Raw genomic sequence first — 51,047 nt, forward strand, 5'->3', positions numbered from 1 at the left:
TTAATCAGACGCTCGCGATCGGCGTCGTTCATTTCTTCTAGGCGCATATTTGCGTGACGCTGTTTTAACTGAGCATGAAAGCAAATTGTCAGGCGTTCGCGCTCCATCATCTGGTTATAGAAATCACAGGTATCAGACCAGCGAGGCGCGGCCAGATACTTTCCAATCAAGCCGCGGAGGGCGGCAGGTTGTTTGTCCACTATGGCAAATGTCATAACCGTCATAACGATAACCCTCTGGATTTTATGAAACGTTTAACCATGGAAATAAATCCCGGCTTACGGGTGCGAATGATGACTCCCTTACGTCCTTTACCATGAGTAATCTTGAACGGCATCGGGCGTTGGCTTTCGCTACGCAGTAACTGAGCAATGCAACGAGGTTCATTCATGAGCCTTTCCCCTAAGCAACCGCGCGACCATGAGCCGACTTGCTGTAGCTAATACGGTTTTTCCAGTCATGCCACTCGGTCGGAGCGTCCTGCACCAACTGTGCAGCATATTTATCCCACTCGCGGCGGTTTACCCATAACTCCGCTTGACCACCTGGTTTTAAAGGATCCGTCATGTAAAAAGCTGGCAATTTGCCGGACTTAGCCATTTCAGCCACTGCACGAGGACTTTTGCCGATATAAAGCGCAAACCCCTCTTTAGAAAGCAAGTCAGATGGATGTTCAGAAATACGGACCTCCTTCTTCTTAACAGAGCTTTCTGCGCTTCCTCCATCAACCGCAACACAAGAAATTTCTACACCTGTTGACAATTTGCTATCCTCCATAAGATTTGCATTTCACCAACTGGAGCTACTTAGAGCCATTTAAAGTGAATGCCAATGTTTAACTGCACATATAATTGGAGATTAGCAAAATTATGTCAAGTGAACAAAGCGAGAAGTTAAAACTCATCCGTGAGTCTGAACGTTTAAAAACAAAGGAACTTGCTGAATTAATTGGAATAAATTACTACACCTATCACGGCTACGAGTCTGGAAAATCCAAAATGCCGATGGACGCAGGTATGAAACTCTTTAAACACCCTCGATTTCGTAAGTACCGCGATTGGTTCATGTTTGATGAGACTGACCCCGAAGCCGGACAGATAGCTCCGGCGCTCGCACACTCTGGGCAAGATTTAACAACCTCGCAGCACTCAGACCAAAAGACTGGTTAACCATTCACCGTGCGCATATTTATTACAAAGTTTGTTTACTTGTTAACAAATACGGCGAGCAACGTAACCACAGGAGATTCAAACCGCAAAAAATAGCGTCAAAGGCACAAAAGAAGAATTTATACACCGCATGGAGAATCTTATGAGCATTAAGAAACTCGATGACGGTCGATATGAAGTGGACGTAAGGCCGCAGGGTGCAGACGGAAAACGCATCCGGCGCAAATTTAACACAAAGGGCGAGGCGCAAGCCTTTGAACGCCATGTACTGGTTAACTTTCACAATAAAGAGTGGATTGAAAAACCAGCAGACCGAAGAAGAATTACCGAACTTTTAGAACGTTGGTGGATATATCACGGCAAGATGCACCCCCGCGGGGATATCGAAAGGGGTCGACTTACAACAATAGCCGCAAAGTTTGAGGAAATGGGTATAACCAGAGCAGATCAACTAACCAAAAAATCGATAACCGATTACCGGGTGTTGATGATGAATGAGGGGTTGAAACCAGCCAGTGTAAACCGACATATGGCAATGATGAGCGGCGTATTCACAAAACTGATTGATGCAGAGGAATACAACTGCCCTAATCCGTTCAGGGATATCAAGCGGTTGAAAGAGGCTTCTTTCGAAATGGCTTTTTTGTCAGGCGAGGAGATTGAAGCTCTGTTAACCCGCCTTGATGGCGACGAGCTCAGCGCCGTTCTAGTTTGTTTGTCAACCGGCGGCAGGTGGGGTGAAGTTTCTGACTTAAAAGCCGAGCACATCATAAATCAGATGGTTACATTCATGAAAACCAAAAACGGGAAGCGCAGGACAATCCCCCTTTCGCTTGACCTAATAAAGCGAATCAAGAAGAAAAACTCAGGCAGGCTCTTTAACGCCAGTTACTACAAAGTACGTACCGCCTTAAAAGAGGTTAAACCCGATTTACCAGATGGACAGGCCGTACATGTTTTGAGGCACACATTTGCCACACATTTTATAATGAATGGAGGTAACATAATCACATTGCAGCGCATATTGGGTCATTCAAACATACAGCAAACTATGACCTACGCACATTTCGCGCCGGATTTCCTGCAAGATGCAGTGACACTAAATCCGGTGTCTGGAATGTCCATAATGCGTCCATAAACCAGAGCTACTTAGAGCGAATTAGAGCGATATGAGTAATTTAAATCACTGTAATACAACAGAAAACCCCGCTGCATCGGGGGCTACCAAGTCAGTTATTGGTCGCATTCACTCCTTTGAATCCTGTGGCACTGTTGATGGCCCGGGCATCCGCTTTATTACCTTCTTTCAGGGCTGCCTGATGCGCTGCCTGTATTGCCATAACCGTGACACGTGGGATACACACGGCGGTAAAGAAGTCACCGTCGACGAATTAATGAAAGAGGTGGTGACCTATCGCCACTTTATGAACGCATCCGGCGGCGGCGTGACGGCGTCTGGCGGCGAAGCTATCCTGCAAGCTGAATTCGTACGTGACTGGTTCCGCGCTTGTAAAAAAGAAGGTATTCATACCTGTCTGGATACCAACGGTTTTGTTCGCCGCTACGATCCGGTGATCGATGAGCTGCTGGAAGTCACCGACCTGGTCATGCTCGATCTCAAACAGATGAACGATGAAATCCATCAGAATCTGGTCGGCGTATCTAACCATCGTACGCTGGAGTTCGCGCGTTACCTGTCAAACAAAGACATCAAAGTGTGGATCCGCTATGTTGTCGTACCTGGCTGGTCTGATGACGATGACTCCGCACACCGCCTCGGAGAATTTACTCGCGATATGGGTAACGTTGAAAAAATCGAGCTGCTGCCTTACCACGAGCTGGGCAAACACAAATGGGTAGCAATGGGCGAAGAGTACAAACTGGATGGCGTCAAACCACCGAAGAAAGAGACCATGGAGCGCGTGAAGGGCATTCTCGAGCAATATGGACATAAAGTGATGTATTGAGTTTTAGCCACCACGAAACGGCTGCCCTGAACGGCAGCCGTTTTGCTATCTAAGCGACAACCACTCGAATTAAAGGAAAGGACGCCATGCGGTTATTCATTTCTGGCATGTTGCTGTTATCTGTCCAATACGTAAATGCCGCCAGCAACTGTGATATCAACGCCATTGTGCAACATGCGTGGCCAGATGCAAAACCGACAGCGGAAGGCAAGCTACTCACACAACATAATCAGGTTATCGATATCACAGGTAACTCACCGCAAAGCGCAATTTGCCGTGTCTGGCCAGCCCACCCGGAACTGACCCTAGCGGCGATTCCGCTGATGGCACAACAATATAGCGATTACGATCGCATTGGCGATCTGGAGCTTCTGGTACTGGATTCCACAAGCCTCGACGTAAAACAGCGGCTACACCTGCCCGAACGTATGAATGACGATGCCATTCAAATTACCGGTCTGGCGCTGGATACTGCGCGCTGGAAAGTTACCCCAGATCAGACCGCATTTGGCTTACGAGTCGCCCGCACCGGCAGTTCCCGTGTAAATCCTTTTAGTGAAGATGCGCTATCGCTGTTTGTTATTGAAAATAATCAACTACGGGCGGTATTAAACGGAATCGTACTTGAGAATAGCACCGGTGAATGGGACGGGAACTGTGTGGGAACATTCCACGACATTAAACGCACCCTTGCCCTTGCGCCTGATTCACATAATGGGTACATCGATATTCGGGTAAACGAGAAAAACGTGGAATCAACGGCCTATACAGACGCCAACGAGCAGTGCGCATCAAAGGATAAACCGGGGAAAGTCAGTTGGGTGCTGCGTTATGATGGCAAACAGTATGCCATCCCAAAAGAACTGTCCCCGTTGTTTTGAGAAGCAAAGCAGGAGATAGCATCACTATCTCCTGCTCTTCTGCCACACTTGTCTTTAGCGTACTCTTCTCGCCAGTAGCGGGAAAATCAATCCCAGTCCAACCAGCACAAATGGCGTCACAATATTCAGCGTGAGCTGGAATGTCCACTCAGGGGTAAAGGCTTCCATTTTCGGGAAAATCCCGGTCAGACAGGCAAATGCGGTAAAGGCAAAGCACCAGATCCCCACGGTCATCGCAAGCGAGCGGTTGCGAATAAAGACATATTCCGATTTATATTTTTGCGCCAGGCGAATAACGGCAATGAACGCCACAAACACCCATAAATAACGCAATGGCATCACGACAGAGTTAAGATTCAATAGCCATTTATACAGGTTGTTCATGTCGCCAATTCCCAGCGTTGGCAACATAATCAAAATCGCCACCAGCACCAGCGTCAGAATATAACCATTTACCGGCGTACCGGAAGCGTTGGTTTTACACAGGCTCTCGGGAATATATTTACGATCAGCATCACCCAGCAGAACTTTAAGCGGTGCATCAATAGAAAATACCAATGCCGCAATCTGTCCCAGCGTATTGGCAATCGCGTAAATAACCATCAGCGAATTACCCATACCATAATACTCACCCAATTTCTGGAAGGCGTAATATTGACCATTCGTCATCAGGTCATCTGGAATATGCCGGGAGTCAAACATCATTCCCATAGCCAGCGACCCGAGAATCGCGCATACCGCTACCATAACAGCCAGAACGAGCATCCCTTTTGGAAATTCTTTGCCCGGATTACGTGTCTGATTAACATATGGCGAAATTTTCTCCGCACCGCCCACGGCAAAGACCAGCATGGAGATCGTGGTAATGTAGGTAAAATCGATGTGTGGGATAAACGATTCCCAGGTGATATTGGTTGTCGCTATTTGCACATCCGTAATTGCAGGCGCGGTTACCGCCATCACGACATACAAAATGGACATCACAAACATCGCGATGCCTGCAACTGACCCAACAATTTTCAGTGACTTCATGCCACGGGACGCAACCCACATGAAAAAGACAAACAGCGCCAGCGTCAGCCCCTGCAACGCCACGACGGTGTACTCTTTAATCAACGAACCATCGCCCTTCAGCGCCCATCCCAGCGCAATCAGAATAGCCTGCGGTTTTTGCGCCAGATAAGGTATATGAACAACCCAATAGGTCCAGGCAGCAAGATAGGCCAACCCTGGCCCCATAGTATGTTTAATCCAGGTACTGACGCCGCCTTTACCCTCTTTAAAGGTTGAGCCAAGCTGCCCGACGATCAACGCATAAGGAATAAAATAGAGCGCGAAAATAAATATCCAGGAGGAGACAACAACCAATCCCTGATTAGCATAGTTGTTGACGACGTTACCAAAGCCCCAGACGGTAATAAATGACATTAATGCAATGTTGTACCATCGCAATTGTTTTTCCTGCACACCAGCCATACGCAATCCTTTGTGGAAGCTTTTTGATTATCAATATATGAGGCGTGGGATTATGCGCGGTAAAATGAGCGAGCGGAAACGGCAGGATGTAAAACTATAACCTTCTGCACACTTTATTTTCAGGACAGACGTGTGCGATTAAATAATGCAGGTTCCCATAAAGCATACATAAACAGTATGTATGGGAACCTGTTCATATTCTGTTAAATCAGGTCAAATGTGCGCAATAGAATTGGGCGTATGGCCCGTCTTACGCAGCAGCATCAGTAAATAAATAAACGATACGCTGGCGATCATGATAAACAACAAGCTATCTGAATAATTCTGCATTAGCATCGCAGTAAACGAAGGTCCCAGCAGGCTACCCACGGTATAGCTCAATAACAATGCCTGATTCATGGCGACCAGCTGATGATGTTCCACCTTTTCACAGGCCCAGGCCATCGCGACCGGATAGAGGGTAAAGCCTGCCGCACCCAACATAAACAACGCGGGCGCCATCGCCGCCTGATTCAGCATGGCGATACTCCCGACGATCACCACGAAGACCTGGACGCGTAAAACCAGCAGACGTCCCAGCTTATCCGCCAGACGGCCAATCGGCCATTGCCCCAGAATACCGGCACTTACCAGAACCGCCATCCAGAAACCAATGCTGGCGTTGCTCACCCCCTGATGGTTGAGATACAGCGGCATCAGGCCATACAAAGACCCCAGCACGATCCCGGAAATAATGCAGCCATTAACGCCCAGGCGCGCCTGACGCAACCTCAGCATGGAGACAATAGGCGTAGACTGCTGTTCATCGCCCTGCTGATTAGCAATGCGCGTAAAGAGCAGTGGCAAAACACCCGCCAGGATAGTACCCGTCACCCACGGCAGGACGTTCATCAATTCTGTTGATACTTTACTAACCAGCAGTTGGCCTAAAAACGTTCCCACGTAATAGATCATCATATAGGCGGCAAGTAACCGTCCGCGATTACGTGACGTCCCGCTGCACATCAGCGCGCTTTCCACGACCACCCAGATCATGGCGCAGCCAACACCGGCGATAAAACGCCATGTCATCCAGCTCCAGAATCCCACCATAATCCCCAGCCCGACACAGCCCGCGGCAAAAATAAGCGAGGCGATGTAATAGCTGCGGTTAAAACCAAGGTGTTTTATTAAATACCCTGTCAGCAACGTCCCTACCAGATTACCGGTAAAGTAAGACGAGCTCACCACGCCTACCTGCCAGGTAGGGAGATTTTCATGGGCGAGCCAAAGCGGGACGAGCGTGTTTAACACGGCGATCGCCAGGGTCAACAGAAGTAGCCCGCACAGCAATAGCATGACGGGACGGGTATAGGTGGACATGAATAAAAACCGTGAGGAAGTTCAAATTTCATGCGCATCATGCCACTGCTAAAAACATTGTCAATCGGCGGAATCAGAGGGCTGAGGCGCTTTCTGGTCGATCGATTTGCATTACTGATTCTTAATGTGAATAGATAAAAAACACAAAAACACATCTGCTTGTTTTTATTGATCTAAAACAAAAATCTCGCGTTACGTTCAGTCGAAAAATTTCATGGACTCCCCTTACTTTTATTTCTTACTAAACTCTATGCGGGATGCTGAGCTGCATTGTCTTCAAAATAGAACAGTGAGTTCTTATTTATCTATCTAATCCAAATATCGTTCTTTTCGTAGACTTAAACTCATCAAATTTCCCCACTGATACTGAACAGGAGAAATACCATGACTAAACCTTACGTAAGACTTGATAAAGACAATGCGGCAGTACTGCTGGTCGACCATCAGGCTGGCCTGCTCTCTCTGGTTCGGGATATCGATCCCGATAAATTTAAAAACAACGTGCTTGCGCTCGGTGACTTAGCAAAATACTTCAACCTCCCAACCATTCTGACAACCAGTTTTGAGACAGGACCAAACGGACCGCTGGTACCGGAACTGAAAGCTCAATTTCCGGATGCGCCCTACATTGCTCGCCCAGGAAACATTAACGCATGGGATAACGAAGATTTCGTGAAAGCAGTAAAAGCGACCGGCAAAAAGCAGCTGATTATCGCTGGTGTCGTGACGGAAGTTTGCGTCGCTTTCCCAGCGCTCTCGGCTATTGAAGAAGGTTTTGACGTCTTTGTTGTCACCGATGCTTCAGGCACGTTTAATGAAATTACCCGCCATTCAGCATGGGATCGGATGTCTCAAGCAGGCGCTCAATTGATGACATGGTTCGGAGTAGCATGCGAACTGCACCGCGACTGGCGCAACGATATCGAAGGTCTGGCGACGTTGTTCTCTAATCACATTCCGGATTATCGCAATCTGATGACCAGCTATGACACGTTAACTAAGCAGAAGTAAAGACTGGGGCAAAACACTGACCTGACATGTAGCCGGATAGCGCGCAGCTTTAAGGCCTACGGTTATTGTAGGCTTGTTAAAGCACAAGGCGCCATCCGGCATATTATGGATTAACTCGCCACCGCCATACCGACGGTCATATGCAGCCCGTAGAACACGCCACGACCAATCAGCTCGCCGACTAACAGCAGAATAAACGCGACAGAAAGCAACGGAACGGCAGGCTGGTAACCCTTCACTTGCGGTACTATCCAGCAGCACAACGCTAACGCCAGTGCCACAATCCGCCACGCCATCAGCGAACCGTAATCCGGAACCAGCGCAGAGGCCTGTTGAATAGAACTGTGGATTGTCGCCAGTTCAGTCCCCTGCATTACCGACATGATGGCACTCACGACCAGAGCAAGCACTGATATAGCCGGCAGCAGGCGCATCGCCCAACCATCCACGCCAGCAATTCTCAGTAACAGATATCCCAGCAGCGGACCGCCCATAAACATCGTCAGGAAGAAGCCCAGCGGTGTCCAGACGCTGTACCAGGTCGGTACGGTATCGATGGTGTTATACACGCGCACCATCATCCAGACAAAAACCACACCCAGCACCATGGTGACAACTAACCACAGATTGCGTAATGCGGGCGACATTTTCTTCAACATAGCCAGCAGCCAGCCGATACCGCCAACGGCAAAGAAGAGTGAGCCGCTGGCAATTTCGTTACTCAACGCAGATGACCCAACGCGATTGAGTGAGTTAAAGGCGCGCATCGGTGAGCCCAAGTGGAGCATAGAGGCAATAAAACCAATGCCCATTAATACCCACAGCCCAAACATGCAGGTAATTACGCGTTGCTGCGATTCTGGGCGTAAGCCCCCTTTCATCAACGCCAGCGCCAGAACAATAAAACCGCCAACCACACACTGTCCGAAGACCGTGAAGATCATCAGCGGCCATTCATGCCATCCACTTCCCATCTTACACCTCCTTCGGATTAGCCAGATAACCTGTGGTATCCCCGGTCGGGCGGCTATTGGCGTTAGGTTTGATGACAATGCTCGGTTTGGTAAAGTGCGCGCCTGGCAGTGGCGCAACCGCAGCCAAAGTACCGTGTTTTTTGCGCAGTTCATCAATTGGGCCAAAATCCAGCGCACGCAGTGGACAGGACTCGACGCAAATAGGTTTCTTACCTTCAGCGACGCGCTCATGGCAGCCATCGCATTTGGTCATGTGCCCTTTGTCAGCATTATACTGTGGTGCGCCGTAAGGACAGGCCATGTGGCAATAGCGGCAGCCGATGCACACATCTTCATCGACAACGACAAAACCATCTTCACGTTTGTGCATCGCACCGCTCGGACACACCTTGGTACAGGCCGGGTCTTCACAGTGGTTACACGCAATGGAGAGGTAATAGGCAAAGACGTTCTGATGCCAGACGCCGTTGTCTTCCTGCCAGTCACCGCCCGCGTACTCATAAATGCGGCGGAAGCTGACTTCAGGGGTTAAATTTTTGAAATCTTTGCACGCCAGTTCGCAGGTTTTGCAACCGGTGCAACGGCTGGAATCAATAAAAAATCCATACTGGGTTGTCATCGGTTACTCCTTACACCTTTTCAACCTGAACAAGGTTCGTGTGTGATGGGTTCCCCTTCGCGAGAGGAGACGGACGCTGGGTCGTCAGGACGTTAATACAACCGCCCTGGTCCACGCGTTTTGCGTCCGGGTCATACCACGCCCCTTCGCCCAATGCCACCACGCCAGGCATCATACGCGGCGTTACTTTCGCCTCGATGTGCACTTCACCACGATCGTTAAAGATGCGCACCTTGTCGCCGTTGTTAATGCCGCGTCGCTGTGCATCCATCGGGTTGATCCACATTTCCTGACGGCAGGATGCTTTCAGAACATCCACGTTGCCATAGGTCGAGTGGACGCGAGACTTATAGTGGAAGCCGGTCAACTGCAGAGGGAATTTCTCCACCAGCGGATCGTTTAAGCTCTCAAAACCTGGGGTATAAATCGGCAGTGGATCAATCACATCACCTTCCGGCAGCTCCCAGGTTGACGCGATCTCGGCAAGCTGCTGCGAATAAATTTCGATCTTACCTGACGGCGTGGTCAGCGGATTGGCGTTAGGATCCTCACGGAACGCCTTGTAGGCCACGTGATGTCCCTGCGGGTCGCGCTGTTTAAAGATCCCCTGCTTGCGGAATTCTTCAAACGTTGGCAGTTCAGGAATGGCTTTGCGCGACTGCTCGTACAGATGACGCATCCACTCTTCCTGAGTACGACCTTCTGTAAACTGCTGCTCAACACCAAGGCGTTTCGCTAGCTCACTGGTCATCTGGTAGATAGTCTTGCATTCGAAGCGTGGTTTGATCGCCTGATCGGTGAAAATCACATACGACATATTTCCGCAGGAGGCATCCAGTGCGAAGTCCATCTGCTCCGAAGCGGTGCAGTCCGGCAGCAAAATATCCGCGTATTTCGCCGAGGAGGTCATATGACAGTCGATGACAACGATCATCTCGCACTTCTTATCATCCTGTAGGATTTCATGTGTGCGGTTGATATCAGAGTGCTGGTTAATCAGACAGTTACCGGCATAGTTCCAGATCATCTTAATCGGAACATCGAGCTTATCTTTGCCACGAACACCGTCACGCAGCGCCGTCATCTCCGGACCTCGCTCAATGGCGTCCGTCCACATAAACATAGAGATGCTGGTTTCGACTGGGTTTTCCAGCGTAGGCATACGTTCAAACGGCAAACTGTATGAGCCCTCACGCGCCCCGCTGTTGCCGCCGTTAATCCCAACGTTACCGGTAAGGATTGCCAGCATAGAAATGGCACGAGTCGCTATTTCACCGTTAGCATGGCGCTGCGGTCCCCACCCCTGACTGATATATGCCGGTTTAGCGCTACCGATTTCACGTGCCAGTTTGACGATTCGATCAGCAGGAATACCGGTAATTTGCGCTGCCCATTCCGGGGTCTTGGCGATACCGTCTTTGCCCTGCCCAAGAATATACGCCTTATAGTGACCGTTTTTCGGTGCGTCGGCCGGTAAGGTTTTCTCGTCGTAACCCACGCAGTATTTATCAAGGAACGGTTGATCGACCATGTTTTCGGTGATCAGCACATACGCCAGACCATTCACCAGCGCCGCATCGGTACCTGGGCGGATCGGGATCCATTCATCTTCACGACCCGCACCGGTATCCGTGTAGCGAGGATCGATAATAATCATGCGGGCATTGGATTTCTGTCGCGCCTGTTCAAGGTAATAGGTTACCCCACCCCCGCTCATACGGGTTTCACCTGGGTTATTCCCGAACAGAACCACCAGCTTGCTGTTTTCAATGTCGGACGGGCTGTTACCGTCTGCCCAGCCGCCGTAGGTGTAGTTCAACCCGGCAGCGATTTGCGCTGAAGAGTAGTCACCGTAGTGGTTCAGGTAGCCGCCACAGCAGTTCATCAGACGTGCTACCAGCGTTTTGCCTGGCGGCCAGGAGCGTGTCAGGGTGCCGCCCAGCGTACCTGTGCCGTAGTTCAGGTAGATAGACTCGTTGCCGTAGTCTTTGATAAGACGCTGCATATTGCTGGCAATGATGTCGTAGGCTTCATCCCAGCTGATACGCTCAAATTTCCCTTCGCCACGTTTACCGACACGTTTCATCGGGTATTTCAGACGGTCGGGATTATAAACGCGACGACGCATGGAGCGACCACGCAGACAGGCGCGTACCTGGTGCAAGCCGTCATAGTTGTCATCACCGGTGTTGTCGGTTTCAACATACTTTATTTCACCGTCTACCACGTGCATACGCAGAGGACAGCGGCTACCACAGTTCACCGTACACGCGCTCCAGATGACTTTCTCATTGGCCTGTGTCGGATTAAGGGCTTCTGCAGCATTTGCAATACGGGTAAATGGCAGGGTAAACGCGCTACTGGCCACCGCCAGTCCGCCTATCGCCGTCGTTTTCACCAAACCTCGGCGACTAACCTCAGCTGCCAGCATGGCATCGGGGATCTTAGTTTTCATAGTGGCTCGCTCTGCTGCTCACAATAAACAAAAGAGAAATACTCGTTATATAGATTTTTATATAGCGTTAATATCAATATACAGACTGGTAGATACTGAATTTGCGAAAAGACAGAGATAAATACTGACTTTCATTCGAAGGCAGTATTACTCCTATGGAGGTAGGCGTTATTGTCCGACGTCAAACGGGCATAAAAAAAGCGCCCTGAGGCGCTTTTTTAGCAAAGAAAGGCAGCTTAGCCGATAAATTCCAGGCCATTCATGTACGGACGTAACACTTCCGGAACCTGAATACGGCCATCAGCCTGCTGATAGTTTTCCATCACCGCAACCAGCGTACGTCCAACCGCCAGACCGGAACCGTTCAGCGTATGTACTAAACGGGTCTTTTTGTCGGATTTGCTGCGGCAACGCGCCTGCATACGACGAGCCTGGAAATCCCACACGTTGGAGCAAGAGGAGATTTCGCGATAGGTGTTCTGCGCCGGGATCCACACTTCCAGATCGTACGTTTTGCATGCGCCGAAGCCCATGTCGCCTGTGCACAGGATGATCTTACGGTACGGCAGGCCCAGCAGCTGAAGAACCTTCTCAGCATGGCCGGTCATCTCTTCCAGCGCGTCCATAGAGTCTTCCGGGCGAACGATCTGCACCATTTCAACTTTATCGAACTGGTGCATACGGATCAGACCACGGGTATCACGACCGTAAGAACCTGCTTCAGAACGGAAGCACGGCGTATGCGCGGTCATTTTGATCGGCAGCGCATCTTCGTCAATGATTTCGTCGCGAACCAGGTTGGTCAGCGGAACTTCTGCCGTTGGGATCAGCGCATAGTTGCTGCTGTCAGCTTCTTCATCCAGCGGACGGGTGTGGAACAGATCGCCAGCAAATTTCGGCAGTTGCCCTGTTCCGTACAGCGTGTCATGGTTAACCAGATACGGAACGTAGTTTTCGCTGTAACCATGCTGCTCGGTATGCAGATCCAGCATGAACTGAGACAGCGCACGGTGCATGCGCGCGATCTGCCCTTTCATCACGACGAAACGAGAGCCGGTCAGCTTAACCGCAGCGGCAAAATCAAGACCCGTGTGCATTTCACCCAGGGTAACGTGATCGCGCACTTCGAAATCAAACTCACGCGGCGTACCCCAACGGCTGACTTCAACGTTGTCATTTTCATCTTTACCCACCGGAACGTCGTCCGCTGGCAGGTTAGGAATGGTCAGCGCAATGTCGCGGATCTCGGCCTGTAAGGTATCAAGTTCAGCTTTCGCGGCATCCAGCTCTTCGCCCAGTTTGTTCACTTCCAGACGTAAAGACTCGATATCTTCCCCGCGCGCTTTTGCCTGGCCGATGGATTTCGATCGAGAGTTACGCTCTGCCTGCAGGTTTTCAGTTTGTACCTGCAGAACTTTACGACGCTCTTCAAGAGCGCGCAGCTTATCTACATCCAGCTTAAAGCCCCGGCTTGCCAGTTTTTCTGCGACTGCGTCTGGCTCATTACGCAGCAGATTGGGATCGAGCATGCTTATCCTGTGCTTATCGAATTAAAATAGGAGAAAGTGACCACAGCCTGCGGTCACAGGGATACAGAGACAACATTACCGCAACGATAACACTAACGGTAGCGTTTTATAGGGCTATTTTGATCCTGTCCGGCGAGCCAGGCGAGCTTTTCGCCAATCTTGCCTTCAAGACCTCTGTTTGTGGGATGATAATAGCGCGTTTGTGCCATTTTCTGCGGGAAGTACTCTTCTCCGGCGGCATAGGCATTTGGTTCATCATGGGCGTAACGATACTCCTGACCATAGCCCATTTCTTTCATCAGCTTAGTTGGCGCATTGCGCAGGTGGACCGGCACGTCGTAATCCGGACGTTCGCGGGCATCAGCCAGCGCGGCTTTGAAGGCGGTGTAAACCGCATTACTTTTCGGCGCGCAGGCCAGATAAACAATCGCCTGAGCAATCGCTCGTTCACCTTCCGCGGGTCCCACGCGGGTAAAGCAGTCCCATGCGGAAATTGCCACCTGCATGGCGCGAGGGTCGGCATTGCCGACATCTTCAGAGGCAATGGCCAGACAGCGACGGGCAACATACAGCGGGTCACCGCCTGCACTAATGATGCGCGCATACCAATAAAGCGCCGCATCCGGGGCGCTGCCGCGAACCGATTTGTGTAATGCGGAGATGAGATCGTAAAAACGATCACCTTTATTATCAAAGCGTGCGCTGCGTTCACCGGCAATTTCAGTGAGCAATTCTGGTTTCAATACGCGCTTACCGGAATCATCAACTTCGGCCATATCGGCCATCATTTCCAGCGTATTCAGCGCTCGCCGCGCGTCGCCATTCACCAGTTCGGCAATCGCCCGACGCGTCTCTGGCGGCAGTACGATATCCTGACCACCGTAACCCCGGGCTTTATCTGACATCGCCTGGTCCAGCACCTGTTCAATATCGTCGGTGGTTAACGATTTCAGTAAATAAACACGCGCCCGCGACAACAGTGCCGAGTTCAGTTCAAACGAGGGATTTTCAGTGGTGGCGCCAATAAACGTGATGGTACCGTCTTCAATATGCGGTAAAAACGCATCCTGTTGGCTTTTATTAAAACGGTGAACTTCGTCCACGAACAGGATCGTACGTCGACCCGCGTTACGATTCTGACGCGCCCGCTCAATCGCTTCACGAATTTCTTTTACACCAGACGTGACCGCCGAAATTCGTTCAACATCGGCGTTAGCGTAACGGGCAATAACTTCGGCTAGCGTGGTTTTCCCCGTCCCCGGCGGACCCCATAAAATCATAGAGTGCAGGTGCCCGGCCTCGATGGCGCGCGGCAAGGGTTTACCCGCAGCCAGCAGATGCTGCTGGCCGATGTACTGCGCTAAATTTTCTGGCCGCATACGTGCGGCCAGTGGCTGAAAGGTATTATCAGAAAAGTCGAGCGACAGATTGCTCACTCACACGCCTCTACTTACGTTGATCGTCAACCGTTACACCTTGCGGCGGGGTAAAGGTGAATTTCGAAGGTTCAATCGCACCATTCTGCTGAGATTTCAGCTGATAGCTGCTGCGCTGATCGTCTTGCTCAACGGCACTGAACTGATGGATCGTCCCGTCCCGCCCAACATTGATAGTAAACTGCTTCAGGTTACCGCTGCTGGTTTTTGGCGTCAGCACGAAATCATCGCCGTTTTGCTTAATGTTGTACTGTTGCCAGTCGCTGGCCTGGTTACGCGCAATCAGCATAAACGGCGTGTTGCCCGTAGCGTCTTTCAACCAGGTCGCAGTCGCCTGCTCAACAAACGGGTTAAAGAACCACAGCGTTTTACCATCGGAAACCAGAATGCTCTCGTCAGGCTGCGTCATATGCCAGTTAAACAGATTAGGGCGTTTAACCCATAAGTCGCCCTGACCTTCCTGCACCGCCGCGCCGCTACCGTCCGTGACCTTCTGAGTAAAGCTGGCATGGAAGCTACTGACTTTATCCAGACGGCTTTTCAGGTCGCTGGCAGCATCAGCCCAGACGCTGCTCACCACAAAGCTAGACAGTAATGCACAGGTGATTGCGATTCTTTTCATCGTTATTCCTCAAAATACGTCACTCCCAACGGGGAGATCCCTCTGCTATCCATTTCAGGCCAAAAATCAGCATGAGGAAAGTAGAAAATACTGAATTACTTAACTTTGCAATCATTCGAAGGGCGGCGGAGCCAGCACTTCACGATTACCATTATGCCCTTGTTCGCTGACTATTCCCTGCGCTTCCATCTGTTCGATGATGCGCGCCGCTCGGTTGTAACCGATACGGAACTGACGCTGGACGCCGGAGATTGAGGCTTTGCGTTTCTGAGTAACAAAGTTCACCGCCTGATCGAACAGCGGATCCAGTTCTTCGCCACCATCAAAGCCGCCACCGCCGCCTTCGCTTTCGCTGTCAGAGGTAATGCCATCAACGTATTGTGGACGGCCGCGCGCTTTCCAGTCCTGAACTACCGCGTGAACTTCTTCATCGCGTACAAAGGCGCCGTGTACACGTACAGGGATCGTCGAGTTTGGTGCAGAATAAAGCATGTCACCCATACCCAACAGCGATTCCGCGCCGCCCTGGTCAAGGATGGTACGCGAGTCAATTTTACTCGACACTGTAAAGGCGATACGCGTAGGGATGTTCGCTTTAATCAGACCGGTGATAACGTCAACTGACGGTCGCTGGGTTGCCAGCACCAGGTGGATACCCGCCGCACGCGCTTTTTGCGCCAGACGAGCAATCAGTTCTTCCACCTTTTTGCCAACGGTCATCATCAGGTCAGCGAATTCATCCACCAACACCACGATATACGGCAGTTTTTCCAGCACCGGATGCTGAACATCCATGCTGTCGCCCGGCTTCCAGTATGGGTCTGGAATCGGACGTCCCATACGGGCGGCTTCAGCAATCTTATCGTTATAACCGGCAAGGTTACGCACGCCAAGCGCCGACATCAGTTTGTAGCGACGTTCCATTTCATTGACGCTCCAACGCAAGGCATTGGCGGCATCTTTCATGTCGGTCACAACTTCAGTCAGCAGATGTGGAATACCTTCATAAACAGAAAGTTCCAGCATTTTCGGGTCAATCATGATAAAGCGAACGTCTTCCGGCTGCGCTTTGTACAGCATGCTGAGGATCATGGCGTTCACCCCAACAGACTTACCGGAACCGGTTGTCCCTGCCACCAGCAGGTGCGGCATTTTAGCCAGATCGGCCACCACCGGTTCGCCCGCTATATCTTTGCCCAGCACCACAGTCAGCGGAGATGAGTTATCACGGAATTTAGCGTTATCCAGCACTTCTCGCAGATAGACGGTTTGACGTTTTTTGTTCGGTAACTCCAGTCCGACATACGGTTTGCCTGGAATAACCTCGACCACACGTACCGCCGCGGTCGACAATGAACGCGCCAGATCTCGTGACAGGTTAGAAATACGCGCTGCTTTAACCCCTGGAGCCAGATTAAGCTCAAAGCGGGTAATCACCGGGCCAGGAGAATAGTTCACCACATCGGCTTTAATGCGGAAATCCGCCAGACGCGCTTCCACCAGACGTGCCATTTGTTCCAGTGCGAACGTATCTATCGGCTCAACTTCGCTCGGCGGCGGCGTGAGCAGATCTAACGATGGCAGCGGCGTGCTTGGACGGTGCGCCGGACGACTATCCCCATTACGCATCAGCAGCGGATGGATCAGACTATCCTGCGGCGGCGGTGTAGCAGGCTGCGCTGGCTGCTGATAATGCTGCTGCGGTGCAACTGGCTGCGCTGGCTGTTGATAATGCTGCTGCGATGCAACTGGCTGCACCGGTTGCTGGTAGTGCTGCTGCGATTCAACTGGCTGCGCTGGTTGCTGATAATGCTGCTGTGGTGCAACAGGCTGTGCCGGTTGCTGATAGTGCTGCTGCGGTGCAACTGGCTGCGCCGGTTGCTGATAATGCTGCTGCGGCGCAACTGGTTCCTGGTACTGCGGCGCGGGCTCCGGCATTACGCCAGGCGTAAACAGCGGCTCATGCGGCCCCTCATCCACCAGCGTTTTCATTGGCGAAAATTCAAAGTCATCGAGGGAGAACGGATTCGCTCCGACAGGCTGTTCACCGGAATAACGCTGCTGCTGAGAAGACGCAAACTGGCGAGCCAGTTCCGCTTCTGCGGCTGAATCTTCGTCATCAGTCTGGTGGGTATCGTCCTGATACTCTTCGCCATAACGATGCTGCTGCGACTGAGCGAACTGACGTGCCAGCTCGTCCTGCTGCATTGCATCCATTTCATCGTCACTGTACGCATCTGTATCAAGCTGCTCTTCGCGCGCTTTCTCTTCAGCCATACGCTGTGACGGCAGTTTTATGCCATATGAAGCCAGTTCACGACGAGTAGGCACGCGCACACGATTCGGACGCGGCAACTGCGGGCCAATGCCCTCTTTCACCTGCGGACGCGGCGTACCGCTGCCTGCAAGGCTAAAGACAGGTGCTGCGGCAGCGGCACCTGCCCCTAACGCGGCGCTTTTTACGCCAGCGGCCAGCGGTGCAACGGCAGCAACAGACTCAACGGGTGGTATGGATGCAGTCGCTGGCATAGATGGCGTAGACGGCTTAACACGCTCAGGCTCCTGAGCAGGTTCTGGAATCGGCTGATACCATGCGGCCAGTTGCTCACGCTCACGCGCACGTTTCTCTTCGACTTCTTCAAAGTAATAGAGCGGCGGACGAGTCGGTTTAACTTCTTCAACCACCGGCTCAGGTTCCACCACTGTTGGTTGTTCAACCACAGGCTGCTGGAACGTAGTGCTCTGTTGAAAAGTTGGATCCTGCTGATAAACAGGTTGCTGCACAGGCTCCGGCTGATAACCAGGCTGCTGGAATGCGGTGTTCTGTTGAGAGGTCGGATCCTGTTGATAGACAGGTTGCAGCACGGGCTCCGGCTGATAAACAGGTTCCGGCTGCGGCGCGACAGGCTGCGTATAAACAGGTTCAACGGGCTGCTGTGCGTAATATTGCGGCTGCGGACTCTGCTCCACAACCGGTTGTTGCCATGGCTCATACGGCTGCTGCACCGGAGGTTGCGCGTACTGGGCTGGCTGCGGATAACCTTCAGGCGCTGGTGCAATCGCGGCATCACCGGTTTGCGGGCCAGGCACGGGTTGCCAGGCCACGGTTGGGACCGGTTGCTCCATAACAGTGTTGGTCACGGGTGACGTTTGCAGTAACGGATCGACCGGTGCGCTCCAGGCCTGAGCGGCTGTTGTAGCTGCAACTGCTGCAGCCACAGGCTCGGTCACCGAGTGGCCGTTAAGCAGTGGATCAAGTTCGTCATATTCAGGCAGCGTCGCGCGATTACCGGAAAACAGCACATCATTAGGATCGGCAACCACGCCACGGGCGCTGTATTCAATTTCGTCTTCATCATCCATGCGTTTGCCGGAAAACAGCGCCGCATCGGTATGACGACCAAGCGGGTTGGTAAATTTCTCCGCCAGACGTTTACGGCGCGCTAACGCACCGCGCAGAATACGAGCTCGGCGCGATTCATGGGGTTTGCCATCAGCGGCGTCGACAGACTCTTCTTCGTCTTCATATTCTTCGTCATCGACCCAGGTATCGTCGCGGCGGGTACGGTTGCTGGCAAACGTCAGGATATTGAGTAACCAGCCGCCCAGTTTTTCCGCAATGCTCACCCATGACCAACCGGTGAACAGTGTTAATCCCGCTGCCCAAATGCACAACAACGTCAGCGTGCCGCCGCTGCTGTGCAGCAATGGTTGTAGCGTGGTGCTGAGCAGACTGCCGATCACGCCGCCAGAGGCGAAATACCAGATGTCATCGGCGTTAATTGCGGCCAGCCCGCAGGAAGTGAGAATCAGCGCCAGAACGCCAATAATGCGCAGCGAGACGGCAAAATAATCGACGTATTCGTCGCTGGCCTGATGCCGCCAGGCAAACCAGCAGCCACCGACAATGATGACGGGGATGGTGTAGGCCATGACGCCAAAAATAAAGAACAGCGTATCCGCCAGCCATGCTCCAGGTATTCCACCCAGATTATGGATAGGCTCATGCCACGCGGTTTGCGACCAACTGGGATCCGAAGGGTTAAAGCTGAGTAAGGCAGCCATCAACCAGACGGCAAAAAGGGCAATAAGGATCAGTAGCGCTTCCAGAAGTCGGCGCCCGCTGCTTAACTTCGTCAATGTGACGTCTTTGTCTTCAGTGTATTCCTGGCTCAAAAACGGCTCTCCAGGTTTCGGGCTTTTCCTGCCCGATGCTAAAACGGACAACAGCACCGGGTTGCCCCGGCACTGTTGCTGTATGGATTAACAGGAGTGTAATCAAACTGCGTCGATTTTGCACCTGTTCCGTGTTAGCGCGTCTTAATTACCAGACGATTGCTCTGTTTGACTTCTTCCATTACTACATAAGTACGTGTGTCATTCACGCCAGGCAGACGCAGCAGGGTTTCCCCCAACAGCTTACGGTATGCCGACATATCCGGTACGCGTGTTTTCAGCAAATAGTCGAAATCACCGGAAACCAAATGACACTCTTGAATTTCTTCAAGTTTTTGTACTGCAGAGTTAAATTGTTCAAACACATCCGGGGCGCCACGATTCAGAGTAATCTCAACAAAAACCAGAAGTGATGCATCCAGATAATGCGGGTTTAACAGCGCTGTATAGCCCTGAATAAAACCCTGTCTTTCCAACCGACGCACACGCTCAAGGCAGGGCGTTGGTGAAAGTCCCACACGTTTAGAAAGCTCGACGTTAGAAATACGCCCATCCTTTTGCAGCTCATTAAGAATGTTACGATCGATACGGTCGAGATCTTTGCCAGGGCGCTTCTTACTATCTACCATTATTATTGTCTCTCTGTATTCCTTCCCTACTCCTGCCTGACTCTACCAACATCACTGTTCAGAGTCGCTACCCATCAAAATAAACCGCAACCCAGAGGGATTTTCGGTTCGCAATGTCTGGGTTTATGGTGAGAAGACCGTTGCCTGTCGGCGGCTATCGACATCACGAATGGCATCTGTCCACACCATGCGTAGATTTCGCTAACACGGTAAACATGGTATCTACATGCATGATTATGCAGCACATACATGACACAGTTTTTTTCTTCCTTGAATGTTTTCGCAAAACAGCAGGGGATTGTCAAAGCAAAACATCGATTTTTAGTACAACATGCCAGTTATTCATTCGCAGTGATGGAAAATCGTCATTTTATCACCTTATAACTGACCGATTTTAAGTAGAAATCGTTATAGTATTACGACTAATTCTGCCGTTCATCGGTTCCCGCTATTACACATATTGTTAACAAAATCGCCATACTCTTTTTTTACGCCTGTAAATTCCCTACAATCCTGCTCATTGCCTGCTAACAACTATGGGGATCTCATGGGCGCAACCAAACACAGTAAACTTCTTATTCTGGGCTCTGGCCCTGCGGGGTATACCGCTGCGGTCTACGCTGCACGCGCGAACCTGCAACCGGTACTGATTACCGGTATGGAAAAAGGTGGTCAGTTGACCACAACAACAGAAGTGGAGAACTGGCCTGGCGATCCGCACGATCTCACAGGCCCATTGCTGATGGAACGCATGCACGAACATGCGACCAAATTTGAAACTGAAATTATTTTTGATCATATCAGCAAAGTTGATCTGCAAAACCGCCCTTTCCGTCTGACCGGCGACAGCGGTGAATACACCTGTGACGCACTAATCATCGCCACCGGTGCGTCAGCACGCTACCTGGGTCTGCCTTCAGAAGAAGCCTTCAAAGGCCGTGGCGTTTCCGCCTGCGCGACCTGCGACGGTTTCTTCTACCGTAACCAAAAAGTTGCGGTGATCGGCGGCGGCAACACTGCTGTTGAAGAAGCGCTGTACCTGGCGAATATCGCATCTGAAGTGCATTTGATTCACCGTCGCGACAGCTTCCGCGCCGAGAAAATCCTGATCAAGCGTTTGATGGATAAAGTCGAAAACGGCAACATCGTGCTGCATACCCACCGCACACTGGAAGAAGTGACCGGCGATCAAATGGGCGTAACCGGACTGCGCCTGCGCGATACGCAAAACACTGACAACGTCGAGTCACTTGACGTTGCAGGGTTGTTTGTAGCTATCGGTCACAGCCCGAATACCGCCATTTTCGACGGTCAGCTTGAACTGGAAAATGGCTACATCAAAGTTCAGTCCGGTATTCATGGTAACGCCACCCAAACCAGCATTCCGGGTGTATTCGCCGCCGGTGACGTGATGGACCATATTTATCGCCAGGCGATCACTTCAGCAGGCACCGGTTGTATGGCTGCACTTGACGCAGAGCGTTATCTCGACGGTCTGGCAGACGCTTGCAAATAAGTTTTACAAATCAGTAACAAAAGTAAAAAAGGCGACTATAAGTCGCCTTTATTTTTGCCTCGTTGTAACATTGTCCTGCCCAAAAATTCCAATAACTCACCTGCTAAGCGTGCAATGAATAAAACCCGTCAAAAAGAGCTGACCCGCTGGTTAAAACAGCAAAGTGTAATTTCCCAACGATGGCTGAACATTTCACGCCTGTTGGGGTTCGTGAGCGGCCTGTTAATTGTCGCTCAGGCCTGGCTCATGGCCCGAATTCTCGACCATATGATCATGGACAATATCCCCAGAGAGGCGCTTCTGCTCCCTTTCATTGTGCTGGTATTGATTTTCATCCTGCGGGCATGGGTCGTCTGGTTACGCGAACGCGTCGGGTTTCATGCTGGCCAACATATCCGCTTTGAGATTCGCCGCCAGGTGCTTGACCGTCTGCAACAAGCAGGTCCCGCCTGGATACAAGGTAAACCAGCCGGGAGCTGGGCTACGCTAATTCTGGAACAGATTGATGACATGCATGATTACTATGCACGTTATCTGCCGCAAATGGCGCTGGCCGTATGCGTCCCCTTATTGATCGTGGCGGCGGTATTCCCGTCAAACTGGGTAGCCGCCCTTATTCTGCTTGGAACTGCCCCGCTGATCCCGTTGTTTATGGCGATGGTTGGTATGGGTGCAGCCGATGCTAACCGCCGCAACTTTCAGGCTCTTGCCCGCCTCAGCGGCCATTTCCTCGATCGCCTGCGGGGCATGGAAACGCTAAGAATCTTTGGCCGCGGTGAAGCCGAAACAGAAAGCATCCGCGCAGCGTCACAGGATTTCCGCCAGCGTACCATGGAAGTCCTGCGTCTGGCGTTTCTGTCATCCGGTGTCCTTGAGTTCTTTACCTCCCTGTCCATCGCACTGGTCGCGGTTTACTTCGGTTTTTCCTACCTCGGTGAACTCGATTTTGGCCACTACGGGACGGGCGTCACATTGGCTGCTGGCTTCCTGGCGCTCATTCTGGCGCCGGAATTTTTCCAACCCCTGCGCGATCTGGGCACGTTTTATCACGCCAAAGCACAAGCCGTTGGTGCTGCAGACAGTCTGAAAACCTTCATGGAAACCCCGCTTGCACATCCTGAGCGTGGTGATATTGAGCTGACAACAAAAGACGCAGTTTCAATTGAAGCAGAAGATCTGGTCATCACCTCGCCGGAAGGTAAAGTGCTTGCTGGTCCGCTCAACTTTACCCTGCCAGCGGGCCAACGCGCGGTGCTGGTTGGCCGCAGCGGCTCCGGCAAAAGTTCGTTGCTCAATGTCCTGTCCGGTTTTCTCTCTTATCAGGGATCGCTGCGGATTAACGGCTTTGAGCTGCGCGACCTGTCGCCTGATTGCTGGCGCAAACAGCTGTCCTGGGTTGGACAAAATCCGCAGCTCCCTGCCGCCACGTTACGCGATAACGTGCTGCTCGCTCGCCCCGATGCCAGCGAAGAACAGCTGCAAGCCGCACTCGACAGCGCCTGGGTCAGTGAGTTTTTACCACTTCTGCCACAGGGTGTGGATACACCAGTAGGCGATCAGGCTGCTCGACTTTCTGTCGGACAAGCGCAGCGCGTTGCCGTGGCTCGCGCCTTACTCAATCCATGTCAGTTGTTGCTGCTTGACGAGCCCGCCGCCAGCCTTGATGCACATAGCGAACAACGCGTGATGCAGGCATTGAAAGCAGCATCACGCCGCCAGACCACGCTGATGGTGACACACCAACTTGAAGATCTTGCCGACTGGGACGTTATCTGGGTGATGCAGGACGGACAGATCGTTGAACAAGGCACTTATGCCGAACTTAGCGCAGCCAACGGGGCGTTTGCGACATTACTGGCTCATCGTCAGGAGGACATCTAAATGCGCGCTTTGCTACCTTATCTGACGCTGTATAAACGTCACAAATGGATGTTAACCTTGGGGATCGTTCTGGCGATCGTCACACTGCTGGCAAGTATTGGTTTGCTGACGCTTTCCGGCTGGTTCCTGTCGGCTTCTGCTGTGGTGGGTGTCACCGGGATTTACAGTTTTAACTATATGCTCCCTGCTGCCGGGGTACGCGGTGCGGCAATCACCCGAACCGCGGGCCGCTATTTCGAGCGATTGGTCAGCCACGACGCGACGTTCCGCGTGCTGCAACATTTGCGTATTTATACCTTCAGCAAACTGCTGCCGCTCTCCCCTGCTGGCCTGTCCCGTTATGGACAAGGTGAATTGCTTAACCGCGTAGTGGCAGATGTCGACACGCTCGATCATCTCTATTTGCGCGTGCTCTCCCCGCTTGTGGGCGCTTTTGTCGTCATCATGGTGGTCACGCTGGGGCTGAGCGTTCTCGATTTCACGCTGGCTATCACTCTCGGCGGTATTATGCTGCTGACCTTATTTATCCTGCCCCCACTCTTTTATCAGGCAGGTAAAAGCACCGGGCAAAGTTTGACGCATTTACGTGGGCAGTATCGTCAGCAGTTAACATCCTGGCTGCAGGGCCAGGCTGAACTGACCATCTTTGGCGCCAGTGAACGTTACCGCGCCCAAATGGAAGCCACCGAGTTGCAGTGGCATGAAGCCCAACGACGTCAGTCTGAATTAACAGCGCTATCACAGGCGGTCATGCTGTTAGTCGGCGCACTGGCAGTGGTTGTGATGTTATGGATGGCCTCCGGCGGCGTGGGTGGCAATACCCAGCCTGGCGCGCTGATCGCACTGTTTGTCTTCTGTGCGCTGGCCGCGTTTGAAGCTTTGGCACCCGTCACCGGGGCATTTCAGCATCTCGGACAGGTTATTGCCTCTGCGCTGCGCATCACCGAACTGACCGAACAGCAGCCAGAAGTCACCTTCCCGGATGCCGGTTCTCCAGTTTCTGAGCAGGTCACTCTCACGCTACGCGATGTTTCATTCAGCTATCCGGGGCAAACACAAAAAGCGCTCGACACCCTTTCGCTGCAGGCTCAGCCCGGTGAACACATTGCGATTCTCGGTCGCACTGGCTGCGGTAAGTCAACGTTACTACAATTGCTGACCCGCGCATGGGATCCGCAGCACGGCGAAATTCTGATTAATGAGCAGCCGATTTCAGCCCTCAGTGAAACCACGCTGCGCCAGAGCATCAGCGTCGTGCCACAGCGCGTGCACCTGTTCAGCGCGACGCTTCGCGATAACCTGCTGCTGGCAGCACCGCACGCCAGTGATGACACATTATCCGCAATGCTGTGCCGCGTCGGTCTGGACAAACTGCTAGAGGGTGATGGACTCAATGCCTGGTTAGGCGAAGGCGGTCGTCAGCTTTCTGGCGGCGAACTCCGTCGTCTGGCTATCGCCCGCGCCTTATTGCACGATGCCCCACTGATGCTGCTGGATGAACCGACCGAAGGGCTTGATGCCACAACAGAAAGCCAAATGCTTGAATTAATTGGCGATGTCATGCGCGATAAAACCGTACTGATGGTGACACATCGTCTGCGCGGCTTGTCACGTTTTGATCAAATAATAGTGATGGACAACGGACATATTATTGAGCAAGGTAATCACGCAGATTTGTTAGCCCGGCAGGGGCGTTATTACCAGTTTAAGCAACGTCTGTAAGCTATTATTGAACGATCAAACTCGCGTAGTGGAGTTTCGCTGTCATGCGCCTGGTGCAATTGTCCCGCCATTCTATAGCCTTCCCTTCACCGGAAGGCGCTTTACGCGAGCCTAACGGTTTGTTGGCGCTTGGCGGCGATCTCAGTCCAGCTCGACTGTTAATGGCCTACCAGCGCGGAATTTTCCCGTGGTTTTCACCTGGCGACCCCATCCTTTGGTGGTCGCCCGATCCACGCGCCATTCTTTGGCCCGAGAAATTTCATCTCAGCCGCAGCATGAAACGTTTTCATAAAAACTCACCTTATCGCGTGACGCTCAATTACGCGTTCGGTCAGGTGATTGAAGGCTGCGCCAATGACCGGGAAGAAGGCACCTGGATAACGCATGATGTAGTGGACGCCTACCATCGCCTGCACGAGCTGGGTCATGCGCACTCCATTGAAGTATGGCGACAAAATGAATTAGTGGGCGGTATGTATGGCGTGGCGCAAGGTACGCTATTTTGTGGCGAATCAATGTTCAGCCGTCAGGAAAATGCGTCCAAAACCGCACTGCTTGTTTTTTGCGCTGAATTTATCCGTCAGGGCGGAAAATTAATCGACTGCCAGGTATTAAATAGCCACACAGCTTCGCTGGGCGCCGTCGAAACCCCACGTCGGGAGTACCTTGAACACCTGAGCAGACTGCGCCAGCAGCGGCTACCGAGCCATTTCTGGGTTCCCAGGACGTTATTTTCGTCTCAGGGGTGAATGTTTTCGGCACATTTTTTGTCGGGGTGTTATAATTGTCGCGCAGAGTTGGTTTAGCCCATTACCCCGCCGCCGTTAAGGAACAGTTCGCGTCAGGCAACGCCTATCGTTTATCTCCTCGTTCCCTTACACGTTGCGCTTTAAGTGCGGCTTTGCCGTGTGTGGTTAGAGTAATGCGCCAAACCCGATTTGCTGTGTTTTAAACGCACAAATCTTTACTTATTAAAAGAACTTCGGCATTATCTTGCCGGTTCAAATTACGGTAGTGATACCCCAGAGGATTAGATGGCCAAAGAAGACAATATTGAAATGCAGGGTACCGTTCTCGATACGTTACCTAATACCATGTTCCGCGTAGAGTTAGAAAACGGTCACGTGGTTACTGCACACATCTCCGGTAAAATGCGTAAAAACTATATCCGCATCCTGACGGGCGACAAAGTGACTGTTGAGCTGACCCCGTACGACCTGAGCAAAGGCCGCATTGTCTTCCGTAGTCGCTGATTGTTTTTAACGCCCGAATGGCGTCCAGATAATAAAAGGTCGGTTTAACCGGCCTTTTTTGTGGGCCAAGGTCAGGTATTTAATCCTCAATCATCCGCGCATATTCTTCCGTTAAGAAATCCACTAATGTGCGTACTGACGGCAATAATCCCCTGCGTGATGGAAAGACTGCGTGAATTATTTCTCGCTTCGGTTCCCAGCCGTCGAGCAATGCCACCAGTTCACCCGCAGCTACTTGATCTTTTACCATCAGCTGTGGAAGTTGAACTACCCCCACACCGGCAACTGCGGCTTCACGTAACGCCAGCATATCGGTGGTGATCATACGTGGCGTGAAATGCACCTCCGCACGTGCGCCCTGCGGCCCGAATAACTCCCAACGATGCACATGTTTACCCGTCGCCAGACTCAGGCCAGGCCAACGCGTCAGCTCCGCCGGAGAATGTAGCGTTCCCATTTGCTCGATTAACTGCGGGCTGGCATACAAACGATGTCCCCTGTCCGCCAGCACACGCATCACCAGGTCGCTATCCTCAAATGGTCGGGGCCTGACGCGAATCGCCACGTCCAAACCCTCTCCAACAACGTCCACGCGGCGGTTAGTGGCCTCCAGTTGCACTGATACGTCAGGATAACGCGCCATAAAACGGGCAAGCATTGGCCCGATATGCACATGCAGCAGCGTGACCGGACACGTCAACTTCACCACGCCACGCGGTTCAACCTGTAACGCGGCAATCGCATCCTGCGCTGCCTGCGCTTCCACCAGCATCGCCTTACAGTGTTCGTAAAAGGTTTGCCCAACTTCCGTCACGTTAAACTGGCGGGTGGTTCGCTGAATCAGTCGAACTCCCAGCGTCTCTTCCAGTTGCGCTATCCGTCGGCTTAGTTTTGATTTCGGTTCATCAAGCGCCCGACCCGCCGCCGCGAATCCCCCTTCCTCTACAACATGTACAAACCATGCAAAATCATTGAGATCCGGCTTTGTCATTTTATTGTCCTATTAATGAGACAGTGAGGGCTATTTTAGCTACTACTCAGCTCGCTGTCATGAATATAAGCTTATTTACATCAAGATTACGCCACAGAGGAGACACATATGAAACAAGTAACAGGCGTCTACACCGCACCTCGCCCACACTGGGTTGGCGATGGATTTCCGGTTCGCTCGATGTTTTCTTACCAGTCTCATGCTGAACAGCTAAGTCCGTTCCTGCTGCTGGATTACGCCGGTCCACATACGTTTACGCCGGGTAACGAAAAACGCGGCGTAGGTGAACACCCTCACCGTGGTTTTGAGACGGTGACCATCGTTTACAGCGGCGAAGTTGAACACCGTGATTCAACCGGTCGCGGCGGCATTATCGGCCCCGGGGACGTGCAGTGGATGACCGCAGGAGCAGGAATATTACACGAAGAGTTCCATTCACCTGAATTTACCCGTCAGGGTGGCGAACTGGAAATGGTACAGCTGTGGGTCAATCTGCCAGCAAAAGACAAAATGGCCGTTCCGGGTTACCAGGGCATCAGCAGCGATGTGATCCCCACTGTCGCCCTGCCTGATGAAGCAGGGAGCGTTCGTGTGATTGCGGGCAGCTATCAGGATACAAAAGGCCCGGCACATACCTTCTCGCCGCTGAACGTCTGGGATATGCGTGTGCAACGTAATCATCAGCTCACGTTGTCCCAGCCGGAAGGATGGAGCACTGCCCTGGTGGTATTGAAAGGGAATATCACCGTAAACGGCACTACGTCTGCCAGCGAAGCGCAACTGGTGGTGCTGAGCCAGCAGGGGAAAACGCTGCATATTGAAGCCTCCAGCGACGCCAGCGTGCTGCTGCTTTCTGGAGAACCGTTGAACGAGCCGATTGTAGGTTACGGTCCATTTGTAATGAACACGAAACAAGAAATCGCTGAAGCCGTACGCGATTTTAACTCCGGCCGCTTTGGCCAAATCTGAATCGAAGGAGAAGAATATGTCCAGTCCTGCAAACTTTAATGGTTCACGTCCGGTCATCGATGTGAATGATTCCGTCATGCTGCTTATCGATCATCAGAGCGGGCTGTTCCAGACCGTCGGCGACATGCCAATGCCAGAACTGCGTGCGCGCGCCGCCGCGCTGGCTAAAATGGCGACTCTGGCGAAGATGCCGGTGATTACCACGGCATCCGTGCCGCAGGGACCTAACGGCCCGCTGATCCCTGAGATCCACGCCAATGCGCCGCATGCCCAATACGTGGCGCGTAAAGGCGAAATCAACGCCTGGGATAACGAAGACTTCGTGAAAGCGGTCAAAGCAACGGGTCGTAAAACGCTGATTATCGCCGGTACAATTACCAGCGTGTGCATGGCTTTCCCGGCTATCAGCGCGGTTGCGGAAGGCTATAAGGTCTTCGCAGTGATCGACGCTTCCGGTACTTACAGCAAAATGGCGCAGGAAATCACCCTGGCTCGTGTTGTTCAGGCTGGCGTCGTGCCGATGGATACCGCCGCAGTCGCTTCTGAAATTCAGGGCACTTGGAACCGTGAAGACGCCGCCGAATGGGCGGAAGTGTATACCAAAGTCTTCCCGGCTTATCAGTTGCTGATCGAAAGCTACAGCAAAGCTCAGGAAGTCGTGACCAGCGGCGAAAAACTGGACTCTCAGCGCTAATCCTTTCCTCCGCGCCTGCCTGGGCGGAGGAATATGTATATTGCGTAACCAAACGAGAGTTAACACGTAAATTCTGCTTGACCGTTTTAGCGCAACTCCCTATAGTAGCGCCCCGTTGCCCCCCAAGCGGTCAGGCAGCAATACAATATGGTGAGGTGTCCGAGTGGCTGAAGGAGCACGCCTGGAAAGTGTGTATACGGCAACGTATCCGGGGTTCGAATCCCCGCCTCACCGCCATATTTTAAGAAGAGCTCGTACGAAAGTACGGGCTTTTTTTTTCGCATGTTGCATTTGCCGGATGCGGCGCAAGCGCCTTATCCGGCCTACATTGCTACAGCCCTGAATATCTCCGTAGGCCTGATAAGCGAAGCGCCATCAGGCATGGCAGTTATTGTCGGCTGAGCAGCGTTAGCACTTCATAATGCGCAGTGTGTGGGAACATATCGAAAAGCTGGACGCGTTCAATGCGATACCCAGGCAACTCACGAATATCCTTCGCCATGGTTTGCGCATTACAGCTGGAATAAACGATATAACGCGGTGCCATGCGGGAGAGAAAATCGCACAGCGGCTTTCCAATCCCCCGACGCGGCGGATTCACCAGCACCAGGTCAGGTACTTCGCCCTGAGCGGTAGCAAACTGGGTTGAATCCAGCGCCTGAAAATGCAGATTCTGCAACCCAAGCTCCTGCGCTGACTGCTTCGCGCAGGTAATCGCTTCTGGCGCGATTTCAATCCCCGTCAGTTTCATTTGCGGTGTAGCACAGTGCAGACCAAAACCCCCGACGCCGCAAAACAGATCCCACATGTGATTAACCGGAAGCTGACGCACCCAGTCACGCGCCGTGGCATATAATTGCCCCGCTACCACCGGATTGGTCTGGAAGAAACTCTGCGGGCGGATCCACAACGGCACATCGTTAAAGCGTTCCGCCAGCGCCTGTTGTTCCGTCAGGAAGATTTCTGTCTCCCCTTCCATGATCGCCATATGCACCGGCTGAATATTGGCAGTGATCACTTTTAACTGTGGGAGTTGTGCCTGCAACCAGGGTAGCGCCGCGCGCAGCTGTGCCAGTTTTGCGTCAGAACGCAGGACAAAACGCAGCATCATACCGCCATCGAATCTGCTTTCCGTTAACAGCAGATATTTCAGCTCCCCGCGTTTGCGCGCCACGTTATAGGGCGTCAGCCCCGCCCGAGCGATAAACGGCTTAAGCGCGGCAAATACGGGCGCAAAAGACTCAGGATAGAGCGGACAGTCGCACAAATCCTCAGGCGTACCGTCACGATGCAGCATTCCCAGAAGCGGTTTTTCCACGCTGCCGCTGACTACCATTTTGGCTTTATTACGAAACGCGCTTTCCGGACCACTGACCGGCGCGCACCATTCTCCGACCGGATACTCGGCCAGCAGATTCTGCAGATCGGCTGTTTTTTCGAAGAGTTGATCGGCGACAGGCTGTGTTATCCACTGACAGGAGCGGCAGCGTTCGGCGTCATATAGTGCGCACTGCATACAAAGACCTACAAATTAACCGGGGGCCAAGATTATACACGTTATTGCAAACGGAAGAACCGCCTGCTGGACGCAGGAACAAACAGCAGCAGCAATACCAGCATATCCGGCAGTTTTTGCATTACCAGAGTATGCAGGATTTCGCGTCTGGACTCCCCCGCAATACTGAACAGTTCGGGATATCCGTAGCCCAGCGAAGCCGCCCACAGATAGACGCTGGCGATAATCTGGGTCAACAGATAGATCCAGCGTGCCCAGTTCCGTCCTTTTACCAGCGAAAATGCGCAGTAAATTTCGATAAATAGCAGCACCAGACTGCCCAGAAACACCAGCGTCAAATTCCAGGTCTGCACACTGCGATGAATAAACTCACTGGTTCCACGAAACCCAAGCGTATTAAAAATCATCAACAGATCGAGACAGCGGATCATGATAATAGCCAGCGCCGCCACCTGCACCAAAGCAGGGACGTTTAAGCGAGCATGTGATGTGGATGATTTCTTAAAAAATCCCAACGCGTCGTCTTCCATGAAAACGGCGCAACCACCACAGCTGCGCCGTATAGACAGGTTGGCAGATTTTAGTTTTTTCAGCCGCGTCTTGCACGTTGGATATCGCGGATCCGTTGTTTTTCTGTTCGCGCCATCAGATACCACGCGATAAATCCGATAATTCCTACCACACCAAGGATCAGTGTCGCCAGGGCGTTGATCTCCGGGTTTACCCCCATACGTACGCTGGAGAACACCAGCATCGGTAACGTTGTGGCGCCAGGACCAGAAACAAAGCTGGCAATAACCAGATCATCGAGTGACAGCGTGAAGGCTAATAACCAACCGGAAATCACCGCCGGCATAATCATCGGCAGGGTGATGACGAAAAAGACCTTCAGCGGCGTGGCGCCGAGATCCATCGCCGCTTCCTCAATGGAGTGATCCAGTTCGCGCAAGCGTGAAGAAATCACCACCGCCACATATGCTGTACAGAAAGTGACGTGCGCCAGCCAGATGGTCAGCATGCCGCGATCCGCCGGCCAGCCGATGGCGTGAGCCAACGCAACAAATAGCAGTAGCAGCGACAAACCGGTAATAACATCCGGCATGACCAGCGGCGCGGTAATCATAAAGGCGAAACCATTCGAACCACGAAAACGACCAAAGCGCACCATTACCACGGCGGCGATGGTACCGAGAATTGCCGCCATCGTTGCAGCTCCCGCGGCAATCGTTAAGCTCATGCCGACGGCGCTTATCATCGCGCTATCGTGGAAAAGCTCGCCATACCAACGTGTTGACCACCCCGCCCATACCGTCACCAGCTTCGAGCTGTTAAACGAATAGATAACCAGCATTAGCATCGGCGCATACAGGAAGGTAAAGCCCACTACCAGGATAAAAATACGCCACGGCGAGCGAACGACCGGTAAGTTATTCATCCGTGTTCCCCCACGCTTTTTTGCTGATATTTGTGGAACCACATGATCGGCACAATCAGTAGCAGCAGCATAATAATGGCGACAGCAGAAGCCACCGGCCAGTCGCGGTTATTAAAAAACTCCTGCCACAGCACGCGACCAATCATGATGCTATCTGGGCCGCCCAACAGTTCCGGGATCACAAACTCGCCAACAGCGGGAATAAACACCAGCATTGACCCGGCGATAATGCCGCCCTTGGTCAACGGCACAATCACGCTAAAGAAGGTCTTCAGCGGCCGGGCACCTAAATCCAGCGCCGCTTCCACCAGCGAGTAATCGATACGGGTCAGCGCGGTATAAATCGGCAGCACCATAAAGGGCAAATAGGCGTAAACAATACCGATGTAGACCGCCAGATTGGTGTGCAAAATCGTCAACGGTTGGTCGATGACGCCCAACCACATCAGGAAGTTGTTCAGCACGCCGTTGTTTTTTAGGATCCCCATCCAGGCATATACGCGAATTAAAAACGAGGTCCAGGACGGCAGGATCACCAGCAACAGCAGAATATTACGCGTTGAGGGTTTACTGTGCGCAACGGCCCATGCCAGCGGGTATCCCAGCAGCAGGCAACAGATTGTCGAAATTCCCGCCACCTGTAACGATTGCAGGTAGGCATCGAAATAGAGCGGATCGTCCGTTAACTGCAGGAAGTTGGCTAAGTTGAGCGTGATGGATAGCTGATCGTCAGCCCATGAAACGAGGTCCGTATAGGGAGGAATAGCGCGCGCCATTTCAGCCAAACTGATTTTGAAGACGATCAGAAAAGGCAGCAGGAACAGGAGCAATAGCCACACATACGGCAGCGCGATCACCAGCTTGCGCCCGTGCTTCATTTGCAGCCGCGACATAAACAGCGTGAATCGCCCTGCTTTATCCACGCGTGCCGGAGGTTCAAGTGTACTCATCTTCGCTCCTTAAACCGTCAACACCACACAGCTGTCCGCATCCCAACATAAACGGACTTCGTCACCCCAGGTTGGTAATCCCTTGCGATAACGATGCTCATTTTGTAGCTGGGCGCTCAACATCTGGCCGCTTTTCAAACGTACGTGGTACACCGACAAATCGCCCAAATAGGCAATGTGTACCACTTCGCCTACCGCGAAGTTATAACCCTCTGGCGGAGGGGCTTCGCAGAGCATGATTTTCTCCGGGCGCAGCGCAACGTATACCGGGACGTTATCGACAATAGACGCATCGGCGTCCACTTTCAGCGGATGCACCAGTCCAGGAGACTCAATCACCAGACCATCTTCCTGGCGTTCTTTTAGCAGTCCCTCAAAAACGTTTACCGAACCGATAAACTCTGCGCTGTAGCGCGTAGTCGGGTGTTCGTAGATCTCTTCCGGCTCGCCGATCTGGACAAATTTGCCACGGTTCATGATCGCAATACGTCCCGCCATCGTCATGGCTTCTTCCTGATCGTGTGTCACCATCACGCAGGTCACCCCGACGCGTTCGAGGATATCCACCACTTCCAGTTGCATGCGGTCTCGGAGTTTTTTATCCAGCGCTCCCATCGGCTCATCCAGCAGCAGCAGTTTTGGACGTTTTGCCAAGCTGCGCGCCAGTGCCACACGCTGACGCTGACCGCCGGAAAGCTGGTGCGGTTTGCGTTTGGCGAACTCCTGCATATGCACGAGTCCCAGCATCTCATTCACCCGACTGGCGATTTCAGCCTTCGGCAGCTTGTCCTGCTTGAGGCCAAAGGCAATGTTCTGCTCCACCGTCATGTGCGGAAACAGAGCATAGGACTGAAACATCATATTAATCGGACGCAGATAAGGCGGGACATGCGCTAAATCGACGCCATCAAGCATGATTTGCCCGGTGGTCGGCAGTTCAAATCCCGCCAGCATCCGTAGCAGAGTCGATTTGCCACAGCCGGACGCGCCGAGCAGAGCAAATATTTCACCTTTGTAGATAGTAAGATTGACGTCATCAACGGCGTGCTGACCGTCAAATGACTTGGTCAGATTGCGAATTTCAAGTAGCGGGGTCAGCGCTTTGCGGATTTTCGCTTGTGGGCGTGGGGTTGCATCATTCACTCAGGTGCTCTCCGGCATAAAACAAAGAAACGGTGCAAATAACGCACCATAACGGTGCGTATTGCCGGGTTATATGTGTCCGGGCTCAACGCTGCCCGGCAGGCAAAAATCCTGCCGGGTCATGTCCCAAACATCGGTTTATTTCCCGCTTTTTACCTTCGTCCATGCGCGGGTACGTACACGATCGATCTTCGGATCCTGTACTTTCAGTGTGAACAGCTTGGCGCGAACATCCGCAGGCGGGTAAATGCCCGGGTTGTCACGAACTTCCTGGCTGACCAGTGCTGTCGCTTCTTTGTTGGCATTGGCATAGAACACGTGGTCAGAAATATGCGCAATCACATCAGGGCGCAGCAGGTAATTGAGGAACTGATAGGCTTCATCTTTGTTTTTCGCATCGGCAGGCATCGCGAATACGTCAAAGAACGCCATTGCACCTTCTTTAGGAATTGAGAAGGAGATATTGACACCATTTTTCGCTTCTTTCGCACGGTTTGCCGCTTGCCATACGTCCCCTGCCCAGCCAATCGCGACGCAGGTATCACCGTTTGCCAGGTCGTTAATATATTGCGAGGAGTGGAAGTAGCGAATATTTGGGCGCAGCTTCAACAGCAGATCGGTTGCTGGCCCGGTGTAATCATCCGCTTTGGTACTGTTTGGGTCTTTACCCAAATAGTTCAGCACCGTGGCAAACACCTCTTCGGGCGCATCGAGGAAAGAGACGCCGCAGCTTTTGAGTTTTTCCAGATTTTCTGGCTTGAGGATCAAATCCCAGCTATCAACCGGCGCATCCGGCCCAAGCACCGCTTTGACTTTATCCACGTTATAGCCAATACCGGTCGTAGCCCACATATACGGCATCGCGAACTTGTTGTCCGGATCGTGTTTACCCACCAACTTCAGCAGTTCAGGATCAAAATTTTTCCAGCCCGGCAATTTGCTCTTATCAAGCGGCTGGAATACGCCCGCAGTCAGTTGACGCTCAAGAAAGCTGGCAGAAGGAACGACAAGGTCAAAGCCGGTACTGCCAGCCATGAGCTTACCTTCCAGTACTTCATTGGAATCAAATACGTCATAGATAACTTTAATTCCGGTCTCTTTTTCAAAATTAGCCACCGTGTCCGGGGCAATATAATCAGACCAGTTATATATATGCAGCGTTTTTTGTTCAGCAGCGAGCGTGCCGGCAGAGACGGCCATCAGAGCACCCGCAACCAGGCCTGATAACCATTTTTTATTTAAGGCGGTCATAATCTCTTTCCTTCTGAAAGTTCGTTAACAAACGAACAAAAATGTCACACTCTAATGATATGCAAGAAACGTGCATATTCTTTCATGCGGCACCGATGAAAAGAGAGACCTCTCCTCATGCCGCTGTTGCTCGCTGGCATCCGCCTATGCATTCAACACACATTGTGGCCACAGGACAGGTCACAAGGGGCTGTTTAAATGATGACGTTGGTAAGCTTCGCAAGAATAACTTTAGCCAGGAATTGTGGATATAGCCCAGATTAAAAAACGTCTTTTATCAATTTTTTATGCAGGAATTGTCTATGACATAAAGCGGAAGGCGCTGAATCGAGGTGAATAATTCTTTAATGAAAGGTTAAATACAGAATAAAAACAGGCAATACGCAACCGCTCTGGCAGCGGCTGCGCAATATATGTCCAGATTCAGGAAGAATTAATGGAGGAAATGAATTTCAGCGGTACTGTTTTGCGCATCTTCTTCAGCATTAAATAACAGCTGATGCGCTCCGGCTTCGAGGATCACCATCGATATTTGCTCTTCGCTCTGGCGAACAAAACATTTAAACTGCTCAAAGGTTACGCCCGGCGTAACGGATAAAGACTGGCAAACCACCAGCTTTGGCAGATTATCATCCTGCATATCCAGAAACGCTTTCACCGTCAGTGAACTGGCATTGATCGCAGACAGATCGGCGGCCAGTGGCAGCAATGCAGAAGGTCTGACTTCCGCCATCGCAGAAAACAGAATGACGTTATCGACCAAATCAACTTTTGCATCAAAGATGCCGTCAAAATTCTGCATGTGTGGCAAGTGCAGCGCCTGACAGGTATCGCATTCAAAAAAACTCATGCCCAGGTCGTCGAGCCATTGACGCAACGTATCCAGAGTGGGAACGACCAGTGATGTCATAATAATGTGCGACCTCTATTGATGAAAAAAATACCGGCACAGCTTACGCAAAAAGAGCGTGTCATACCACGATCGCAATCGATATTGCGCTTAGCCGCCGATTTTAAGACAAAATTCAGGAGTAGCATGGCGCTCGATCCACTGGATCATTTTCGCGGCAATGTCTATTCCGGTGGTTTTCTCCACGCCTTCCAGCCCCGGAGACGCGTTGACCTCCATGACCAGTGGCCCTCGATCAGCGCGCAGAATATCAACGCCTGCAACGTCCAGGCCCATCGTCCGGGCGGCTTTGAGCGCAATTTCTCTTTCGCGCGGCGTGATACTCGCAATAGTCGCCACACCACCGCGATGGAGATTAGAACGAAAATCGCCCTCTTTAGCCCGTCGTTCAATGGCGGCCACTACTTCATCGCCCACCACGAAACAGCGGATATCGCGACCCTTCGCTTCTTTGATATATTCCTGAACCAGGATATGGGCATTCACCCCGCGAAACGCATCTACCACGCTTTCTGCAGCCTGCCGCGTTTCCGCCAGCACCACGCCAATCCCCTGGGTGCCTTCAACCAGTTTCACCACCAACGGCGCACCGCCAACCATGTCAATCATGTCGCTGGTATCGTCCGGAGAGTGAGCAATTCCTGTGATGGGTAAATCAATTCCCTGACGCGCCAGCAGCTGTAGCGAACGCAGCTTATCGCGCGCTCGCGTAATCGCTACCGATTCATTCAACGGATAGCTACCCAGCATCTCAAACTGGCGCAGCGCCGCCGTCCCATAAAAGGTAATCGCGGAACCAATCCGCGGGATCACCGCGTCGAAATGGGGAAGCTGACGGCCCTTGTAATGAATAGAAGATGCCGCCGGGCTGATGTTCATATAGCAAGAAAGGGGATCGATAACTTCAACCTGGTGACCGCGTTGCATCGCCGCTTCACGCAGGCGTTTACAAGAATAGAGCGTTCCGTCCCGGGACAAAATGGCAATTTTCACCCTGCACCTCTCTGAATGACCTGGTAAAAGCTGGCGTATCATACACTGGGTTAAAATCTTTAGCGCGTGGCCCATCCCTGTTTATGCAAATATTCCAGGATAAAGGGGCGACTTTCTTTAATGATGGTACGGCGAATATGATCGCTCCAGGTGTCGCGGCGGGTATTGCTGCCTCGGGTCAGATAGTACTGCGCGAGCTGCTCATCATATTGCGCCAACACATCACTGTTGAGTGGCTGGTATTGGTTTTCATGCACCACAAGCGACGCGGGCAGCCGCGGCTTGATATCCGGGTTATCTGCAGGCCAGCCGAGGCACAATCCAAAGAGCGGCAGAACATGTTGCGGAAGCTTCAGCAGTTCGGTGACCGGCTCAATATTGTTACGCAAACCGCCAATAAACACGCCGCCAAGTCCCAGCGACTCTGCCGCCGTCAATGCATTTTGCGCCATCATTGCAGTATCAACCACGCCCAGCAGCAGCTGTTCCGCCAGCCCAAGTTGCGCGTCAGGGCAAATCTGCAAATGACGGTTAAAATCAGCGCAAAACACCCAGAACTCAGCGGCCTGAGCCACATGCTTTTGGCCGCCAGATAAGGTAGCCAGTGATTCACGCAGGGATTTATCCGTTATGCGAACGATCGTCGTGCACTGTAGAAAACTGGAGCTTGACGTTCCCTGAGCGGCGGCAATAATCGCCTCACGCTGTGCATCCGAAATGGCATCATCAGTAAAATGGCGAATGGAACGGTGGCTGCGAAGTAAATCAATGGTTGGAGTCATCTCTTTTGTCTCTGTCTGAATCAGTTGAATCACCGGGTGCGCGAGACATCAGTTGCGGTGTCAGCAATTGAGCAACACGCCACATCAACGCCACCGCAGCAGGGAGCATCAGCAGTACGCCCAGAAATATCATCACCACGCAGGCTAACGGGCTGTTAAGCGGTGCGGGCAAGGTGAGGTAATCGTTAAGCGATAGCAGCGCCAGCGATAACAAAACCATCCCAATTATTTCCAGCATCAATACGCTTTTGGGTAATACACCAATTGTGCGCATACGCGGCCTCCCGGCGAAATGGCTTCCATTATAAAACGTTCCGGCTTGCCGTGTTTAACAGATATAGCTTGAGGATATCAAAGCAACAGGCTGAACCTGCTTTCCATCCGTCACAAATCGCGGCATCATAACCAGTATTGCCATCCGGCCTGATAAGTTCGAGGAGAAAGAGATGTTTGCCGTTATTTTTGGTCGCCCAGGGTGCCCGTATTGCGTGCGCGCAAAAGAATTAGCAGAAAAATTAAGCAGTGAGCATGACGATTTTAACTTCCGCTACATTGATATCCATGCTGAAGGAATTACCAAAGCAGATCTGGAAAAGACGGTAGGTAAGCCAGTTGAAACCGTTCCGCAGATTTTTGTCGATCAAAAACACATCGGCGGCTGCACGGATTTTGAAGCTTGGGCAAAAGAGAACATGAATCTGTTCGCCTGATAGCGGTTTCTACGCCCTCACCTTGAGGGCGTCATCAGTTCTTTTTCCGCCGTTGATGCTGATTGAATAAGCTACTGATAAATAAAAAACATAATGCGCCAAGTGCGCACCAAAACACCGCACTAAACAACCACGCCAGCTCTTGCCACAATGAACGCGTCGGCATAAAAACGAACCGCATCAGTAACAGGCAGCACGGCGCCGCCAACATTGCACCAAGCAGGGGTTTGAGCACTTCCCGACGATGGGAAAAAAAGCTTGCTGCAGCACCAGGTAAGATAAAAAACAACAATCCGACCTCAGGATGCCCTGCCGCTCTGAATGCCCCTTTCACGTTCAGCGTTAATGAAAGACACACCACAATAAAGAGCACAAAGCAGCAGACCGCACTCGCCCAACTTTGCTTATGTTTCAATCGTTCCTCCTGACACATTCTCTATCGAACACTCTTTTCGCCCGCAGGCGTCCAGTCAGATAAAGTAACTCGGCATTCCATGCCAAAAACACACCCACACGATTCTTATAGCCGTTGATACGTAATGAGATTAAACTAACCGCATATATTGTTATGCTGCATTATTCGGGGCTGTGTACGATGCTATCGCCCCTTAATTTCTGGCAAAAACATTAGCGTAAATTGCCATTTCTTTCAATAGCTTACTAGTAAACAAGAAGTTAGTCTCCGTGAATATAAACGTCGCAGATTTGTTAAATGGGAATTACATCCTGTTATTATTTGTGGTCCTGGCTCTGGGCCTGTGTCTGGGCAAATTACGTCTGGGTTCAGTCCAACTCGGTAATTCCATTGGCGTTTTAGTGGTCTCCCTATTATTAGGTCAGCAGCACTTTAGTATTAACACCGATGCATTAAATCTCGGCTTTATGCTGTTTATTTTTTGCGTCGGCGTCGAAGCCGGTCCCAACTTTTTTTCGATTTTTTTTCGCGATGGGAAAAATTATCTAATGCTTGCCCTGGTGATGGTCGGTAGCGCAATGCTGATCGCGCTGGGGCTGGGTAAGCTATTTGGCTGGGATATCGGCCTGACGGCGGGTATGCTGGCTGGCTCGATGACCTCAACGCCGGTGCTGGTCGGCGCGGGTGATACCTTGCGCCATTCAGGAATGACAGGGACACAACTTTCAAGCGCTCTCGATAACCTGAGCCTGGGTTACGCCCTCACCTATTTGATTGGTCTGGTCAGCCTGATTGTTGGTGCGCGCTATTTGCCGAAACTCCAGCATCAGGATCTGCAAACCAGCGCCCAACAAATCGCGCGTGAACGAGGTCTGGACACCGACGCCAATCGTAAAGTGTACCTCCCGGTGATCCGCGCCTATCGCGTTGGCCCTGAACTGGTGGCATGGGCCGATGGTAAAAATCTGCGCGAACTCGGTATTTATCGCCAGACCGGTTGTTACATTGAACGCATCCGTCGCAACGGCATTCTGGCCAACCCGGATGGTGATGCAGTGTTGCAAATGGGCGATGAGATAGCCCTGGTGGGTTATCCAGACGCCCATGCTCGCCTCGATCCCAGCTTCCGTAACGGTAAAGAGGTGTTCGATCGCGATCTGCTCGATATGCGCATCGTCACTGAAGAAATTGTGGTGAAAAACCACAATGCCGTTGGTCGTCGCCTGGCCCAGTTGAAACTGACCGACCACGGTTGTTTCCTGAACCGCGTGATCCGCAGCCAGATTGAAATGCCTATTGATGACAACGTCGTACTCAATAAAGGTGATGTGTTGCAGGTCAGCGGTGATGCTCGTCGCGTGAAAACCATTGCCGATCGTATCGGCTTCATTTCAATTCACAGTCAGGTGACCGATCTGCTGGCCTTCTGCGCCTTCTTTATCATCGGTCTGATGATCGGGATGATCACCTTCCAGTTCAGTAATTTCAGCTTCGGCATCGGGAATGCGGCTGGACTGCTGTTCGCTGGGATCATGCTGGGCTTCCTGCGAGCCAACCACCCCACATTTGGCTATATCCCACAGGGTGCGCTGAATATGGTGAAAGAGTTTGGCCTGATGGTATTCATGGCTGGCGTCGGTTTAAGCGCAGGCAGCGGCATTGGTAATGGCCTGGGTGCCGTCGGCGGTCAAATGTTGATTGCCGGTCTGGTAGTCAGCCTGGTTCCGGTTGTCATCTGTTTCTTGTTTGGTGCTTACGTATTGCGCATGAACCGTGCCCTGCTGTTTGGTGCCATGATGGGCGCACGTACCTGTGCTCCGGCAATGGAAATCATCAGCGACACCGCACGCAGCAACATCCCTGCGTTAGGCTATGCCGGGACCTACGCGATTGCTAACGTTCTGCTGACATTAGCGGGGACACTCATCGTCATTGTCTGGCCTGGCCTTGGTTAGCGCTGAAATTATCCCTTAATTGAAAAATTTTTGCAGGTAAGCAGAACTTTTCTTCAAGGCGTCAGTCATAACTATTGCCACTGCTTTTCTTTGATGTCCCCAATTTGTGGAGCCCATCAACCCCGCCGTTTTGGTTCAAGGTTGATGGGTTTTTTGTTGCCTGAAATTCGTAAGCTTTATAATTAGTAAGTTAGAGCGTTGCTTAGGTGTTAGTGGCGACAAAATGGCGGCAGTGCTACGACAACCAAGGCAGTTCCAACCCAGAAGGTCCGTAGATATAACCACCACTAATCCAAAACTTACCGCCATGCTTGGGGCCATAGATGTAGTTTCCGCTTATCCAATACTTCCCTGAATTTCTTGGCCCATAGATGTACCCACCTGAAATCCAGAAGCGACCGGACTCCTTCGGCCCGTAAATGTAGTTATTGCTTATCCAATATTTACCAGAACTCATAGCTTCTCCATACTTGCACACCTCGGCGTTACAGATGCTTGAAAAAGTAGCATGCTTAGACGATCCGAAATGGTTTACAGCTAACAAATCGACACTCATCCACTTTGCACATTGCTCATCAGCCATAAAAAACCCGCCAAAGGCGGGTCGGGTTCAGTAAGCAAATTGTTCCTGCATACCTTTTGGATGAGGCGGTGCTGCGCTGATTTTTTGAGGACGGCATACTGAGCGCACAAAAGTCTCATGCGTCACGAAAGTATGCCCGCACTCGATGTTAGTGCACTGGTTGTAGCGTTCTTTGGTTTCATTGGAAACCTGGAAGCTGCTTCGGGTATGTGCAGCCTGCCCGCACATAGGACAATTCATCATAATAATCAGCCCTCATTATTAACCAGTTCGCAATAATGATACATCAATGTTCGCAATTTGGAACTAATCATTCCATCGCGAACTCATCTATTTTCACTTCAAGCTCCATGCTGGTCGTCAATCCATTATCCGGGCTGACAGAATGCGTCAGGGTGGTAATGGTCCATTCTGCATCATCGATCGGCTGCTTAAACCCTGTAACCTTCACCGGCATTTCCGTATAGAGATCAGCCCGCCCCTCAGCGAGCTGCAGGGAAAATGAAGCAACCCCACGTTGCAGACGTTCCCACTGCATTTTTGCTGCGCGCTCTGCATTGCTCCGGTTGGCGTAGGTACGATTAAGAACCAGCACGTTTTCATCCGTTCCCACCAGATAATCGCCCTGTTTTGCTTCCGGCTCTTTGGGTGTGGTGGTTTTCTTTCGACGACGCTTAACACTGGTTGTCTCTTTTTTCCTGGGTTCACGCGTATGCAACCAGCTGGCAATAACACCGGTATAGGCACCACGATCAGCAAGGGTGAACCGATGACCGTCACCGGCTTTGCGCGTGATGGTGATAACCGGCAGCGGCTTGCCGCTCGCCGTTCTTCCCTGTCCCTGCCGGATAAACAGCAGATACCCGTCCTTAACGGAAGCAATCGCCCCATACTGTCTCGCCAGTTTCATCAGAAAACTTGCATCGCTTTCATTGGTCTGGTCCAGATGATCCAGCGCCTTATCCGTCAGGTCTTTACCCAGCGCCATTTTGAGGTTATGCCGGGCGGCTATTTCCTTTACCACCTCCCCCACCGTTGTCTGATGCCATGATTTTTCGCGCCGTGTATTGAGGGTTTCACGGAAATCTGCGCTACGCGCCCGGATGGTCAGCCGGTCAGGGGCACCGCTGTGTTCAATTTCATCCACAGTAAAAGCCCCTTTAGGGAAAAGCGGCTGGCCTTTCCAGCCCAGCGCCAGCTGAATCACTGCCCCACGTCGCGGCAGGGCGATCAGCCCGTCGGCGTCGTCCAGCTCCAGATCAAGCTGGTCCGCTTCAAAGCCCCGGTTATCCGTCAGCGTCAGATTCATCAGGCGGGTATCCAGCACGGTCGTCACGTCCTTACCTTCAATGACGATACTGAAAGCCGGGCTTTTGCTGTTCAGATTCAGAAGATCAGAATTAACGTTCACTGCAGCAATCCTCCTACCGTGTTCTTAATCCCCCCAATCGCAGAGGCAGCAGAGTCCTGCAGGTTGCTGAGCTGGTCACTCAGGCTCCCGAACATGTCAGACAGCGATTCATCAACCCGTTTGAGGGTGATCGTAAACTCAATGCGCCTGGGCATTCCGCTTGCAAAAAACTCCGTCTTTGTCTGGCTCAGACTTTCAATAACAAACATGCCGTAAATGGTTCCGCTGCCTTCAATCAAAGGCCACGCTTTGCCCTGCTCTGCCATCAACTCCAGCGCCAGCAATGACAGCCTGCCTCCGGTCACTTCCGGCAGCAGAACCCCGGACAGTGTCAGTGAATCATTATCGGGGCCAAGAAACTGCGTTGACGGGCGGCGGTTCACCCGGCTGTTGGCGGCATGTCGCCAGCTGCGCTGATACTGCAACTCCTGATAAGGGACAGTGCGCAACATAAATACATATAAACCCAGCACCATCATCATGATTCATACCCCCCCTGATCGCTGAAATTGCTGCGTGCTTTTGCCCTGGCCCTGCGTTCCCGCTCGTCAAGCTGACGTGCCACTTCACGGGCAATATCCTGCGCACTCTGCCCTGGCTGAGCATAGATAGTGATCGGCGCGTGAGTCTCAAAGTGCATCACTGGCGGCGCACTGGCAGATTTCGCAGGCTGGCTTTGTTTATATGCCACAGTAGGCAGACTGTAAGGATGTAGTGGAGCAGCCTCTGCAGGCGCTGCCGCTACGCCCATGACACCTGCAACGACGGAAGCCAGCGCGGCAGTGCGCCGCCTGCTGGTCACATTTGCGGGGCCGTTCACAATTTCAGGGCCGTTCTCCCCAACAATACCAAACTGACCGCGCGGAATAATCCCACCACTGTCATACATCCCGGCAAACGGAACGGCAGCAGCTGCTGCTCCACCAACCACCTGCACCTGTGCTTTACCTTGTGTTTTATTATTTCCGGTCATCCAGTCAGGCAGATAATCGGTGACTGAGGAAAGCTTGCTTTTGAGTGTCTCCCATTTGGCATTAACTCCATCGAGAATGCTGTCAATAATGGCGCTGCCCATGTCCTGAAACTTCGCAGGAAGCGCGGCAACATCAGCCAGGATCGAATTCCATTTATCACTAATAGATTGTCTGATATTGGCCCACGCGTCAGAAACGCCAGATTTTATTGCATCCCAATTTTTAGCTATTAATCCCGGCAAGGTATAATTAAAGAACAGTGACTTAATCCCCTCCCATGCCGTACCTGTGGCATTACATACGGCATCCCACATGGCCTTGAACTTTGGCCCAAGAGTGTCCCAATTCTGCCAGATATAAATAGCACCAGCGGCGATCAGCCCTATGACAGCCAGTATAGGGTTTGCAAACATCAATCGGCCCAGCCATATAACTGACTTGCCAACAGAACTTATTGCTTTCCCAATAAGACCAAATGCAGATGAAAATTTTAGCCCCATCACCCCTGCGCTCATTCGCACTACTGCCATTGGCCCTAACACAGACGCCAGTGCCAGTGAAACAACCCCAGCGGCGGTGGCAACAATGGCAAAGCCTGCTGCCAGCTTAAACAGCGCAGAGGTCAATTGAGGGTGTCGTTTAACAAAACCATCCAGACGCGAAGCCAGTTCACCCAACCAGTCAGCCAGCTTCTTCAATGCAGGGGCAACTGTTTCACCGATACTAGCCATAGCATTGGTAAAGGAACCTGTAGCGGCTTCCCATTTATTACCAAGAGTATTCAAGGAGGCATCAACACGCTCGCGCAGAGAAGCCTGATTTTGTAGCTTTGAAGCCGTTTCACGATACCCTGAGATGCCTTTGGTAATCATAATATTTAGCACCTGCAGCGTTTCCGCATCATCCCCAAAAATACCTTTTAACGTAGCTAACCTTTTCTCAGTATTAAGCTTTTGGAGTTGAGCTAATTGCGTGTACATTTTCTCCAGCCCGCCAAACTCCCCCTTTCCATCAGTAAAATCGAACCTAACGCCAGTGCCTTTTAGTTCATCATTAGCATCCTTCACTTTTTCCGTATTCATGACGGACTGAAATACTTTTCGGTAGGCATTACCAGCTGACTCTCCAGCCATACCAGCCTGATCAGCCATAACTAATAGAGGAGCAAATGTCTTAGCCGCGTCCAATCCCTTTTTATGAATAATATCCATCGCGCTGCTGATTTTTGAGAACCCCTGCAGCATATTTCCTGAATCTACCCCCGCGTAGAATCCTTTCTGGATCACGTCCATCAGATTCATCATGTCTTTTTCGGAGGTCTGAGTAGCATCTTGTAACTTAGCCGCAAACTCAGCTGCTGCAGTGGGAGCCATCTGTAACTGCACGCCAAGATAAGCTGCTGACTCTCCCAAGCCGCCCAGGATGACCTGCGCCGACATACCCTGACGGCGTAGCATAGTCATCATGTTCTGAAAGTCGGCCGTTGTTCCCGGCAGCTTATCGCCCAAAGCAACTGCAAGCCGGTTAATTTTTTCAAATTCAGGCGCTACCTTTCCGCCCGGTCCCATCATTGAGCCGGCGAGCTGATTCGCTGCATTTTCTGATTCTGAATAGGCTTTTACTGGAGCCAACAACGTCATGCCAGTAGTTACCCCAGCCGCCATCGCCCCTGCACCATTACCTGCCAGAGAGTTCCTTAACTCGCGGGTCTTTTCAGCCTTGGCTTTGATGGCGTTGAGCTTTCGCTGACGCTCGCCAACTTCACGCAGCCTGCGCTCCTGCTCAGCCAACTGTCGGTTATACCGCTCAGTTTCTCGTGCAATCCGTGCCGTCTCACGCGCTCCGCCCCCAGCAGATAACCCCAGCCGATAAAGCTCAGCCCTGGCTGCCGCCATCTGGCGAGTTTCCTGTTGCTGTTTTTGTTCAAGACGTGAAACAGCACGCCACTGAGCTTCCAGCGCCTGCGTTTGTTTTTTTGTCGGGGATTCCAAAGATGACATTTCGCGCGTCATCATTTGAGCGCGTAGCCTCGCCTGATCCAGTTCGGCACCAGTACGGCTAACACTTTTAGTTAGTTGATCGAAAGATTTAAGCTGACCTCCAGCATCACTCAGCTTTTTAATCTGATCGCGGGTTTGTCGAATAGCTGATGCCAGCTCCTTAGAGCCAGCATGTGCATTTTTAAATGGGCGGGTTAACTTATCCACCGCCCCCAGAACTACCTGCAGTCGCAAGTTATTATCACTCATCGCTGGCCCCGCTTCTCTGAATTGCCTTATGCCGCCACTCCAGCACATCAGTCAGCGGCATAACGTCAGTGATGGACGGCGACCAGTGAAAGATGGTGGCAATATCTGCCACCAGATCATCAACCGTCAGGTTGTCGGCAAATCGACAAGCACCGACTTCGGCAACAAAAAAGTCACCACCTCTACAGCCATTGCTGTCAGATCGGCGGGGTCCAGCTCTGCCATTTCCTGCGCGGTCAGCGTCGGAGTGGAGATTCGCGGGATCACAGTCATCATCGCGCCCACGTCCATATCCATAATGGCCTGCAGACGGGTGCCACGCAGTGCGCCGGACTGCGGCTTGCGCAGCACAATTTCGGTAATTTCAGTTTTACCGCGCATGATGGGGGTATCCAGTTTTACGGTCTTTTCAGTCAGCTTGTCGCTCATGTTCGTATCCTGTTAATGAAATACTGGCGCGGCTGCCCGCGCCGTTAAGGTTAATCAGAGGCCGAGGGCATTACGGTGTTCTTCCATCAGATCCACGCCGTCAACGATTTCAACCATGTTGACCAGATCGACCTCATAGAGCACCTCACCGTTAATGGTCAGCTTCGCGTAGCTGTTAGTACTGCTGACCTTGGTGGCGCTACTCTCGCCGGTTTTCCACTCGCCGGAATCCACTTCTTTATGACGCCCGCGCACAACCAGCTCAACGGCCTGCACTTCGCCAGTATCGTCACGCTGAATAGAGCCGGTGAAACGCAGCTGGATGCCGTCAACGGTTGCCTTGCCCATCTGCTTGAATAACAGCAGTTCGGTGCCGCCGATTGAAAATTCCGTGTCCAGTGCGCCGTCATCCAGCCCCATGTCCACATCCACCGCGCCCGGCATACCGCCGCCGCGATACTTCTCAAACTTGCGGGTGAATTTCGGCAGGGTCAGAGACTCGACAATCCCCTGCCAGTTGTTCCCGTCGTTGAACAGGTTCAGGTGTTTTAACTTACGTGGTAAAGCCATGGTGTCCCCTTACGCGCTGACCTGGCTGGAGAAATCCAGCAGGTACTGATCGGTGATGCGCTGGCGCAGCATCAGGTTTTCAAGCGGCGGCACCGGCGTGTAGTCGTAGTCGATAGTGAGTTTCCCTGCTTTCAGGGAGTCTTTATCGTTCACCGACTCATCCAGCCAGCAGTCTGCACCGATGATGTAGCCCTGCGTTTTAAGGCTGCGCAGCTTGGCGCGGATACCTTCGATAATGTCACGGGCCAGCGATGGGTTGAGCACGCCATCCACCGCCCACATGTGCGCTTCAGCGATGGTGTCAGCCAGCACCTGCGCCGTGCGGGTGTAGTTCTCAAAGGCAAACAGCGGATCGTCACTGAGGCAGCGGGAACCCCAGAAGCGGAAGCCGTCTTTGCGGATAAGCGTGGTGACGTCATTCTGGTTGAGCAGTCCCGCATCGGTTGCCGGGTCCTGCAAATCCCAGAACACATCAGCGGAAATGCCGGTGACACCGTTCACGCCCACGTTGGACAGGGTCTTGTGCCAGCCGGTCTGCTCGTCAATTTTGGCTCGCAGGCCGAGCGCACGGGCGGAGGCGTAAGCTGTCGCGTCTGCATTCAGCACAGTGTCAAAGTTGATAAAGTCAGGCCAGATCAGCATCCCCTCGCGCTGGCTGAAATTGTCACGGTAGGCAATTGCTTCTTCTACCGTTTTGCAGCCGTAGGCGGACAGATAGGCAAACCCGCGCAGACTCTGCGCCACGCTCAGCAACTCAGTGGCAACTGCCTGCGTGTCGTGTCCCGGCACACCGAGAATGCGCGGCTTGACACCGAGCTGCGACTGCGCCGATAGCAGCGCTTTCATGCCCGTTTTTTTACCGTCAGCAGTCACACCGCCGATAATGTTGGAGGTGGTTTCCGCTTCGGTTTCGCCCTGCGCCACGCGCACAACGACGGTCACGGGTTTAGCCTGGTCTGCAATCGCATCCAGCGAACGGGCCAGCGTGCCGGACTCTCCCGCTTTGCCGCTGGCGGTCAGCACATCGGTCAGCAGAACCGGCTTGTTGAGGGGAAACATAGACGCATCAGCATCATCGCCGGTGCAGACCATGCCCACGATGGCGGTGCTCACCGTGGTAATGGATCGGGTGCCCTCGTTGATTTCAACAACGCGCACCCCGTGGTGGTAATCCTGAGCCATAGCGGCGAACCTCCTGATTGGAATAGGCTTCGCCCTATGTTGTATTGATTACGTCACGCAGACAGCTGTGCGGCGTTGTCCTGTTAATCACACAATGTCGCAGGATATTTGCGGTATAACGTCGAGATCCCCACATCAAAAATTAAAGCAACCCGCTGCCGTGTTTCACCTGCAGCAAGTAACCTGCCAGCCTGTGCCCATTGCTCTGGCGTCAGTTTTGGTCTTCGCCCTCCAATCCTGCCTTTAGCTCTTGCAGCTTCCAGTCCCGCACGGGTTCGTTCCACTATCAACTCGCGTTCCATCTCCGCCAGTGCCCCCATAACGTGAAAGAAAAACCGCCCCATTGGCGTACTGGTGTCTATGCTGTCAGTCAGACTGCGGAAATTAACTCCGCGCTGCCGGAGTTCTTCTATCAGGGTAACAAGGTGTCGCATGCTTCTTCCCAGCCTGTCGAGCTTCCATACAACCAGCGTGTCTCCCTCTGATAACGTCCTGAGCAACCTTTTTAGCCCTGGCCTGTCTGCTGTTTTTCCGCTCATTTTGTCTTCAAAAATTAGCTCACATCCTGAGCGTTCCAGTGCATCACGTTGCAAAGCAGTGTTCTGGTCATTTGTTGACACCCTCACATAGCCTATTTGCATGAAAAATAACCTCTTAAAAGGTAAACAGCATGCCATGATTTTCAGATGCTGGAATCATTTGCTACGTAACTGATTCAATACTGGCTTTGGCTAAATGTTGGTTTGGGAGAAGGCTCCGCGCTACCGGTGGGCGTACCGGTTCCGTGGCCTCTCCCGAACCCACCGCAGGGATGGCTAAAATATAACGGCGCACCCTTCGATAAAAATACATTTCCGAAATTAGGTGCAGTTTATCCGGCTGGCGTATTACCTGATTTACGCGGTGAGTTTATTCGCGGCTGGGATGATGGGCGGGGAGTGGATGCAGGGAGAATCATATTAGCTCAGCAGGGTGATGCTATTAGAAATATTACAGGTTTCGTGAGTGGTTCTTCTGGCGTTTCGTTTGATAGTTTTTCTGGTGCTTTTTACGATTCGGGGGTAAGAAGCGGCAGAAGGCCTGAGAGTACGACTATTGTTGATATGAATGATGATTTTGCTTTTGATGCTTCCCGGGTAGTGCCAACTGCAAATGAAAATCGCCCGCGAAATCTTGCATTCAATTACATAGTTCGTGCAGCTTAAATGAAAAGCCGTCTTAATGTGGTCAGTCCATAATGACGGCTTAATCATCTTTATCAAATTGAGGGCGGCTCAGGTAGTATCGCAGTTGGAAAATCTGAGGGTTTAATGGCATTCAGCGCATCAATATAATCAAGCCACAGGTTAAACTTGCTTGTTTCTGTTTCGCTCATTCGATTGAGTTGTAACTTTGAAGGCCAGTTATTTTTATTAATGACCGCATTAGCCTCATCAATCAGCGCCTGAATTTTCATTTCAAATGCCTGAACGTCAGCAACTCTTTTTGCATCGATGTCCGTTATCCACTCAGTACCATTCCAGACATCAAATTCAGTTTCTGGCGCAATTGTGGTGGTATTTTCTGGAAGCTCTCCTAAAAACCGAACAGTGATTTTCTCCCCTGTATCAGTTTTATAAACTTCTGCTTCACGGTGATCTTCAACATACTCCCAGCCGTTCAGATCTTCATTACGACAAATAGCAAAGCCAGCCTTGAATTTGCCGGGTTTATCAGTACAGGAATGGGCAGGCACGCCCACGCCTTCTGCAAGATATTCAACGGTTGATGACAGGTACTCACGGGTGATGGCATCATAGTTATAAACAGTGATTTCACCTGCCGATGATGCGATCCCATATGTATTCAAAATAGCTTCACTCATTCTCTTATCCTTCGTGCTGGGGCAAGATTCTACTATACTGAGCGTCCTCACTTATTCTTGATATTGATGTTGTTACATAGCCCTCACAATGTAATTAAATGACAGGTTACGTGGGCGGTTTTCATTTGCAGTTGGAACCATCAAGGAAGCATCAAAAAAAAGCGAAGCAAATCTATCGTCTGTCGCTCCAATAGCAACATCTACTTGAGCGGCATACGATCCAAACTCACCGTCAGTGCGGAAAGCACCTGTTGCCCCTGCATTAAAAAGCCTTGCTGATGTAGCTGCATTTCGTCCCTGAACCCCACCAGTGATATTTCTAATAGCATCACCCTGCTGAGCTAATATGATTCTCCCTGCATCCACTCCCCGCCCATCATCCCAGCCGCGAAT

51 protein-coding genes, 1 tRNA gene and 1 pseudogene (1 of these 53 running past the window's edge) are annotated in these 51,047 nt (G+C 51.9%); 16 read left to right on the forward strand and 37 right to left on the reverse strand.

The window, feature by feature from the left end; translation table 11 throughout:
• The 3 genes in view from repB to OGY09_RS04285 are tightly spaced (at most 11 nt apart) and all read right to left on the reverse strand, a layout consistent with a single transcriptional unit that may run on beyond the window.
• On the reverse strand, nucleotides 1-224 hold the beginning of the coding sequence (repB, locus tag OGY09_RS04275; protein ID WP_046493317.1) for a phage replication protein B. Its footprint begins 277 nt before the window's first position; 224 of the gene's 501 nt are visible here — the first part of the coding sequence; it begins with the start codon at nucleotides 222-224; its stop codon lies beyond the left edge, outside the window.
• A complete protein-coding gene (locus OGY09_RS04280; RefSeq protein ID WP_286590017.1) occupies nucleotides 221-391 on the reverse strand; it encodes a hypothetical protein in 171 nt (56 codons plus the stop codon). Before OGY09_RS04280 ends, repB begins: the two co-directional genes overlap by 4 nt.
• 11 nt (nucleotides 392-402) lie before the next feature.
• The gene (locus tag OGY09_RS04285) at nucleotides 403-777 is read right to left on the reverse strand and encodes a Cox family DNA-binding protein (protein WP_050592489.1); all 375 of its coding nucleotides are present in this window, start codon (nucleotides 775-777) and stop codon (nucleotides 403-405) included.
• A 92-nt stretch (nucleotides 778-869) separates the two neighbouring features.
• Between OGY09_RS04285 and OGY09_RS04290 the strand changes: the two genes are divergently transcribed.
• The 4 genes from OGY09_RS04290 to OGY09_RS04305 all read left to right on the forward strand — a co-directional run bounded on the left by OGY09_RS04290 (nucleotide 870) and on the right by OGY09_RS04305 (nucleotide 4,017).
• Nucleotides 870-1,169, forward strand: a complete 300-nt coding sequence (locus OGY09_RS04290) for a helix-turn-helix transcriptional regulator (protein ID WP_181539866.1) — start codon at nucleotides 870-872, stop codon at nucleotides 1,167-1,169.
• A 142-nt stretch (nucleotides 1,170-1,311) separates the two neighbouring features.
• Nucleotides 1,312-2,307, forward strand: a complete 996-nt coding sequence (locus OGY09_RS04295; protein ID WP_286590022.1) for a phage integrase — start codon at nucleotides 1,312-1,314, stop codon at nucleotides 2,305-2,307.
• A gap of 31 nt (nucleotides 2,308-2,338) precedes the next feature.
• A complete protein-coding gene (gene pflA, locus OGY09_RS04300; protein ID WP_044701640.1) occupies nucleotides 2,339-3,136 on the forward strand; it encodes a pyruvate formate lyase 1-activating protein in 798 nt (265 codons plus the stop codon).
• A gap of 86 nt (nucleotides 3,137-3,222) precedes the next feature.
• A complete protein-coding gene (locus OGY09_RS04305) occupies nucleotides 3,223-4,017 on the forward strand; it encodes a PA3715 family protein (RefSeq protein WP_032942831.1) in 795 nt (264 codons plus the stop codon).
• Nucleotides 4,018-4,071: 54 nt separating this feature from the next.
• On the opposite strand, the gene OGY09_RS04310 is transcribed toward OGY09_RS04305, so the two are convergent.
• Both OGY09_RS04310 and OGY09_RS04315 read right to left on the reverse strand, forming a co-directional pair.
• The gene (locus tag OGY09_RS04310) at nucleotides 4,072-5,493 is read right to left on the reverse strand and encodes an amino acid permease (RefSeq protein ID WP_032942830.1); all 1,422 of its coding nucleotides are present in this window, start codon (nucleotides 5,491-5,493) and stop codon (nucleotides 4,072-4,074) included.
• Between the two features lie 213 nt (nucleotides 5,494-5,706).
• Nucleotides 5,707-6,855, reverse strand: a complete 1,149-nt coding sequence (locus tag OGY09_RS04315; RefSeq protein ID WP_003831907.1) for an MFS transporter — start codon at nucleotides 6,853-6,855, stop codon at nucleotides 5,707-5,709.
• A 384-nt stretch (nucleotides 6,856-7,239) separates the two neighbouring features.
• Here OGY09_RS04315 and ycaC point away from each other — a divergent pair, with 384 nt between their 5' ends.
• The gene (ycaC, locus tag OGY09_RS04320; protein WP_003035746.1) at nucleotides 7,240-7,866 is read left to right on the forward strand and encodes an isochorismate family cysteine hydrolase YcaC; all 627 of its coding nucleotides are present in this window, start codon (nucleotides 7,240-7,242) and stop codon (nucleotides 7,864-7,866) included.
• Nucleotides 7,867-7,976: 110 nt separating this feature from the next.
• On the opposite strand, the gene OGY09_RS04325 is transcribed toward ycaC, so the two are convergent.
• The 8 genes from OGY09_RS04325 to lrp all read right to left on the reverse strand — a co-directional run bounded on the left by OGY09_RS04325 (nucleotide 7,977) and on the right by lrp (nucleotide 20,306).
• On the reverse strand, nucleotides 7,977-8,840 hold the full coding sequence (locus OGY09_RS04325) for a dimethyl sulfoxide reductase anchor subunit family protein (RefSeq protein WP_003831906.1): 864 nt from the start codon (nucleotides 8,838-8,840) through the stop codon (nucleotides 7,977-7,979).
• 1 nt (nucleotide 8,841) lies between these two features.
• Nucleotides 8,842-9,459, reverse strand: a complete 618-nt coding sequence (dmsB, locus tag OGY09_RS04330) for a dimethylsulfoxide reductase iron-sulfur subunit DmsB (RefSeq protein WP_003831905.1) — start codon at nucleotides 9,457-9,459, stop codon at nucleotides 8,842-8,844.
• Nucleotides 9,460-9,469: 10 nt separating this feature from the next.
• Nucleotides 9,470-11,914, reverse strand: coding sequence for a dimethylsulfoxide reductase subunit A (gene dmsA, locus OGY09_RS04335; RefSeq protein ID WP_008784257.1), 2,445 nt, complete (start codon nucleotides 11,912-11,914; stop codon nucleotides 9,470-9,472).
• Between the two features lie 236 nt (nucleotides 11,915-12,150).
• Nucleotides 12,151-13,443 carry a serine--tRNA ligase gene (gene serS, locus OGY09_RS04340; RefSeq protein ID WP_003831902.1) on the reverse strand — a complete coding sequence of 431 codons (1,293 nt, stop codon included), beginning with the start codon at nucleotides 13,441-13,443 and terminating at the stop codon, nucleotides 12,151-12,153.
• A 92-nt stretch (nucleotides 13,444-13,535) separates the two neighbouring features.
• The gene (gene rarA / locus OGY09_RS04345; protein ID WP_032942827.1) at nucleotides 13,536-14,879 is read right to left on the reverse strand and encodes a replication-associated recombination protein RarA; all 1,344 of its coding nucleotides are present in this window, start codon (nucleotides 14,877-14,879) and stop codon (nucleotides 13,536-13,538) included.
• A gap of 10 nt (nucleotides 14,880-14,889) precedes the next feature.
• Entirely contained in the window at nucleotides 14,890-15,501 is a 612-nt protein-coding gene (gene lolA, locus OGY09_RS04350) for an outer membrane lipoprotein periplasmic chaperone LolA (RefSeq protein ID WP_003831898.1), read from the reverse strand.
• A 111-nt stretch (nucleotides 15,502-15,612) separates the two neighbouring features.
• Nucleotides 15,613-19,677 carry a DNA translocase FtsK gene (gene ftsK / locus OGY09_RS04355; protein WP_032942826.1) on the reverse strand — a complete coding sequence of 1,355 codons (4,065 nt, stop codon included), beginning with the start codon at nucleotides 19,675-19,677 and terminating at the stop codon, nucleotides 15,613-15,615.
• Between the two features lie 134 nt (nucleotides 19,678-19,811).
• Nucleotides 19,812-20,306 (reverse strand): leucine-responsive transcriptional regulator Lrp, encoded by a 495-nt coding sequence (gene lrp, locus OGY09_RS04360; protein WP_002439523.1) that lies wholly within the window; start codon nucleotides 20,304-20,306, stop codon nucleotides 19,812-19,814.
• Nucleotides 20,307-20,853: 547 nt separating this feature from the next.
• Between lrp and trxB the strand changes: the two genes are divergently transcribed.
• From trxB to infA, 5 genes are all read left to right on the forward strand, one after another.
• Nucleotides 20,854-21,822: a thioredoxin-disulfide reductase gene (gene trxB, locus OGY09_RS04365; protein ID WP_003831889.1), complete on the forward strand. Its 969-nt coding sequence runs from the start codon at nucleotides 20,854-20,856 to the stop codon at nucleotides 21,820-21,822.
• A 114-nt stretch (nucleotides 21,823-21,936) separates the two neighbouring features.
• Nucleotides 21,937-23,703 carry a heme ABC transporter permease/ATP-binding protein CydD gene (gene cydD / locus OGY09_RS04370; RefSeq protein ID WP_003831887.1) on the forward strand — a complete coding sequence of 589 codons (1,767 nt, stop codon included), beginning with the start codon at nucleotides 21,937-21,939 and terminating at the stop codon, nucleotides 23,701-23,703.
• A complete protein-coding gene (gene cydC / locus OGY09_RS04375; RefSeq protein WP_032942824.1) occupies nucleotides 23,704-25,425 on the forward strand; it encodes a heme ABC transporter ATP-binding protein/permease CydC in 1,722 nt (573 codons plus the stop codon). It abuts the gene before it with no gap.
• A gap of 44 nt (nucleotides 25,426-25,469) precedes the next feature.
• Nucleotides 25,470-26,174: a leucyl/phenylalanyl-tRNA--protein transferase gene (gene aat, locus OGY09_RS04380; protein WP_032942822.1), complete on the forward strand. Its 705-nt coding sequence runs from the start codon at nucleotides 25,470-25,472 to the stop codon at nucleotides 26,172-26,174.
• A gap of 285 nt (nucleotides 26,175-26,459) precedes the next feature.
• Entirely contained in the window at nucleotides 26,460-26,678 is a 219-nt protein-coding gene (gene infA / locus OGY09_RS04390) for a translation initiation factor IF-1 (protein ID WP_002211347.1), read from the forward strand.
• A 79-nt stretch (nucleotides 26,679-26,757) separates the two neighbouring features.
• On the opposite strand, the gene OGY09_RS04395 is transcribed toward infA, so the two are convergent.
• Nucleotides 26,758-27,669, reverse strand: a complete 912-nt coding sequence (locus OGY09_RS04395; RefSeq protein ID WP_003831675.1) for a LysR family transcriptional regulator — start codon at nucleotides 27,667-27,669, stop codon at nucleotides 26,758-26,760.
• 108 nt (nucleotides 27,670-27,777) lie between these two features.
• Here OGY09_RS04395 and OGY09_RS04400 point away from each other — a divergent pair, with 108 nt between their 5' ends.
• The 3 genes from OGY09_RS04400 (at nucleotide 27,778) to OGY09_RS04410 (ending at nucleotide 29,569) form a co-directional block, all read left to right on the forward strand.
• Nucleotides 27,778-28,638 (forward strand): pirin family protein, encoded by an 861-nt coding sequence (locus tag OGY09_RS04400; protein WP_008784250.1) that lies wholly within the window; start codon nucleotides 27,778-27,780, stop codon nucleotides 28,636-28,638.
• Nucleotides 28,639-28,654: 16 nt separating this feature from the next.
• A complete protein-coding gene (locus OGY09_RS04405; RefSeq protein ID WP_003831673.1) occupies nucleotides 28,655-29,332 on the forward strand; it encodes an isochorismatase family protein in 678 nt (225 codons plus the stop codon).
• A gap of 149 nt (nucleotides 29,333-29,481) precedes the next feature.
• A tRNA-Ser gene (locus OGY09_RS04410) sits at nucleotides 29,482-29,569 on the forward strand.
• Between the two features lie 151 nt (nucleotides 29,570-29,720).
• On the opposite strand, the gene rlmC is transcribed toward OGY09_RS04410, so the two are convergent.
• From rlmC to OGY09_RS04460, 10 genes are all read right to left on the reverse strand, one after another.
• The gene (gene rlmC / locus OGY09_RS04415) at nucleotides 29,721-30,848 is read right to left on the reverse strand and encodes a 23S rRNA (uracil(747)-C(5))-methyltransferase RlmC (RefSeq protein ID WP_032942821.1); all 1,128 of its coding nucleotides are present in this window, start codon (nucleotides 30,846-30,848) and stop codon (nucleotides 29,721-29,723) included.
• 41 nt (nucleotides 30,849-30,889) lie between these two features.
• On the reverse strand, nucleotides 30,890-31,378 hold the full coding sequence (locus OGY09_RS04420) for a YbjO family protein (RefSeq protein WP_003035378.1): 489 nt from the start codon (nucleotides 31,376-31,378) through the stop codon (nucleotides 30,890-30,892).
• A gap of 59 nt (nucleotides 31,379-31,437) precedes the next feature.
• Nucleotides 31,438-32,283, reverse strand: a complete 846-nt coding sequence (gene potI / locus OGY09_RS04425; RefSeq protein ID WP_008784246.1) for a putrescine ABC transporter permease PotI — start codon at nucleotides 32,281-32,283, stop codon at nucleotides 31,438-31,440.
• The gene (gene potH / locus OGY09_RS04430; RefSeq protein ID WP_003831667.1) at nucleotides 32,280-33,233 is read right to left on the reverse strand and encodes a putrescine ABC transporter permease PotH; all 954 of its coding nucleotides are present in this window, start codon (nucleotides 33,231-33,233) and stop codon (nucleotides 32,280-32,282) included. Before potH ends, potI begins: the two co-directional genes overlap by 4 nt.
• A gap of 9 nt (nucleotides 33,234-33,242) precedes the next feature.
• Nucleotides 33,243-34,376, reverse strand: coding sequence for a putrescine ABC transporter ATP-binding subunit PotG (gene potG, locus OGY09_RS04435; RefSeq protein ID WP_008784245.1), 1,134 nt, complete (start codon nucleotides 34,374-34,376; stop codon nucleotides 33,243-33,245).
• Nucleotides 34,377-34,514: 138 nt separating this feature from the next.
• Nucleotides 34,515-35,627 carry a spermidine/putrescine ABC transporter substrate-binding protein PotF gene (gene potF / locus OGY09_RS04440; protein WP_032942819.1) on the reverse strand — a complete coding sequence of 371 codons (1,113 nt, stop codon included), beginning with the start codon at nucleotides 35,625-35,627 and terminating at the stop codon, nucleotides 34,515-34,517.
• A 433-nt stretch (nucleotides 35,628-36,060) separates the two neighbouring features.
• Complete coding sequence (locus OGY09_RS04445) at nucleotides 36,061-36,537, reverse strand: type III secretion system chaperone family protein (protein ID WP_032942817.1); 477 nt, start codon at nucleotides 36,535-36,537, stop codon at nucleotides 36,061-36,063.
• 90 nt (nucleotides 36,538-36,627) lie between these two features.
• A complete protein-coding gene (gene rimK, locus OGY09_RS04450) occupies nucleotides 36,628-37,530 on the reverse strand; it encodes a 30S ribosomal protein S6--L-glutamate ligase (RefSeq protein ID WP_032942816.1) in 903 nt (300 codons plus the stop codon).
• A gap of 59 nt (nucleotides 37,531-37,589) precedes the next feature.
• The gene (nfsA, locus tag OGY09_RS04455) at nucleotides 37,590-38,312 is read right to left on the reverse strand and encodes a nitroreductase NfsA (protein WP_008784243.1); all 723 of its coding nucleotides are present in this window, start codon (nucleotides 38,310-38,312) and stop codon (nucleotides 37,590-37,592) included.
• On the reverse strand, nucleotides 38,296-38,586 hold the full coding sequence (locus OGY09_RS04460; protein ID WP_032942814.1) for a DUF1418 family protein: 291 nt from the start codon (nucleotides 38,584-38,586) through the stop codon (nucleotides 38,296-38,298). The genes nfsA and OGY09_RS04460 overlap by 17 nt, the downstream gene beginning before the upstream one ends.
• Before the next feature lie 172 nt (nucleotides 38,587-38,758).
• Here OGY09_RS04460 and OGY09_RS04465 point away from each other — a divergent pair, with 172 nt between their 5' ends.
• Nucleotides 38,759-39,022: a GrxA family glutaredoxin gene (locus tag OGY09_RS04465; RefSeq protein WP_003035358.1), complete on the forward strand. Its 264-nt coding sequence runs from the start codon at nucleotides 38,759-38,761 to the stop codon at nucleotides 39,020-39,022.
• Nucleotides 39,023-39,056: 34 nt separating this feature from the next.
• Here the strand turns inward: OGY09_RS04465 and OGY09_RS04470 are convergent, their stop codons facing one another.
• Nucleotides 39,057-39,437 (reverse strand): inner membrane protein YbjM, encoded by a 381-nt coding sequence (locus OGY09_RS04470; RefSeq protein ID WP_003035356.1) that lies wholly within the window; start codon nucleotides 39,435-39,437, stop codon nucleotides 39,057-39,059.
• Nucleotides 39,438-39,706: 269 nt separating this feature from the next.
• Here OGY09_RS04470 and OGY09_RS04475 point away from each other — a divergent pair, with 269 nt between their 5' ends.
• Complete coding sequence (locus tag OGY09_RS04475) at nucleotides 39,707-41,392, forward strand: aspartate:alanine antiporter (protein ID WP_003831652.1); 1,686 nt, start codon at nucleotides 39,707-39,709, stop codon at nucleotides 41,390-41,392.
• A gap of 235 nt (nucleotides 41,393-41,627) precedes the next feature.
• Here the strand turns inward: OGY09_RS04475 and OGY09_RS04480 are convergent, their stop codons facing one another.
• The 10 genes from OGY09_RS04480 to OGY09_RS04525 all read right to left on the reverse strand — a co-directional run bounded on the left by OGY09_RS04480 (nucleotide 41,628) and on the right by OGY09_RS04525 (nucleotide 49,431).
• Nucleotides 41,628-41,975, reverse strand: coding sequence for a hypothetical protein (locus OGY09_RS04480; protein ID WP_150344849.1), 348 nt, complete (start codon nucleotides 41,973-41,975; stop codon nucleotides 41,628-41,630).
• 27 nt (nucleotides 41,976-42,002) lie between these two features.
• Complete coding sequence (locus OGY09_RS04485) at nucleotides 42,003-42,218, reverse strand: ogr/Delta-like zinc finger family protein (protein WP_058842448.1); 216 nt, start codon at nucleotides 42,216-42,218, stop codon at nucleotides 42,003-42,005.
• A gap of 67 nt (nucleotides 42,219-42,285) precedes the next feature.
• Complete coding sequence (locus OGY09_RS04490; RefSeq protein ID WP_150344848.1) at nucleotides 42,286-43,386, reverse strand: phage late control D family protein; 1,101 nt, start codon at nucleotides 43,384-43,386, stop codon at nucleotides 42,286-42,288.
• The gene (locus OGY09_RS04495) at nucleotides 43,383-43,868 is read right to left on the reverse strand and encodes a phage tail protein (protein ID WP_000980407.1); all 486 of its coding nucleotides are present in this window, start codon (nucleotides 43,866-43,868) and stop codon (nucleotides 43,383-43,385) included. Before OGY09_RS04495 ends, OGY09_RS04490 begins: the two co-directional genes overlap by 4 nt.
• On the reverse strand, nucleotides 43,865-46,609 hold the full coding sequence (locus tag OGY09_RS04500) for a phage tail tape measure protein (RefSeq protein WP_150344847.1): 2,745 nt from the start codon (nucleotides 46,607-46,609) through the stop codon (nucleotides 43,865-43,867). The genes OGY09_RS04495 and OGY09_RS04500 overlap by 4 nt, the downstream gene beginning before the upstream one ends.
• On the reverse strand, nucleotides 46,602-46,721 hold the full coding sequence (locus tag OGY09_RS04505; RefSeq protein WP_000763315.1) for a GpE family phage tail protein: 120 nt from the start codon (nucleotides 46,719-46,721) through the stop codon (nucleotides 46,602-46,604). The genes OGY09_RS04500 and OGY09_RS04505 overlap by 8 nt, the downstream gene beginning before the upstream one ends.
• A 14-nt stretch (nucleotides 46,722-46,735) precedes the next feature.
• A complete protein-coding gene (locus OGY09_RS04510) occupies nucleotides 46,736-47,038 on the reverse strand; it encodes a phage tail assembly protein (protein WP_032266118.1) in 303 nt (100 codons plus the stop codon).
• A gap of 54 nt (nucleotides 47,039-47,092) precedes the next feature.
• On the reverse strand, nucleotides 47,093-47,608 hold the full coding sequence (locus tag OGY09_RS04515) for a phage major tail tube protein (protein WP_032266119.1): 516 nt from the start codon (nucleotides 47,606-47,608) through the stop codon (nucleotides 47,093-47,095).
• Between the two features lie 9 nt (nucleotides 47,609-47,617).
• Nucleotides 47,618-48,790: a phage tail sheath protein gene (locus OGY09_RS04520; RefSeq protein WP_045334072.1), complete on the reverse strand. Its 1,173-nt coding sequence runs from the start codon at nucleotides 48,788-48,790 to the stop codon at nucleotides 47,618-47,620.
• 83 nt (nucleotides 48,791-48,873) lie between these two features.
• On the reverse strand, nucleotides 48,874-49,431 hold the full coding sequence (locus OGY09_RS04525) for a recombinase family protein (RefSeq protein WP_053264365.1): 558 nt from the start codon (nucleotides 49,429-49,431) through the stop codon (nucleotides 48,874-48,876).
• A gap of 102 nt (nucleotides 49,432-49,533) precedes the next feature.
• On the opposite strand from OGY09_RS04525, the gene OGY09_RS04530 reads away from it, so the two are divergent.
• Nucleotides 49,534-49,995, forward strand: coding sequence for a phage tail protein (locus OGY09_RS04530; protein WP_079893914.1), 462 nt, complete (start codon nucleotides 49,534-49,536; stop codon nucleotides 49,993-49,995).
• Between the two features lie 53 nt (nucleotides 49,996-50,048).
• Here OGY09_RS04530 and OGY09_RS04535 read toward each other — a convergent pair whose 3' ends face one another.
• Nucleotides 50,049-50,654 (reverse strand): tail fiber assembly protein, encoded by a 606-nt coding sequence (locus OGY09_RS04535; RefSeq protein ID WP_079893915.1) that lies wholly within the window; start codon nucleotides 50,652-50,654, stop codon nucleotides 50,049-50,051.
• Nucleotides 50,655-50,726: 72 nt separating this feature from the next.
• Nucleotides 50,727-51,047, reverse strand: a pseudogene (locus tag OGY09_RS04540) (phage tail protein); the annotation flags it as partial.

It is taken from the genome of Citrobacter sp. Cpo071 (assembly GCF_030332765.1).
In the GTDB taxonomy this organism is placed as follows: domain Bacteria; phylum Pseudomonadota; class Gammaproteobacteria; order Enterobacterales; family Enterobacteriaceae; genus Citrobacter; species Citrobacter portucalensis.

Coding starts and splice junctions, on each gene's coding strand:
- OGY09_RS04310 (WP_032942830.1), bottom strand. CDS start 5,493: ATGGCTGGTGTGCAGGAAAAACAATTGCGATGGTACAACATTGCATTA.
- lolA (WP_003831898.1), bottom strand. CDS start 15,501: ATGAAAAGAATCGCAATCACCTGTGCATTACTGTCTAGCTTTGTGGTG.
- OGY09_RS04285 (WP_050592489.1), bottom strand. CDS start 777: ATGGAGGATAGCAAATTGTCAACAGGTGTAGAAATTTCTTGTGTTGCG.
- OGY09_RS04400 (WP_008784250.1), top strand. CDS start 27,778: ATGAAACAAGTAACAGGCGTCTACACCGCACCTCGCCCACACTGGGTT.
- OGY09_RS04495 (WP_000980407.1), bottom strand. CDS start 43,868: ATGATGATGGTGCTGGGTTTATATGTATTTATGTTGCGCACTGTCCCT.
- infA (WP_002211347.1), top strand. CDS start 26,460: ATGGCCAAAGAAGACAATATTGAAATGCAGGGTACCGTTCTCGATACG.
- OGY09_RS04295 (WP_286590022.1), top strand. CDS start 1,312: ATGAGCATTAAGAAACTCGATGACGGTCGATATGAAGTGGACGTAAGG.
- OGY09_RS04460 (WP_032942814.1), bottom strand. CDS start 38,586: ATGCGCACAATTGGTGTATTACCCAAAAGCGTATTGATGCTGGAAATA.
- serS (WP_003831902.1), bottom strand. CDS start 13,443: ATGCTCGATCCCAATCTGCTGCGTAATGAGCCAGACGCAGTCGCAGAA.
- potI (WP_008784246.1), bottom strand. CDS start 32,283: ATGAATAACTTACCGGTCGTTCGCTCGCCGTGGCGTATTTTTATCCTG.
- trxB (WP_003831889.1), top strand. CDS start 20,854: ATGGGCGCAACCAAACACAGTAAACTTCTTATTCTGGGCTCTGGCCCT.
- OGY09_RS04325 (WP_003831906.1), bottom strand. CDS start 8,840: ATGGGAAGTGGATGGCATGAATGGCCGCTGATGATCTTCACGGTCTTC.
- dmsB (WP_003831905.1), bottom strand. CDS start 9,459: ATGACAACCCAGTATGGATTTTTTATTGATTCCAGCCGTTGCACCGGT.
- cydD (WP_003831887.1), top strand. CDS start 21,937: ATGAATAAAACCCGTCAAAAAGAGCTGACCCGCTGGTTAAAACAGCAA.
- OGY09_RS04395 (WP_003831675.1), bottom strand. CDS start 27,669: ATGACAAAGCCGGATCTCAATGATTTTGCATGGTTTGTACATGTTGTA.
- rlmC (WP_032942821.1), bottom strand. CDS start 30,848: ATGCAGTGCGCACTATATGACGCCGAACGCTGCCGCTCCTGTCAGTGG.
- ycaC (WP_003035746.1), top strand. CDS start 7,240: ATGACTAAACCTTACGTAAGACTTGATAAAGACAATGCGGCAGTACTG.
- OGY09_RS04535 (WP_079893915.1), bottom strand. CDS start 50,654: ATGAGTGAAGCTATTTTGAATACATATGGGATCGCATCATCGGCAGGT.
- potF (WP_032942819.1), bottom strand. CDS start 35,627: ATGACCGCCTTAAATAAAAAATGGTTATCAGGCCTGGTTGCGGGTGCT.
- OGY09_RS04290 (WP_181539866.1), top strand. CDS start 870: ATGTCAAGTGAACAAAGCGAGAAGTTAAAACTCATCCGTGAGTCTGAA.
- OGY09_RS04485 (WP_058842448.1), bottom strand. CDS start 42,218: ATGATGAATTGTCCTATGTGCGGGCAGGCTGCACATACCCGAAGCAGC.
- potH (WP_003831667.1), bottom strand. CDS start 33,233: ATGAGTACACTTGAACCTCCGGCACGCGTGGATAAAGCAGGGCGATTC.
- OGY09_RS04405 (WP_003831673.1), top strand. CDS start 28,655: ATGTCCAGTCCTGCAAACTTTAATGGTTCACGTCCGGTCATCGATGTG.
- OGY09_RS04520 (WP_045334072.1), bottom strand. CDS start 48,790: ATGGCTCAGGATTACCACCACGGGGTGCGCGTTGTTGAAATCAACGAG.
- dmsA (WP_008784257.1), bottom strand. CDS start 11,914: ATGAAAACTAAGATCCCCGATGCCATGCTGGCAGCTGAGGTTAGTCGC.
- OGY09_RS04465 (WP_003035358.1), top strand. CDS start 38,759: ATGTTTGCCGTTATTTTTGGTCGCCCAGGGTGCCCGTATTGCGTGCGC.
- OGY09_RS04315 (WP_003831907.1), bottom strand. CDS start 6,855: ATGTCCACCTATACCCGTCCCGTCATGCTATTGCTGTGCGGGCTACTT.
- OGY09_RS04515 (WP_032266119.1), bottom strand. CDS start 47,608: ATGGCTTTACCACGTAAGTTAAAACACCTGAACCTGTTCAACGACGGG.
- nfsA (WP_008784243.1), bottom strand. CDS start 38,312: ATGACTCCAACCATTGATTTACTTCGCAGCCACCGTTCCATTCGCCAT.
- OGY09_RS04525 (WP_053264365.1), bottom strand. CDS start 49,431: ATGCAAATAGGCTATGTGAGGGTGTCAACAAATGACCAGAACACTGCT.
- pflA (WP_044701640.1), top strand. CDS start 2,339: ATGAGTAATTTAAATCACTGTAATACAACAGAAAACCCCGCTGCATCG.
- OGY09_RS04510 (WP_032266118.1), bottom strand. CDS start 47,038: ATGAGCGACAAGCTGACTGAAAAGACCGTAAAACTGGATACCCCCATC.
- OGY09_RS04305 (WP_032942831.1), top strand. CDS start 3,223: ATGCGGTTATTCATTTCTGGCATGTTGCTGTTATCTGTCCAATACGTA.
- OGY09_RS04280 (WP_286590017.1), bottom strand. CDS start 391: ATGAATGAACCTCGTTGCATTGCTCAGTTACTGCGTAGCGAAAGCCAA.
- lrp (WP_002439523.1), bottom strand. CDS start 20,306: ATGGTAGATAGTAAGAAGCGCCCTGGCAAAGATCTCGACCGTATCGAT.
- cydC (WP_032942824.1), top strand. CDS start 23,704: ATGCGCGCTTTGCTACCTTATCTGACGCTGTATAAACGTCACAAATGG.
- aat (WP_032942822.1), top strand. CDS start 25,470: ATGCGCCTGGTGCAATTGTCCCGCCATTCTATAGCCTTCCCTTCACCG.
- OGY09_RS04480 (WP_150344849.1), bottom strand. CDS start 41,975: ATGGCTGATGAGCAATGTGCAAAGTGGATGAGTGTCGATTTGTTAGCT.
- OGY09_RS04420 (WP_003035378.1), bottom strand. CDS start 31,378: ATGGAAGACGACGCGTTGGGATTTTTTAAGAAATCATCCACATCACAT.
- OGY09_RS04500 (WP_150344847.1), bottom strand. CDS start 46,609: ATGAGTGATAATAACTTGCGACTGCAGGTAGTTCTGGGGGCGGTGGAT.
- OGY09_RS04445 (WP_032942817.1), bottom strand. CDS start 36,537: ATGACATCACTGGTCGTTCCCACTCTGGATACGTTGCGTCAATGGCTC.